The 56,654-nt window shown below is 60.5% G+C and carries 57 protein-coding genes and 2 tRNA genes (1 of these 59 running past the window's edge); 23 read left to right on the top strand and 36 right to left on the bottom strand.

Annotated elements, in window-relative coordinates; all coding sequences use genetic code 11:
* Positions 1-93: 93 nt before the first annotated feature.
* Genes AA105894_RS02690 through AA105894_RS02700 form a run of 3 tightly spaced genes read right to left on the bottom strand, consistent with a single transcriptional unit; the run spans position 94 to position 2,269 of the window.
* Positions 94-1,107 carry an NAD-dependent epimerase/dehydratase family protein gene (locus tag AA105894_RS02690; protein WP_267310383.1) on the bottom strand — a complete coding sequence of 338 codons (1,014 nt, stop codon included), beginning with the start codon at positions 1,105-1,107 and terminating at the stop codon, positions 94-96.
* Positions 1,108-1,112: 5 nt separating this feature from the next.
* Positions 1,113-1,610, bottom strand: a complete 498-nt coding sequence (locus AA105894_RS02695; RefSeq protein WP_267310384.1) for a DUF192 domain-containing protein — start codon at positions 1,608-1,610, stop codon at positions 1,113-1,115.
* 17 nt (positions 1,611-1,627) lie between these two features.
* Positions 1,628-2,269, bottom strand: coding sequence for an MBL fold metallo-hydrolase (locus AA105894_RS02700; RefSeq protein WP_267310385.1), 642 nt, complete (start codon positions 2,267-2,269; stop codon positions 1,628-1,630).
* A 194-nt stretch (positions 2,270-2,463) separates the two neighbouring features.
* On the opposite strand from AA105894_RS02700, the gene AA105894_RS02705 reads away from it, so the two are divergent.
* The gene (locus tag AA105894_RS02705) at positions 2,464-2,814 is read left to right on the top strand and encodes a RidA family protein (RefSeq protein ID WP_188427245.1); all 351 of its coding nucleotides are present in this window, start codon (positions 2,464-2,466) and stop codon (positions 2,812-2,814) included.
* A 150-nt stretch (positions 2,815-2,964) separates the two neighbouring features.
* A complete protein-coding gene (locus tag AA105894_RS02710; protein ID WP_332337811.1) occupies positions 2,965-3,741 on the top strand; it encodes a CHAP domain-containing protein in 777 nt (258 codons plus the stop codon).
* 101 nt (positions 3,742-3,842) lie between these two features.
* On the opposite strand, the gene AA105894_RS02715 is transcribed toward AA105894_RS02710, so the two are convergent.
* The 13 genes from AA105894_RS02715 to AA105894_RS02775 all read right to left on the bottom strand — a co-directional run bounded on the left by AA105894_RS02715 (position 3,843) and on the right by AA105894_RS02775 (position 14,341).
* Positions 3,843-4,298, bottom strand: coding sequence for a 23S rRNA (pseudouridine(1915)-N(3))-methyltransferase RlmH (locus AA105894_RS02715; RefSeq protein ID WP_267310508.1), 456 nt, complete (start codon positions 4,296-4,298; stop codon positions 3,843-3,845).
* A gap of 9 nt (positions 4,299-4,307) precedes the next feature.
* Positions 4,308-4,766, bottom strand: coding sequence for a ribosome silencing factor (rsfS, locus tag AA105894_RS02720; RefSeq protein WP_188427265.1), 459 nt, complete (start codon positions 4,764-4,766; stop codon positions 4,308-4,310).
* A gap of 114 nt (positions 4,767-4,880) precedes the next feature.
* Entirely contained in the window at positions 4,881-5,507 is a 627-nt protein-coding gene (locus AA105894_RS02725; protein WP_267310387.1) for a nicotinate-nucleotide adenylyltransferase, read from the bottom strand.
* A gap of 1 nt (position 5,508) precedes the next feature.
* Positions 5,509-6,765: a glutamate-5-semialdehyde dehydrogenase gene (locus AA105894_RS02730; RefSeq protein ID WP_267310388.1), complete on the bottom strand. Its 1,257-nt coding sequence runs from the start codon at positions 6,763-6,765 to the stop codon at positions 5,509-5,511.
* A gap of 75 nt (positions 6,766-6,840) precedes the next feature.
* Positions 6,841-8,046 (bottom strand): glycerate kinase, encoded by a 1,206-nt coding sequence (locus AA105894_RS02735; RefSeq protein WP_267310389.1) that lies wholly within the window; start codon positions 8,044-8,046, stop codon positions 6,841-6,843.
* Between the two features lie 53 nt (positions 8,047-8,099).
* A complete protein-coding gene (ychF, locus tag AA105894_RS02740; RefSeq protein ID WP_188427240.1) occupies positions 8,100-9,194 on the bottom strand; it encodes a redox-regulated ATPase YchF in 1,095 nt (364 codons plus the stop codon).
* Complete coding sequence (gene pth / locus AA105894_RS02745) at positions 9,194-9,772, bottom strand: aminoacyl-tRNA hydrolase (RefSeq protein ID WP_267310390.1); 579 nt, start codon at positions 9,770-9,772, stop codon at positions 9,194-9,196. Before pth ends, ychF begins: the two co-directional genes overlap by 1 nt.
* A gap of 20 nt (positions 9,773-9,792) precedes the next feature.
* Entirely contained in the window at positions 9,793-10,431 is a 639-nt protein-coding gene (locus AA105894_RS02750; RefSeq protein ID WP_188427238.1) for a 50S ribosomal protein L25/general stress protein Ctc, read from the bottom strand.
* 235 nt (positions 10,432-10,666) lie between these two features.
* Positions 10,667-11,251: a histidine phosphatase family protein gene (locus tag AA105894_RS02755; RefSeq protein WP_267310391.1), complete on the bottom strand. Its 585-nt coding sequence runs from the start codon at positions 11,249-11,251 to the stop codon at positions 10,667-10,669.
* A gap of 12 nt (positions 11,252-11,263) precedes the next feature.
* On the bottom strand, positions 11,264-12,196 hold the full coding sequence (locus tag AA105894_RS02760) for a ribose-phosphate pyrophosphokinase (RefSeq protein WP_267310392.1): 933 nt from the start codon (positions 12,194-12,196) through the stop codon (positions 11,264-11,266).
* A gap of 317 nt (positions 12,197-12,513) precedes the next feature.
* Positions 12,514-13,182, bottom strand: a complete 669-nt coding sequence (locus AA105894_RS02765) for a DUF799 domain-containing protein (RefSeq protein ID WP_267310393.1) — start codon at positions 13,180-13,182, stop codon at positions 12,514-12,516.
* The gene (locus tag AA105894_RS02770; RefSeq protein ID WP_267310394.1) at positions 13,179-13,628 is read right to left on the bottom strand and encodes a DUF4810 domain-containing protein; all 450 of its coding nucleotides are present in this window, start codon (positions 13,626-13,628) and stop codon (positions 13,179-13,181) included. The genes AA105894_RS02765 and AA105894_RS02770 overlap by 4 nt, the downstream gene beginning before the upstream one ends.
* A 50-nt stretch (positions 13,629-13,678) precedes the next feature.
* A complete protein-coding gene (locus tag AA105894_RS02775; protein ID WP_267310395.1) occupies positions 13,679-14,341 on the bottom strand; it encodes a CsgG/HfaB family protein in 663 nt (220 codons plus the stop codon).
* A gap of 290 nt (positions 14,342-14,631) precedes the next feature.
* Here AA105894_RS02775 and AA105894_RS02780 point away from each other — a divergent pair, with 290 nt between their 5' ends.
* Positions 14,632-15,636 (top strand): glycosyltransferase family 61 protein, encoded by a 1,005-nt coding sequence (locus tag AA105894_RS02780; RefSeq protein ID WP_267310396.1) that lies wholly within the window; start codon positions 14,632-14,634, stop codon positions 15,634-15,636.
* 70 nt (positions 15,637-15,706) lie between these two features.
* Here the strand turns inward: AA105894_RS02780 and AA105894_RS02785 are convergent, their stop codons facing one another.
* From AA105894_RS02785 to rfaD, 4 genes are read right to left on the bottom strand one after another with little or no spacing between them, the layout of a single operon-like run.
* Positions 15,707-16,636: a hypothetical protein gene (locus AA105894_RS02785; protein WP_267310397.1), complete on the bottom strand. Its 930-nt coding sequence runs from the start codon at positions 16,634-16,636 to the stop codon at positions 15,707-15,709.
* On the bottom strand, positions 16,633-17,427 hold the full coding sequence (gene pgeF, locus AA105894_RS02790) for a peptidoglycan editing factor PgeF (RefSeq protein ID WP_267310398.1): 795 nt from the start codon (positions 17,425-17,427) through the stop codon (positions 16,633-16,635). Before pgeF ends, AA105894_RS02785 begins: the two co-directional genes overlap by 4 nt.
* Complete coding sequence (lgt, locus tag AA105894_RS02795; RefSeq protein ID WP_267310399.1) at positions 17,420-18,253, bottom strand: prolipoprotein diacylglyceryl transferase; 834 nt, start codon at positions 18,251-18,253, stop codon at positions 17,420-17,422. Before lgt ends, pgeF begins: the two co-directional genes overlap by 8 nt.
* Before the next feature lie 8 nt (positions 18,254-18,261).
* Positions 18,262-19,242, bottom strand: a complete 981-nt coding sequence (gene rfaD, locus AA105894_RS02800; protein WP_267310400.1) for an ADP-glyceromanno-heptose 6-epimerase — start codon at positions 19,240-19,242, stop codon at positions 18,262-18,264.
* A gap of 206 nt (positions 19,243-19,448) precedes the next feature.
* On the opposite strand from rfaD, the gene AA105894_RS02805 reads away from it, so the two are divergent.
* From AA105894_RS02805 to AA105894_RS02825, 5 genes are all read left to right on the top strand, one after another.
* On the top strand, positions 19,449-19,733 hold the full coding sequence (locus AA105894_RS02805; RefSeq protein ID WP_188427228.1) for an accessory factor UbiK family protein: 285 nt from the start codon (positions 19,449-19,451) through the stop codon (positions 19,731-19,733).
* Between the two features lie 158 nt (positions 19,734-19,891).
* Positions 19,892-20,398 (top strand): type III secretion system chaperone family protein, encoded by a 507-nt coding sequence (locus tag AA105894_RS02810; RefSeq protein ID WP_188427227.1) that lies wholly within the window; start codon positions 19,892-19,894, stop codon positions 20,396-20,398.
* Positions 20,395-21,192 (top strand): pyrroline-5-carboxylate reductase, encoded by a 798-nt coding sequence (proC, locus tag AA105894_RS02815; RefSeq protein WP_267310401.1) that lies wholly within the window; start codon positions 20,395-20,397, stop codon positions 21,190-21,192. Before AA105894_RS02810 ends, proC begins: the two co-directional genes overlap by 4 nt.
* Before the next feature lie 97 nt (positions 21,193-21,289).
* Positions 21,290-21,919, top strand: a complete 630-nt coding sequence (locus AA105894_RS02820) for a TetR family transcriptional regulator (RefSeq protein WP_267310509.1) — start codon at positions 21,290-21,292, stop codon at positions 21,917-21,919.
* A 46-nt stretch (positions 21,920-21,965) separates the two neighbouring features.
* A tRNA-Gln gene (locus AA105894_RS02825) sits at positions 21,966-22,039 on the top strand.
* 290 nt (positions 22,040-22,329) lie between these two features.
* On the opposite strand, the gene AA105894_RS02830 is transcribed toward AA105894_RS02825, so the two are convergent.
* The 6 genes from AA105894_RS02830 to mnmE form a co-directional block, all read right to left on the bottom strand.
* Positions 22,330-22,405: transfer RNA gene (locus AA105894_RS02830), tRNA-Lys, on the bottom strand.
* An 85-nt stretch (positions 22,406-22,490) separates the two neighbouring features.
* Positions 22,491-23,378, bottom strand: coding sequence for a ParB/RepB/Spo0J family partition protein (locus AA105894_RS02835; protein ID WP_267310402.1), 888 nt, complete (start codon positions 23,376-23,378; stop codon positions 22,491-22,493).
* Positions 23,375-24,187 carry a ParA family protein gene (locus AA105894_RS02840; RefSeq protein ID WP_267310403.1) on the bottom strand — a complete coding sequence of 271 codons (813 nt, stop codon included), beginning with the start codon at positions 24,185-24,187 and terminating at the stop codon, positions 23,375-23,377. Before AA105894_RS02840 ends, AA105894_RS02835 begins: the two co-directional genes overlap by 4 nt.
* The gene (rsmG, locus tag AA105894_RS02845) at positions 24,177-24,758 is read right to left on the bottom strand and encodes a 16S rRNA (guanine(527)-N(7))-methyltransferase RsmG (RefSeq protein WP_267310404.1); all 582 of its coding nucleotides are present in this window, start codon (positions 24,756-24,758) and stop codon (positions 24,177-24,179) included. Before rsmG ends, AA105894_RS02840 begins: the two co-directional genes overlap by 11 nt.
* Positions 24,755-26,611 (bottom strand): tRNA uridine-5-carboxymethylaminomethyl(34) synthesis enzyme MnmG, encoded by a 1,857-nt coding sequence (gene mnmG, locus AA105894_RS02850; protein ID WP_267310405.1) that lies wholly within the window; start codon positions 26,609-26,611, stop codon positions 24,755-24,757. Before mnmG ends, rsmG begins: the two co-directional genes overlap by 4 nt.
* Before the next feature lie 7 nt (positions 26,612-26,618).
* Entirely contained in the window at positions 26,619-27,923 is a 1,305-nt protein-coding gene (gene mnmE / locus AA105894_RS02855) for a tRNA uridine-5-carboxymethylaminomethyl(34) synthesis GTPase MnmE (RefSeq protein ID WP_267310406.1), read from the bottom strand.
* A gap of 13 nt (positions 27,924-27,936) precedes the next feature.
* Here mnmE and AA105894_RS02860 point away from each other — a divergent pair, with 13 nt between their 5' ends.
* Positions 27,937-28,383, top strand: a complete 447-nt coding sequence (locus tag AA105894_RS02860) for a methylated-DNA--[protein]-cysteine S-methyltransferase (protein ID WP_267310407.1) — start codon at positions 27,937-27,939, stop codon at positions 28,381-28,383.
* A 177-nt stretch (positions 28,384-28,560) separates the two neighbouring features.
* Here the strand turns inward: AA105894_RS02860 and rho are convergent, their stop codons facing one another.
* The 3 genes from rho to AA105894_RS02875 all read right to left on the bottom strand — a co-directional run bounded on the left by rho (position 28,561) and on the right by AA105894_RS02875 (position 31,591).
* Positions 28,561-29,856 (bottom strand): transcription termination factor Rho, encoded by a 1,296-nt coding sequence (gene rho, locus AA105894_RS02865; RefSeq protein ID WP_188427220.1) that lies wholly within the window; start codon positions 29,854-29,856, stop codon positions 28,561-28,563.
* A gap of 224 nt (positions 29,857-30,080) precedes the next feature.
* The gene (locus AA105894_RS02870; RefSeq protein WP_267310408.1) at positions 30,081-30,608 is read right to left on the bottom strand and encodes a hypothetical protein; all 528 of its coding nucleotides are present in this window, start codon (positions 30,606-30,608) and stop codon (positions 30,081-30,083) included.
* Positions 30,605-31,591, bottom strand: a complete 987-nt coding sequence (locus AA105894_RS02875; protein WP_267310409.1) for a magnesium transporter CorA family protein — start codon at positions 31,589-31,591, stop codon at positions 30,605-30,607. The genes AA105894_RS02870 and AA105894_RS02875 overlap by 4 nt, the downstream gene beginning before the upstream one ends.
* Positions 31,592-31,715: 124 nt before the next feature.
* Here AA105894_RS02875 and trpB point away from each other — a divergent pair, with 124 nt between their 5' ends.
* Together trpB and trpA are read left to right on the top strand one after the other, a co-directional pair.
* Positions 31,716-32,942: a tryptophan synthase subunit beta gene (trpB, locus tag AA105894_RS02880; RefSeq protein WP_267310410.1), complete on the top strand. Its 1,227-nt coding sequence runs from the start codon at positions 31,716-31,718 to the stop codon at positions 32,940-32,942.
* Positions 32,939-33,754: a tryptophan synthase subunit alpha gene (gene trpA, locus AA105894_RS02885; RefSeq protein WP_267310411.1), complete on the top strand. Its 816-nt coding sequence runs from the start codon at positions 32,939-32,941 to the stop codon at positions 33,752-33,754. Before trpB ends, trpA begins: the two co-directional genes overlap by 4 nt.
* A gap of 68 nt (positions 33,755-33,822) precedes the next feature.
* Here trpA and AA105894_RS02890 read toward each other — a convergent pair whose 3' ends face one another.
* A complete protein-coding gene (locus tag AA105894_RS02890; protein ID WP_188427215.1) occupies positions 33,823-34,392 on the bottom strand; it encodes an HdeD family acid-resistance protein in 570 nt (189 codons plus the stop codon).
* A 263-nt stretch (positions 34,393-34,655) separates the two neighbouring features.
* Between AA105894_RS02890 and AA105894_RS02895 the strand changes: the two genes are divergently transcribed.
* On the top strand, positions 34,656-35,747 hold the full coding sequence (locus AA105894_RS02895; RefSeq protein ID WP_267310412.1) for a lysophospholipid acyltransferase family protein: 1,092 nt from the start codon (positions 34,656-34,658) through the stop codon (positions 35,745-35,747).
* Here AA105894_RS02895 and AA105894_RS02900 read toward each other — a convergent pair.
* Positions 35,720-37,966 (bottom strand): TonB-dependent receptor, encoded by a 2,247-nt coding sequence (locus AA105894_RS02900; protein ID WP_267310413.1) that lies wholly within the window; start codon positions 37,964-37,966, stop codon positions 35,720-35,722. The two genes, AA105894_RS02895 and AA105894_RS02900, sit on opposite strands and share 28 nt — an antisense overlap.
* Positions 37,967-38,275: 309 nt before the next feature.
* Here AA105894_RS02900 and AA105894_RS02905 point away from each other — a divergent pair, with 309 nt between their 5' ends.
* Complete coding sequence (locus AA105894_RS02905; RefSeq protein WP_267310414.1) at positions 38,276-38,908, top strand: preprotein translocase subunit YajC; 633 nt, start codon at positions 38,276-38,278, stop codon at positions 38,906-38,908.
* A gap of 126 nt (positions 38,909-39,034) precedes the next feature.
* On the opposite strand, the gene AA105894_RS02910 is transcribed toward AA105894_RS02905, so the two are convergent.
* A complete protein-coding gene (locus AA105894_RS02910; RefSeq protein ID WP_267310415.1) occupies positions 39,035-39,205 on the bottom strand; it encodes a hypothetical protein in 171 nt (56 codons plus the stop codon).
* Positions 39,202-40,347, bottom strand: a complete 1,146-nt coding sequence (locus AA105894_RS02915; protein WP_267310416.1) for an Mrp/NBP35 family ATP-binding protein — start codon at positions 40,345-40,347, stop codon at positions 39,202-39,204. Before AA105894_RS02915 ends, AA105894_RS02910 begins: the two co-directional genes overlap by 4 nt.
* A 143-nt stretch (positions 40,348-40,490) precedes the next feature.
* Here AA105894_RS02915 and AA105894_RS02920 point away from each other — a divergent pair, with 143 nt between their 5' ends.
* The 6 genes from AA105894_RS02920 (at position 40,491) to mdoH (ending at position 49,757) form a co-directional block, all read left to right on the top strand.
* Positions 40,491-41,690: an OpgC family protein gene (locus tag AA105894_RS02920; RefSeq protein ID WP_267310417.1), complete on the top strand. Its 1,200-nt coding sequence runs from the start codon at positions 40,491-40,493 to the stop codon at positions 41,688-41,690.
* 19 nt (positions 41,691-41,709) lie between these two features.
* A complete protein-coding gene (locus tag AA105894_RS02925; protein ID WP_267310418.1) occupies positions 41,710-43,254 on the top strand; it encodes a Do family serine endopeptidase in 1,545 nt (514 codons plus the stop codon).
* 3 nt (positions 43,255-43,257) lie between these two features.
* Complete coding sequence (locus tag AA105894_RS02930) at positions 43,258-44,313, top strand: FUSC family protein (RefSeq protein ID WP_188427209.1); 1,056 nt, start codon at positions 43,258-43,260, stop codon at positions 44,311-44,313.
* Between the two features lie 168 nt (positions 44,314-44,481).
* Entirely contained in the window at positions 44,482-45,945 is a 1,464-nt protein-coding gene (locus AA105894_RS02935) for a mannitol dehydrogenase family protein (protein WP_267310419.1), read from the top strand.
* A gap of 135 nt (positions 45,946-46,080) precedes the next feature.
* On the top strand, positions 46,081-47,604 hold the full coding sequence (locus AA105894_RS02940; RefSeq protein ID WP_267310420.1) for a glucan biosynthesis protein: 1,524 nt from the start codon (positions 46,081-46,083) through the stop codon (positions 47,602-47,604).
* Positions 47,580-49,757, top strand: coding sequence for a glucans biosynthesis glucosyltransferase MdoH (gene mdoH, locus AA105894_RS02945; protein WP_267310421.1), 2,178 nt, complete (start codon positions 47,580-47,582; stop codon positions 49,755-49,757). Before AA105894_RS02940 ends, mdoH begins: the two co-directional genes overlap by 25 nt.
* Positions 49,758-50,038: 281 nt before the next feature.
* Here the strand turns inward: mdoH and AA105894_RS02950 are convergent, their stop codons facing one another.
* On the bottom strand, positions 50,039-50,566 hold the full coding sequence (locus AA105894_RS02950) for a DUF2501 domain-containing protein (protein ID WP_267310422.1): 528 nt from the start codon (positions 50,564-50,566) through the stop codon (positions 50,039-50,041).
* Between the two features lie 240 nt (positions 50,567-50,806).
* Between AA105894_RS02950 and AA105894_RS02955 the strand changes: the two genes are divergently transcribed.
* Positions 50,807-52,891: a S9 family peptidase gene (locus tag AA105894_RS02955; protein WP_267310423.1), complete on the top strand. Its 2,085-nt coding sequence runs from the start codon at positions 50,807-50,809 to the stop codon at positions 52,889-52,891.
* A 35-nt stretch (positions 52,892-52,926) separates the two neighbouring features.
* Here AA105894_RS02955 and AA105894_RS02960 read toward each other — a convergent pair whose 3' ends face one another.
* Positions 52,927-53,319 carry a hypothetical protein gene (locus tag AA105894_RS02960; protein WP_267310424.1) on the bottom strand — a complete coding sequence of 131 codons (393 nt, stop codon included), beginning with the start codon at positions 53,317-53,319 and terminating at the stop codon, positions 52,927-52,929.
* Between the two features lie 167 nt (positions 53,320-53,486).
* On the opposite strand from AA105894_RS02960, the gene ykgO reads away from it, so the two are divergent.
* The 3 genes from ykgO to AA105894_RS02975 all read left to right on the top strand — a co-directional run bounded on the left by ykgO (position 53,487) and on the right by AA105894_RS02975 (position 54,625).
* Positions 53,487-53,612 (top strand): type B 50S ribosomal protein L36, encoded by a 126-nt coding sequence (gene ykgO / locus AA105894_RS02965; RefSeq protein ID WP_023978233.1) that lies wholly within the window; start codon positions 53,487-53,489, stop codon positions 53,610-53,612.
* Positions 53,613-53,649: 37 nt separating this feature from the next.
* Positions 53,650-54,300: a tetratricopeptide repeat protein gene (locus tag AA105894_RS02970; RefSeq protein ID WP_267310425.1), complete on the top strand. Its 651-nt coding sequence runs from the start codon at positions 53,650-53,652 to the stop codon at positions 54,298-54,300.
* Positions 54,301-54,370: 70 nt separating this feature from the next.
* Positions 54,371-54,625, top strand: a complete 255-nt coding sequence (locus AA105894_RS02975; RefSeq protein ID WP_188427201.1) for a hypothetical protein — start codon at positions 54,371-54,373, stop codon at positions 54,623-54,625.
* 128 nt (positions 54,626-54,753) lie between these two features.
* Here the strand turns inward: AA105894_RS02975 and AA105894_RS02980 are convergent, their stop codons facing one another.
* Positions 54,754-56,654, bottom strand: partial view of a primosomal protein N' gene (locus tag AA105894_RS02980; protein ID WP_267310426.1) — the 3' portion only. It continues 316 nt past the right edge of the window; only the last 1,901 of its 2,217 coding nucleotides appear in the window; its start codon lies off the right edge, out of view; its stop codon occupies positions 54,754-54,756.

Raw genomic sequence — 56,654 nt, forward strand, 5'->3', positions numbered from 1 at the left:
CCCACACCCGTCAATCACAAAATTTCAAAAAAATGACACCAACTCAAAAAAACTCGACCAGACGTTCAGACATGCGGGTCTGAGCGACACCATTCAACCGGCAGAACAATCGAAATCAGTGACGCTTCCTGCATCGGCCTCCTGAGGCTCATAAGCCCGGAACCATTCGACGAACCGGCGAACGCCTTCCTCAAGGCTCACGACAGGACGCCAGCCGGTAAGCGCTGTTATTTCCTCATGGGAAGACCAGGTGGCTTCGACATCGGAAAGGGGCCGACGCTTTGCCTCGATCACAGCCTTGCACCCGAGCTCACTCTCCAGCAGTGCCACCAGACGACTCACCGGGGTGGGAGAATCACTGCCCAGATTGAACACGCGGGAAACACCCTTCTCCGGCTCATGAGCCAGTGCCGCCACAACACCGGAGACAATATCGTCGATATAGGTGAAATCGCGGGCCAACCCCTCCCCCGCATAAAGGGTAAGCGGCTTGCCTGCCGTGATGGCACGGGCGAATTTGTAGTAGGCCATATCAGGCCGCCCCCACGGACCATACGCCGTGAAAAAGCGCAGCCCCGTCTGACGCAGGCCATAAAGATGCGCATAGGCGTGTGCCGTCAGTTCGCCTGCTCTCTTGGTCACCGCATAGAAGGAGCCGGGCCGATCGACGGCATCGGTCTCACGAAAAGGCATGGTCTCGTTGAGGCCATAAACCGAGGAAGACGAGGCATAGACGATATGGCGCAGACCCGTCAGGTGACGGGCCGCCTCAAGCAGCACGACATGGCCCATCATATTGGCGGTGATATAGGCACAGGGATCGGCCAGCGAATAACGCACACCAGCCTGCGCCGCGAGATGGACGATATGTGTGATGTCAGGATGCTCGGCCATGATCGCATCGACGTCATCCCGAACGCTCAGATCACCCTGACGGAAAGTGAAGCCCGGTTTCGGCGCAAGCTGGGCCAGACGGTCCTTTTTCAGCTGAACGCTGTAATAATCGTTCAGTGAGTCGAACCCGACCACCTCATGCCCCTGGCTCAGCAACTGCTCAGCCACATGATAACCGACGAACCCTGCCGCGCCTGTCAGGAAGATCTTCATTGCCTTCAGCGTGCCGTAGGCAGGGCTTTGGAGGAAACGACGTCTCCAACGACGATACCGTTCTTTTCCATCGTGCCCGCTGCCACTTCAAGCACCGCAGCAGAATCGCCATTGCCGGTCAGGCGTCTTTCGCTGAACGGTACCGTCTTTTCCGCCATCGCCTGAATATGGCCATCAGGCGCTATGAACACCATATCGAGCGAGGCAGGGGTGTCGTGCATCCACATGGCTGCAGCCTCGGGCGGTGTGAAGAGAAAGAGCATTCCAGTGCCCTCAGGAGGCGACGCACGAAATGTCTCGCCTGCTTCCTTCTCTTTTTCGCTGCGCGCTATCTCGACCGTGAACTCATGCTTATGTCCCTGACGGTCAGTGATTGTCAGGGGCGCTTTTTCGAGCGGCTTTTGCGCGACCGCCGGTTTGGCGTCGTCAGCCCGCACACCGGAGACGGGCAGAGCAAGGGCGATCCCCGCCAGAAGCAGACCCTTCGTGAATAATGTCTTCATGCAGGGACTCCCGGCTATCAGTTCAGAAAAGGATTATTCTGTCGTTCTTCGCCAATCATCGTCGGCAGACCATGACCGGGCAGAACAATGTAATCGTCAGGCAGGGAAAGCAGTGTACGCTTGATCCCGGCAATCAGGCCTTGATGGTCGCCATAAGCGAAATCAGAACGACCAACAACACCACGAAACAGGGTGTCTCCCACGATCGCAAGCTTGTCTTCATGACATATAAAGACAACGTGCCCTGGTGTGTGACCGGGGCAGTGCGCCACCTCGAAACGGGCGCCTGAGAATTCCAGGATCTCACCATCGACGACGAAATGGTCGGGATGGGCATTGTGGAGATCGAACAGGCCAAAAGCCTGAGCCTGGTCTGTGACCGAATTCAGCAGAAACTCGTCACGCCGGTCGGGGCCGATAATGCACACAGGGGTTGTCTGCCGGCGCGCCAGCCCTTCGCGAAGCGCGTCGGCCCCACCGACATGGTCGAAATGCCCGTGCGTGAGAAGAATGGCCTCGACAGTCATGCCATCAAGAATTTTCAACAACTCTGGCGCGTCGCCGCCCGGATCTACAACGAGAGCCTGTCCGGTCTCCGGATTTTCAAGCACCGTGCAATTCTGGCGCAGAGGGGTCACCTTTACAGTGCGGGCACGCAAAACCGGCTTCTCCTTCGCGGTCGTGGATAAAGGCAGGTCCTTGAGAGGCCTTTAGGCGCGATACCGCGCCACTGTCCCGCAGGCAAGCAATCATCGACCCGTCAGGATTGACCCGATGCCTTACCCGGACCAGAGTTCGGCCGAGCGGGCACGGCAAGGCTGGCCCGGCAACCCAAGGTTTTCAGGAGACCCTCATGAGCCGCATCATCCGCACGGAACCCAACCCCGTCATGTCGAAGGCCGTCGAATATCACGGCTTCGTTTTCACCCAGGGTGTCGTTGCCCGTAACCTCGACGCCGATTTCGCCGCGCAGACGGCAGACGTGCTCGAACAGCTCGATATCCTGCTCGAGCAGCATGGCACCGACAACACCCGCATTCTGCAGGCCCAGATCTGGCTGAAGGACATTGCTGACCGCGATGCGCTTAATGTTCAGTGGACGGCATGGCTACCGAAGGAATCGGCCCCCGCACGCGCCTGCGTTCAGGCCGTTCTGGCTGACCCGCGCATGCTTGTTGAGATCATGCTGATCACAACAAAGTAAGGCCTCTTGACCTTTCCCCGGGCTGACACAAAATTTTCTCGGGGAAAGTTCATAAATTCGCCATGACTCCGCACTACACGGGTTGCATATTCGAGGTGAACACAGTTACCTAGATGCAACACATAACGGGCGGATGCGGAATCAATGAACGTGAGACAGAAAAGTTGCCTCAAACTTCTGCGCAGGCCGTTTTTTTCGTCTCTGACCGCATTATCCGTTCTGATCGGGTCGGCGCTTCTCGCACCGAAGGCTGAAGCCCGCCAGAAGATTTCTCACAAATCTGCCATGCATGGTGTGCATGTCGCTCATGTGAGCGGCTCGCATCGCGGTGCCATTCACCAGACCCGTTTCACACCGCGCCGCCACCGCTCGGGCGGACATGTGATCCAGTGTGTTGCCTACGCCAAAGCCGCTTCCGATGTTGTTCTGAGCGGTAACGCTCGCGACTGGTGGGAAAACTCTCGTGGCGTATACGCCCGCGGTTCCGCTCCCGAACCCGGATCCGTTCTGAACTTCCGCGCGATTCGTCGCATGCCTTACGGTCATGTCGCTGTGGTTCGCGCCATTGAAGACAACCGCACCATTGTTATCGACCAGTCTCACTGGGCGCAGAATGGCGTGGCAAAGAACGTACGCGTCATCGACGTTTCTCCCAATAATGACTGGTCGGCAGTTCGCGTTGCGCTCAACAGCAAGACCGAGACCTACGGCAGCATCTACCCGACCTACGGCTTCATCTATGGCCGTCCTGATGACGGGGTGATGATGGCTAACAATACGCCTGCCCCGGCACATCGTTCCATCCGCTCGCATTCTGTTGCGACGCAGAGCTTTGCCGCGCTGCAGCATCCGATGAATTCGACGGAAGTTGCGGAAGCGCCGGATGATGCATTCGGCCTTGAAGGCCCGAGCCGCAACCTGCGGTAAGTACTTCTCCCACCACATTGCCCCAGGGCGGCCCGGAAACGGGTCGCCTTTTTTATTACCTGAAAGGCAGGCTGATCAGAGGGAGACCGATATCGTGTCGGCTACGGCCGGGCAGCGCGATGATAAGGATGTCCCGCGCTGATCGCGCGCGCACGATAGATCTGCTCAGCCAGAAGCAGACGGACGATCATGTGCGGCCAGGTCATGCGCCCGAAGGAAATGCGCGAATCGGCGCGATTGATCACGCTCGCCTCGAGCCCTTCTGCACCACCAATAACAAAAGACACCTGCTTGCCTGTAGCCAGCCATGTCTCGAGCATTGTTGAAAACTGTTGGGAGTCGGGGGACGTACCCCCTTCATCGAGGGCAACCACAATGCTGCCCTCAGGGCAGGCTGCAAGAATTGCTGCAGCGTCCTTGCGGCGGATTTCGAGCGCACTGCCGCGCGATTCGGCAATCTCGACCAACTCGACCCCGGGGCGGGTGCGCTCGACATAACGATCGAACAACTCCCGCTCCGGCCCTCTCTTCAATCGACCGACGGCGACGATCCTGATCATGAAAGATCAGAGATCCGTGGTGTCGGCTTCGTCTGCGGCGCTGTCGTCGAGATCCTTGCCCCACATGCGCTCAAGCGCATAAAGCGCGCGGCTTTCAGGCTTGAAGAGATGCACCACGATATCGCCGGTATCGAGCAGCACCCAATCCGTGCCGTTCGCGCCTTCGATGGTGATGCGCTTGATGCCGATCTCGTTCAGCTTGTCTTCAATGTGCGACGCCATGGCGGCGATCTGACGATCGGCAATACCGGTTGCGACCACCATATGATCGGCAAAGCTGGCACGACCGCGCAGATCGAGGGTCACGATATCCTCCGCCTTGTCTTCATCAAGGCTGGTCGTGATGACGGCCAGTGCCTGCTCGACAAGTTCACGCGCAACGGTTTCACGCGGCGCGGCGGCAGCGCGCGACTTGCGCGGCCCGGCAGCAGCAGCCTTCTTGCGCGGCGTGCCCGCCGTTTTCAGGGTTGCAGTCTTCTCGCCCGTGGCAGGCTTGGTCTCACCAGCGGACGCACGGCTGCGACGGGCTGGGGTGGTCGTCTCGTCGGACGGTTTTCTGGCGATGGCTCGACACTCCGGTCAATTCATTAGAGAGCGCGCGGCGGGATAATTTCCAGAATCCCTCAGCGCTGTCGCTGATATACCGTTTTGCGGCGCCGGAAGAAAAGCCCAGACACCACCTTTAGAGCGCGACATGACTGGCCCCTGCCTTGGGGGCACACGCATATGGCTGAGAGCATGGGTCGCCCGTCCTGAAAGGGCCGTCCGGTTGCTCCCCGGTCTCGGCACCACAGCCATAGGCACATGCAAGGCCAGTTCGCGCCAGCGCCGCCAGCGGGTAAGTGTGGCCAGACTATCTGCCCCCATCAGCCAGACAAAGCGCGCCTGAGGAAAACGCAGGCGAAGCAGGGCAATCGTCTCGACCGTATAGCGTTTGTTCAGCCTCGCCTCGATATCGGTGGCGATGATGCGTCGCCCGTCAGCGAGCGCATGAGCTGAAGCCAGACGGTCTTCAAACGGGGCCATACCGATTCGCGGCTTCAGCGGGTTGCCGGGGGAGACCATGAGCCACACCTGATCGAGCCGCAGATGGGTCAGGGCATAACGGGCCAGTTGCAGATGGCCCGCATGGGCAGGATTGAATGAGCCACCCAGCAGACCGATCGAAATGGCGCGATTGTCACCGTATTTCGGAATTTGCGGCACGTCAGGGGCGCGTCTGGCCGGTGCCGCGCACCTCGTAACGGAAGGTCGTGAGCTGCTCGAGACCAACCGGGCCGCGGGCATGGATCTTGCCGGTCGCAATACCGATCTCGGCGCCGAATCCAAACTCGCCGCCATCGCAGAACTGCGTCGAGGCGTTCCACATCACCACCGCGCTGTCGGTGCCGTTCAGAAACCGTTCCGCCACTTCCGCATTGGCGGTGATGATCGCCTCGGTATGACCGCTGCCATAGCGTGCAATATGGGCGAGCGCTGAATCGACGCCGTCGACCACTGCCACAGATAGGCGCGCATCAAGCCATTCTGTGGCGAAATCGTCAGAACTCGCGGGCTCGAGGTCGTGCACGATGCTTCGCGCTGTCTCGTCACCCAGAATCGCACAGCCTAGGGCATGAAGATCCTGCACCAGAAGCGGCAGAAGGCTCGCCGCGATTTCCCGGTCGATCAGAAGGGTCTCGGTTGCGCCGCACACACCTGTCCGGCGCATCTTGGCATTGGCCAGAATCTCGCGTGCCATCGCGAAATCGGCGTCCTTATGGATATAGGTGTGGCAAAGGCCATCGGCATGGGCGAGCACCGGCACACGCGCCTCGCGCTGCACTCGCTCGACGAGTGACTTGCCCCCGCGCGGGATGATCATGTCGATTTCGCCCGCTGCACCCAGCATCGACGCCACATGGGCACGGTCGGCATCCGGCACGATCTGCACGCATTCGCGCGGCAGACCCGCCTGCTCGAGACCTTCCTGAATACAGCTCTGGATGCAGCGTGCCGAATTGAGGCTTTCAGACCCACCACGCAAAATGACGGCATTGCCTGACTTGATGCTCAACCCGGCGGCATCGGCGCCGACATTCGGCCGGCTTTCGTAAATCATGCCAAGCACACCAAGAGGGGTCGCCACGCGACGAATCATCAGACCATTGGGACGCGTCCACTCAGACAGCACACGCCCCACGGGGTCAGGCAGCAATGCAATCGCATCGAGTCCCTTGGCCATGGCTTCGATACGCGCCGGGGTCAGTGTCAGCCGGTCGATGAAGGCGGCGCTTGCCTTTGATGTCGCCACATCGCGGGCATTGGCCACGAGAATATCGGCTGAATGGCGACGCAGCGATTCGGCTGCTGCCCGAAGTGCCTCATTGCGCTGGCTTTCCGGGGCAATCGCAAGAATACGGGCGGCAGCGCGTGCTGGTCCGGTCAGAGCCTTGAAGTCGGACTGGGGGGTGACGGCTTCCATCCTGCATTCTCCTGTCTGCGATGCATCGGGCGCTCTGTCAGCGCCAGGGCTGCAAAAGAGCGATCAGGCTATGTATCACTCCTGCACCGCTTGAAAAGATCGCCCGACCGCTAGCCCTGCTGCAACGTTGCGTGCACAGCGACGCAGGGAGGGGGCCGCATCTGACAAGGCTTCTTCGAGCGAGCAGGGACGATCGAGACTACTGAACAGCGCATCAAAGCCCAGTTCGTAGAGTTTTTCGCAGTCATCTCCCAGCATACCCGCAAACGCCAGAACGGGCTTGCCTGCCTGTCTGGCCATGCTCGCAATCGCATGAGGCGCCTTGCCCTGCGCCGTTTGCCCGTCGAGGCGCCCCTCTCCCGTGATGACCAGATCGACCTGGCTCATCAGTGTGTCCAGTCCGAGCAAACGCGCAATGGCTTCAGCCCCGGGAACGAGCGTTGCCCCGCACAGCGCGACCAGCCCCAGAGCGGTGCCACCGGCAGCCCCCATACCGGCATCCACAGACAGGTCGCGCCCGCAGCGCGCCTCTAGCAGGCTGGATAACCGGGCCAGCGCCCCATTCAGAATAGTGACCATGGGGGGTGTTGCGCCCTTCTGGGGCCCGAATACGGCTGCAGCGCCGCGTTCCCCAAGCAGGGGTGCCGTCACGTCACAGAGAATCTCGATGCGGCATCCGGCAAGACGCGGGTCGAGCTTTGCGTCGTCAAGGGTGAAGACAGAGCCCAGCGGCCCCCCGCCCTGGGCGATTTCCTCACCACGCAGATCGCGCAGCGACACTCCGAGTGCCTGCAGAAGCCCTGCTCCGCCATCGCATGTGGCACTTCCGCCCAGAGCGAGAACGAGATGCTCGCAGCCCAGATCAAGCGCTGCGAGCATAAGCTCGCCCACGCCACGGGTCGTTGTGAAAAGGGGCTCTCGCGATTCAGGGGGAACCTGCGCCAGCCCGGCAGCTTCGGCCAGTTCGATCAGGGCCGTACGCCCTTCGTTCAGAACGGCAAATCTGGCTGCAACCGGCACACCGAGCGGACCGCAGACCAGACGCGTTTCCAGCTGGCCGCCAAGCGTGCGCGCCATGATGGCCGCCGTACCCTCGCCCCCATCGGCCATGGGAAAGGCGTGATAGCGTGCCTGCGGGAAAATATCGGAAAAACCGGTGACAATCGCCTCGACCACAGCCTCGGCGGTCAGGCTCTCCTTGAAGGAATCACAGGCGACGAGGATTTCCATGGCGCGCTCCAGAACAACGCGCCATTCTTGCTTGTAACGCCAAGCGGTCAAGTAGCGACCGCCCGCGTCAGGCGAAATCTCTTACCCCGATGAGGTCAAAGAGGTCAGACGTTGAAACGGAACAGCAGGACATCGCCGTCCTGCACCACATATTCCTTGCCTTCAATGCGCAGCTTTCCTGCTTCCTTGGCGCCAGACTCACCGCCACAGGCGATGTAGTCGTCATAGGCCACGGTTTCACAGGCGATGAAGCCACGTTCGAAGTCGTTATGAATGACGGCTGCCGCCTGCGGGGCTTTTGTGCCCTTGGTGATGGTCCAGGCGCGGGTCTCTTTCGGACCGACCGTGAAATAGGTGCTGAGACCCAGCAGGCCATAACCAGCAGCAATAACGCGGTCGAGACCGGAATTGCTCAGCCCCAGCCCCTCGAGGAACTCTGCACGCTCTTCCTGCGGCAGCTGGCTGACTTCGGCTTCAATGGCGGCAGAGACCACGACCATGGCAGCCCCTTCGGCCTCGGCGCGCTTGCGCACGGCTTCGGAATGGCTGTTGCCGGTGGCAGCAGAGCCTTCCTCGACATTGCAGACATAGAGCACCGGCTTGGTGGTCATGAGCTGTAGGCGCCGCGCCGTCTCTTCCTCACCTTTCGGCACGGCAGTACGGGCAGGCTTGCCCTCGCGCAGGGCCGCGATGATGGGGTCCATGATGGCGAGCTGCTGCTGCGCTTCACGGTCATTGCCGCGTGCACGCTTCTGCAGCGAGACCTGACGCTTTTCGAGCGAATCCAGATCGGCCAGCATCAGCTCGGTTTCGATGATTTCGGCATCACGCACGGGGTCCACGCCACCCTCGACATGGGTAATGTCGTCATCCTCGAAGCAGCGCAGCACATGGATAATGGCATCGACCTCGCGGATATTGGCAAGGAACTGGTTGCCCAGACCTTCACCACGAGACGCGCCGCGCACGAGACCGGCAATATCGACAAATTCGAGGCTGGTCGGCAGGATCTTCTGCGACTTGCCAATGCGCGCCAGATTATCGAGGCGCGAATCAGGCACGGCCACGCGCCCCACATTGGGTTCGATGGTGCAGAAGGGATAATTCGCCGCCTGAGCCGCTGCCGTTTCCGTCAGCGCGTTGAACAGGGTGGACTTGCCCACATTAGGGAGCCCCACGATGCCACAATTGAAGCCCATCAGCGTTTCTCCCCGCACAGCATGGCGATTTTTGTCATTGTTGCTTCCGGCTCCCCTTTGGCCAGCAGAGGCGACGCCGCAGCCACGGCATCGAGAAGCGCTTCGAGTTCGTTCTGTTCGGCCTTGGCGAAATCGCCCAGCACATGGCCCGTCACACGGTCCTTGTGGCCCGGGTGGCCGATACCGAGGCGCACGCGCTGGTAGTTCTGGTTCCCCAGCATCCTGTCCATCGAGCGAAGGCCATTATGCCCCGCTGCGCCGCCGCCCCGTTTGACGCGCACCTTGCAGAAGGCAAGATCGAGCTCATCATGAAACGCCGTGATGTCAGAGACCGGAATCTTGAAGAACCGCGCAGCCTGCTGCACGCTCTCGCCGGATAAATTCATATAGGTCATGGGCTTGAGCAGAAGAACCTTTTGTCCCTCGATGCTGCCCTCGGCCGTCTCCCCCTTGAAGCGCGCACGCCAGGGAGAAAACCGGTAGTATTCGGCAATACGCTCGACAGCCATGAAGCCAATATTATGGCGCTGCCTGCGCATGCCGGGCTCGGGATTGCCGAGCCCGGTCCAGAGTAGCATTGCGGCCACCCTGAGCGGTCTTACTTCTTCTTCGCAGGAGCGGCGGCTTCAGCAGCAGCCTTCGCAGCAGCTTCAGCTTCCATCTCGGCATCGACCGTCGGCGGTGCGATGGTGGCGATGACGAAGTTCGGCAGCTGCAGAACAGGCGTCACGTTCTCGGTGCCGGTCAGGTCGTCCCAACGCACGTTGTCGTGGATGTCGAGCGCGCTCAGATCAACCGTGAAGCTGGACGGAATGCTGTCAACGTCAGCCATGACGTCCACCGTGTGGCGAACCAGGTTCAGCACGCCGCCGCGCTTGATGCCCGGAGCCTTGTCTTCACCCGTCACATGGATGGCGACGGTCACGTGGACCTTCTCGCCAGCCGCAAGACGCTGGAAATCGACATGGATCGGAGCGTCGGTCACGGGGTGCAGCTGCACTTCACGCAGCAGGGCGCGCACGGTGCCGCCTTCGAGCGGCAGCTCGAACAGGCGCGAGCGCCAGCCGCCACGAACCATTTCCTTGTGGATGATGCGCGGGTCGATCGCGATCAGCGCCGGCTCCTGCTTGCCACCATACACAACACCCGGCACCAGACCGGCACGTCTCGTTGCGCGCGCTGCCCCCTTACCAGCCTTCGCGCGCGTAGAGACTTCGAGGGACGTCATATTTGTCACGGTATTCTCCCAAATTCATTGCACTCACGGCCTCCAGGGGTGCCTGAGTGATGGGGCGCCTTACAAGAAAAGGGGGGGTAAAGCAATGTTCTTCGGGATTCGGAAGGGGATTCTTCTCGGGGCTCTGCCCCGAAACCCGCAAAGGGGCACAGCCCCTTCGATCCTGCCAGTGATCAAGACAGGGATGAAAGGGATCTGTTCCGTTCTCGAGGCGCGGAGCAGCGCCCCGCATCGCTCACTCGTAAGCGGTGAGAACCCAGCCATTCTCTGTCGGGTCGCAGTAGAGCGGCACGGCATTGGCCAGACGCACATTGATCGGCAGGCTCATAGCAGCACGTAGCGCACGGAAAAGCGCGCCATGGGCCACGATCATGGGAATCCCGTCCTGTACGAGCGCACGATTCACCGCTTCAGCCGCACGGGTCTTGAGCCCCTCGAAGGTTTCGCAGCCTTCGGGTGTGAACTCACCTTCGATCCAGGGATCGTACCAGTCGCCCATGGGCTCGCCTTCCATCACACCGAAGCAGACTTCCTCGAGCCCCTGATCGGTCACCAGCGGCAGGGTGACGCCGCTCGAAACGGCAATCGCCTCCTGCGCGGCCAGCGCCGTGTCATGGGCGCGTGTCAGCGGGGAAGAAACGATGCGGGCGATGGGCGAAGCGCCATCGCGCCAGTGACGGGAGAGTGAGTCTCCCGCCTTGATGGCCTGCTCCCGCCCTGTGGCGTTCAACGGGATATCTGTCCGGCCCTGAGAGAGATTCTGTGCGTTCCAGTCGGTCTGACCGTGGCGCAGATACCAGAAGGGGCGACGAAGCAGCATGAAAACCGGTCCTTAGTCGAAAAGCGAAGAGACAGAGCTTTCATCTGCCACAGCACTCATGGCGCGCGCCAGCAGATTGGCTGTGCTGATCTGGCGAATATTAGGCGATTCTTCCATGACATCCGTCGCAGGAATGCTGTCGGTGAGCGTCAGCATCTTGAGCGGAGACGCCTTGACGCGCTCGACTGCCATGCCGGTCAGCACACCATGGGTCACATAAGCCTCGACCCCGGCGGCGCCATGCTTCATCAGAGCTTCGGCCGCGTTGCACAGCGAGCCACCGCTATCGACGATATCATCGACCAGAATGCAGTAGCGCCCCGCGACATCACCGATCACGTTCATGACCTCGGACACACCGGCACGCTCGCGACGCTTGTCGATGATGGCCAGATCGGTGTTCAGGCGCTGTGCGAGCTGACGGGCACGAACCACGCCGCCAACATCCGGCGAGACGATCATGAGGTCTTCATTCGGGTGACGGGCATTGATGTCGCGCTTGAAAAGCGGTGCGGCATAAAGGTTATCAACCGGAATATCGAAAAATCCCTGAATCTGCATGGCGTGCAGATCCATGGTCAGAATGCGGTTCGCACCAGCCTCGACAAGCAGGTTGGCCACCAGCTTGGCGCTGATCGGCGTACGCGGGCCGGATTTGCGATCCTGACGGGCATAGCCGAAATAAGGCATCACAGCCGTGACACGACGGGCCGATCCGCGACGCAAAGCGTCGAGCATGATCAGCAATTCCATCAGATTATCATTGGTCGGCGAGCATGTGCTCTGAATGACGAAGACGTCTTCGCCACGCACGTTTTCCTGGATCTCGACGAAGACCTCGGCATCGGCGAAGCGCCGCACCGACACCTTGCACAGAGGCAAACGCAGCTCCTGAGCCACGGCACGCGCCAGAGGCAGGTTACTGTTACAGGCGACGATCTTCATCGGGAAACGACTCCGGTCCGGGACGGCAGCAAACGCGGCCTTCTAACAACGCCGCGCCATGCTGTCATTAATTCATGGCGGCCCGGATCGACCGATAGAGCGTTTTTTACAACTCTGTGACTCTCGCCACCCATGTGCTGGGTATTCACCCCCAAGGGGGCCGTCTGACGTCATCATATCCGTCCAGCATATCCCCAAACACTCTCCCCGCCATCAGGACAGACGCAACCTGATATCAGCAAGCCTGTGTTTCTATCGAAACGATGCGCCTGTCATCCTCCCCTCCCCATCTCCGGAGAGAGGGAGGACAGACAGCATCAGTCGGTGCCGTATTTCACCGAACGCGGCCCGTAGAGCAGACCATCCGGCGGCCCGACCTTCAGAAGACGGTCGGCTGCGACCGCAGCAACGGGAAAGCTGTGATCCATCAGATTATTGCTCACCTGCTTGACCGCAGCGACAATCAGCATACCCATGATGCTGCCACCGCCCGTCATTTCACCGACATCCGCCCCGGTGGCCGAGCCAGTGCCCGTCCACAAGACGCTGCCACTTCTGAGATCGACCAGCTTCGAGCTGGCCGTGACGACCGTGTTGCTGTCAATCACATGATAGACCGAACCATAGGCCGTGATCGTGGTGTAAAGCGCCGCGTCAGCCCCGAAAATCGTCCGCAGCTTTTCAGCTGGCGCCTGAATGATCTCATCTGGAGCGCTGAGCCCGTTCTGACGGAAGGTCTCCGTTTCGAGCGTGACAGGAACGACGTAATACCCCCCTTCAGCCAGGGGCATGGTCATCTGCGACAACAGACCGTTCGTCGCCTTGGTGTCAGGCGTGTGATTGACCGGCGGCAGAACCAGAATGGTGCGCGGCTTTGCTGCCCTGAACGCCGTGTAATCAGGCGCCTTGAGCGGTGTGGCGCAAGCGGTCACCGCGAGACAGAGAGCAAGACCGGCAAGGCGACGCATGCTGACGGCAGATTTCATGACGACACCTTTACATTCTGACTCTGACTCTGACTCTGACTCTGGCTCTGGCTCTGGCTCTGGCTCTGGCTCTGGCTCTGGCTCTGGGGCGAATTCTGACCCAGATTCTTCAGCAGGAAGTCCATGTAGGTGGCGGCTTCAGGAAAAAGCGTTTTCTCCTGGGTGAATTCCTGCTGGGCCAGATCGGTCTTGCCTTCTGTGGCGTAAAGCAGCCCGAGATGAGCATGAAAACCCGGGGGAACCGACAGCCCTTTGCCGCGTGCCTGCTCTGCCTCTTTCTCCATCTCGGCAATCTGGCTCTGCGGATCAGTCTTTCCCTGCAGATAGACATATTGCTGCTGCTGGAAACCCTGCCAGCTATAAAGCGGAGGGGTAGACTGCCCCGCGCAGGCAGCCAGGATGCCTGGCAGTAAGATCCCTGCCAGAATTCTCGCATAACGCGTCATGATATTTGAATCCGTTTATCGGTTTTTCTTGGGGTGTCTGTCGCCGGAAATCAGTGAATCTGACCCGAATCGACCTCCTGGGCGAAATGGTTCACGGCATCCTGGATAGCCAGATCGAGTACCTTGCCATTGAGGGTCGAGTCATAGGCGGCTGTACTGCCAAACCCGATCACTTCGCGATCGGACAGGCTGTATTCTGCGGCCCCTTCGCTGGTTGCCACGATCTGGGAGGTAAGAGGATTGACGATCTGCAGGCTTACCTTGGCATAGGCAATCTGGCTGTGCCCCCGACCGGCAATGCCGAAAAGCTGCATATCGCCCACATCCTTGCGACCGAACGCCGTCACGTCGCCGGTCACAAGATACTGCGCGCCCTGTATCGACTGCCCCTGTCGCAGGAATCCTGCCTCCTGCTTTCCCTCGGCCAGATTATCCCGATCCATGACCGAGAACCGGCCCGATTGCTGCAGACGCGTCAGCAGAATCACGCGCGCCTGGTTTCCCAGACGATCAATACCGTCCGAAAAAATCCCGTTCATGTAGTTCGACCTGTTGGCGAATTTACCTGCGGCAATCGGGATGCGTGGCCCGTTATAGGGCGTCTGCGCTACCTGAACGGGAGGCACGGGCAGAGTATGTGAGGATTCTGTCGCACAGCCTGCCAGAAGCAGGGCTGATGACAGCATTCCGGGAATGAGAATTCTTACGCGCACAAGTCCTGATCCCTGATCGTTATTTTCCAGTCAATACACCAGGAAACAAGAAAATACCTCAGGGTAAAAACAAGCTCATGAAATATTGAACACACTCCGAAAATGACAGAATTCTTGATAGTTGATTAATATTTCTGGAATAATATTTATTATTTCCATACACCTCGAATACCTTAAAATATACACTGTTAGAATTGAAGAATAGTTATATATCATATAAAAATATAGTTCGTTTTATCGTGCGTTTTTCTATTTCCACAGCGATTAATTCAATATAAATATTCGGAATAATGCTACAAGAAAAAGACCCACATTGTCCAAACACGTTTGGAAGGTCACTTGTTCTGACGGGAAACCCTTCGTTTTCCCATCATGAGGCCGCGCTCGTACGCCATCACACGCTTTATACACCTGGCGGTATTCTGATTGAAAACGCCACTTATTGCGCAGGGGAAAATATTGCCGGCGCCTTCGATTATCATGTTTACGCTCCGCGGGTGATCTCGCCTGATGCACCTGTCTGTGACGGACCGGAAGACTGCTTCTGGCTGGGCTATTTTCACGACCATTTTGGTCATTTTCTCACCAGCACATTGCAGCGTCTCTGGCATATTCAGAAATGGCAGCGTCATTACGCGGGATATGTTTTCCCAAATCGCAGGGTTTCAGAACAAAACCTCCCGTTCATGAGCAGAATATTCGAGGTTCTGAATATCAACGAGACGCAGATTTTTCATGTCCCGGAAAATACCATGATGAGAAACATCATGGTTGCCGAACCAGCTTTTATCGAAAACGCACATTGCTACGAAATCTGGGGCACATTCATGCGGGAACTGGGAAGAAAAATTCTTGGCTCCCGTGGGACAGCGCCTGAGAAATATCCAGTCTTTCTCTCTCGCAATCTGACCCGTTCACCCACGCGCAGTTATGACGGAGAAGACGAACTGACGAGCCTTCTGATGGCTTTCGGCATCAGATCCTGTCACCCTGAATGTCTCTCATTGCAGGAGCAGATGGCTCTTTGGGATAGCCACGCCGTTTTCATCGGCTTTTCAGGCTCGGCTTTCATGAATGCGGCATTCTTCGAGAACAAGACGCTCATCGTCCTCAATCATGACGGCTATGTTTTTGGCACACAGCGCATGATCGATTCTATTGCGGGAAACAGGGCCCTCTATCTGGATGTGTCGCCCTTTCTCGAGCTTCAGGATGCGACCTCTCAGCGTTACCGTATCACGACGCCCGGCACTCTTGCGGCCGGGATTGTCACCGCCATACGGCGCCTTGGCTGAAGCGCGCTATAGCGCATGGGGGCGTTAATGCCTTGTGCGACATTTTGCCGCACCTGCATGGCAATGGGGGCTATTTTTTCGCCGCAGGCGTTTCCGGTGGCAAGGGCTTGTGATCACGTCCCGAGTAATTGGTGATGATCTGATGCACGCCACCCGCTGCCTCGGAAGCTGCGGCCATGGCAACATCCCCCCAAGGCCCATCCAGTGAATGGGCATCGATATCATGTAGCTGCGTGGCAGCGCCCGCCTCCTTGCCGTCGGCAGCCACTGTGCGCCATGAAATCTCGATATGCTGGCTGGGGTGGCCAGTCGTACCGGCAGGGCCATTGCTCACGGTCACAATCGCCTCGACGCTGTAATCAGCGTCCTTGGGCGTGCTCTGCAACTGGTCATGCCTGTCAGGGAAGCTCGCAGTGAAAGCACGCGCCAGCGAAACATTCCCGTCACCGGGGGCGCCCTTTACACCTTTGAAATACACCTTGGCGGGGCGGCGCTTGAGGCTATGCGGGTCAGCTTGCATCATCGCGGCCTGAATACCGGTCAGAACCGCGCTGACCTGCGGTGCCGATGCGGCGGCCAGCGAGGATAGCACAGGCTTTTCGCCCTGCGCCCAGACGGAAGCCGGGACAGGCGCCGCATCCCAGTGGCCGCGCGCCTCGCCATTGGGCATCATCACGACATAATGCGGCGTCACGTCGCTGCCCTGCAGGGTCGCAGAGAGCTTGAGCCACCAGTCACCGGGCTTCGCTGGCTGCGCCACCGCAGGAAGTGACTGATCAACCAGCTGGGCTGCGACTTCTCTCGCCCAGAGCGCTGAGGCCGTATTGTCGAGCAACGAATCAGGCGGGGTCGGCACGGCCAGACGCGGCGGCGGCGTGGTCAGGGCCAGACGACGGCCTTCCGGTCCGGGATCACCAAACGGATGCGGCATGTCCACGCATCCTGCCAGCAGGGTCATCGTGCTGAACAGACCGATACAGGCTTTCAGAGCCCCCTTCATGTCCGTGCTCCTGCCCGGATGGCCGAAATCTGATGGCCAATCGCACCACCACCGGCCAGGGTGCGACGACGATGGCTGAAAAAGCGCCTGACATCGAAACGCGTATCGAGCCCCACCGCAGAAACATGGCGCAGCCCGGCACGACGCAATCTGTGAAGGCAATAGCCGGGCATATCGAAAAGAAAATGTCCGTCACGCAGGGCGGCCAGGAAGAAATGGGCCGCCTCGGGAGAGGTATCGAGCACGGCTTCGCGCATCTCGGGTCCGACTTCGTAACTCTCCTGACGGATGCAGGGCCCGACACTGGCCACGACATCGCCGGCACCAAGAGCCGCCATGGCCGAAAGCGTTGCCTCAAGTACGCCTCCGACCGCTCCGCGCCACCCTGCATGGGCTGCACCCACGACATGCCCATCGGGACTGGCAAACAGAACCGGTCCGCAATCGGCGGTGATGACACCAAGCGCCAGATCATCGCGATCGGTCACGAGCGCGTCGGCCTTGGGGCCACGTCCAGTCTGCCAGACAGGCGTTCCGTGCGTCAGGGTCACAACATCGGCTGAATGGGTCTGCGTCAGCCCCAGCAGCGAGGGCGCTTCGACCCCGAGAAACCGCGCAACCCGACCACGATTCTCGGCAATGTTTTCCGGCCGGTCGGCAGAGGCCAGGGAGCAGTTGAGCGAATTGAACGGGCTGGGCGAGACGCCGCCCAATCGGGTGAAGAAGCCATGACGCAGAAAGGCCAGGGAATCTGCCTGCAGCACCCAGCCACGCGGTGCCTGATCAGCCATCGACCTTTTCTCCCTCGATCGGATGCGGGTGACGCATGCCGTAGGCCATGAGCCAAAGCCCGGCCAGCGCCATCGGAATGCAGAGCACCTGCCCCATCGTCACGCCGAAAGGCAGAAAGCCGATGAACGCATCAGGTTCGCGAAAAAGCTCGCAGAAGCTGCGCGCCACCGCATAGCCGAACAGGAACAGACCGGAGAGAAAGCCATAGCGCATGCGCGCCCAGGGGCGGCTTGCGACAACGAGCATGACAGCAAGCAGCAGCAGCCCTTCAGTCAGCGCCTCATAAAGCTGCGAGGGATGACGCGCGACAGGGCCGCCCGTCGGAAACACCATCGCCCAAGGCAGCCATTCCGGCGCCGGGCGTCCCCATAATTCACCATTGATGAAGTTCGCACAGCGGCCGAGCCCAAGACCGAGCGGCACGATGATGGTGATACGGTCGGAGAAAGACAGAAAGCTGAGCCCGTTGCGCCAGGTGAACCAGGCCAGCGCCAGAATGACGCCCAGCGCACCACCATGGAAAGACATTCCCCCCTGCCAGACCTCAAGGATGGAGAGCGGATGGGTGAGATAGAAACCCGGCTTGTAGAACAGGATATATCCCAGCCGCCCCCCGAGCACGACGCCGAGCATGGCCCAGAAGGCGAAATCATCCACCTGTTCCCGTGTCGCAGCACGCGGCGCCAGACCGCAGAGCCGGATGGCGATTTTCCACCCGATCAGGATCGAGAGGATATAGGCCAGCGCGTACCAATGCACGGCCAGTGGCCCCAGATGAACGGCAATCGGATCGAACTGGGGCAGGATGATCGGGTGGGATTGCATGGGGAACTTTACAGATAGGGGTCTGGCGTCGCGAGATAATCGCGCACATAGCGCGTGATACCGTCTTCAAGCGAGGTGAAGGGGCGATCATAGCCCGCTTCACGCAGACGGGTCATGTCGGCACAGGTATAGGATTGATATTGCCCCTGCAGAGACTCGGGCATGTCGATGAACTCTATGCGGCGCGGCACACCCGCGGCATCGCATACGGCATTGGCGAGATCGACATAGGTACGGGCCGTGCCCGTGCCGCAATTGAAAAGCCCGCTGACCGCCGGATGGTCGTGCAGCCAGAGCATGACCGAAATCAGGTCGCCTACCCAGATGAAATCGCGCGCCTGAGCGCCATCTTCCAGATCTGGCCGGTCAGAACGGAAAAGCCTCGCCGGTGCACCGCGCATCACCTCGTCGTATTTGACCTTCACGACGGAGATCATCGACCCCTTGTGATACTCGTTGGGGCCATAGACATTGAAGAATTTGAGCCCTGCCCATTGCCGCGGCATCAGACCACCCGAGTCGATCCGGGCCTGGAGATGCTGGTCAAAGACATGCTTGGACCAGCCATAAAGATTGAGGGGTCTGAGCGCGGACAACGAGTCAGGCGCATCGGAAAAGAGCTCGGGTCTGTCTGCCGCCCCGTAAGTGGCTGCCGAAGACGCATAGAAGAACGGCACGTCACGCACCGCACACCAGTCGAGCAGGGTTTCGGACAGCTCGACATTGGTGCGCCACACCAGATCACCATCACGGGCCGTGGTGCTGCTGATCGCCCCCATGTGAAACACGGCAGTGATCTCGGTCGAGTTCGACAGGAACGTCTCGAGCGCGTCCGGATCGATCAGCAGATCGGGCGGATGCTTGGCAAGATTACGCCATTTGCCCTGGTCACGAAGGCGGTCCACGACCGCGACAACCTCGCCCCGCGCCTTGAGCGCAGCGACCAGGCACGAACCAATAAATCCGGCGCCGCCGGTGACGATAATCATGGAACCTGTATAAGACGCCGCAACGCAACCTCCAAGCCACACCAGCCGGAGAAAAACGCAGCACGGGCATCCCTGACGGGGCCTCCTGCGTTGCTCTTGGCAGAGGTGAGAGTCAGTCTGGGCACAGCTTGGCCCTGACTGAACGCACGGGGGCCTCATAATCGCCCGGTCGCCAGACCGGACGCCAGGACAGCAAGGAAACCGCCATGGCAGACCGGCCCCGTTTTTTCGATGATCTCGCAGGCGCAGCCGGAGGCGCGTTTTCGGCCCTGACCGGGCTGCGCGAAGAGCTGCACGCCGTCGTGCGCGCCCGTATCGACGAAGTGCTTTCCTCGCTCGATCTGGTGCGTCGCGACGAGCTCGACGTGGCCCGTGAGCTGGCCACCCGCGCCCGCATGGCCCAGGAAGATGCCAATGACCGCCTCGCCCGTATCGAGGAGCGTCTCGCCGATCTGGAAAAAGCCGTTACCGCCCCTTCATCGCACTCTTGAACTCTGCGGATATCTGCGTCCTTGCAACCGGGGCCGGGCATCCGTAACGTGACCTGATATGACGATTCGCGGTCTGATTTCCGCGGGTTTTCATATCTTTGCAGACATCATGATGCGCACCGCCTCGCGTCGCGCATCACCGGCCCAGGGAGTCCCGAATGCCTGCTCTTTCCTTCTCCTCCTCCTCGCATCAGGATACCAATCCGCTCGACGTCATGGAGCAGATCGTCTGCGGCCATGACTGGGCGTTCGACCGCCGTACCGAATCGGAAATGGCCGCCGAAGCGCCGGGCAAATGGTGCGACTATGGATTGTATTTTTCATGGTCCCGCGAAATTGCGGCCATGAACTTCACCTGCACCTTCGACCTGCGGGCTCCCGCCAATCGCCGCAAGGCTCTGTACGAACTCATCGCGCTCGCCAATGAGCGTCTCTGGATCGGGCATTTCAGCCTCGACCTCGAGACCGGCACGCCGGTTTTCCGGCACTCGGTTCTGCTGCGCGGTGCAACCAGCCTTGCCGCAGAAAGCATGGAAGACATGATCGACATCGCCATTACGGAATGCGAGCGGTTCTACCCCGCCTTCCAGTTCACACTCTGGAGCGGCAAGACGCCGGCAGAAGCCCTCGAAGCCGCCATGCTCGACTGTATGGGTGAAGCATGAGCCTACCTTCTCTACTTCTCGTCGGCTGCGGCAAGATGGGCGGCGCACTCTGGCAGGGCTGGCTCGAACAGGGCGTCGCCCCTTCGGTCATTCTCGACCGCAGCTGCGCTGCCCCGCCTGCCCCTCATCGCCTGGCCCGCACAGCAAGTGAAATTCCTGCCGATTTCAAACCCGACATCATCATTCTGGCGGTCAAGCCAGCCGGAATGGAAGAGGCGCTCGCGTCGCTGCGTCCGTTCCTTGATGGCGCCATCATCATCTCCATGCTGGCTGCACGCACCATAGACAGCCTGCGCGCCGCCTGTGGTGACGCCGCCAGCACGAAGATCGTGCGTGCCATGCCCAATACGCCTGCGGCAATTGGCAAGGGCGTGACAGGTGTCGTCAGTCAGGATCTTGATGCGGACGGACGTACGCTCTGCACGGCGCTGCTTTCGGCCGTGGGCGACGTTGCCTGGGTCGAGAGCGAAACCCAGCTTGAAGCCCTGACGCCAATCTCGGGATGTGGCCCGGCCTATGTCTTCCTTCTGGCCGAATTGCTGGAAAAGGAGGCCCTGCGTGTCGGCCTGCCTGCCGAAACGGCACGGCTCATCGCGCGCGGTACGGTGTCAGGGGCAGGCGCGCTGATTGCCGCCTCGGACGAGGAGAGCGCGACCCTGCGCAAGAACGTCACGAGCCCCAATGGCGTCACTGCCAGGGCACTTGATGTCCTCATGGCACCGGAAGCATGGCCCGAGACCATGACCAGGGCCGTTGACCAGGCCATGGCACGAGCGGAAGAGATGGCTTCCTGAGACGAAAACCCGGCCTCTGAACCTGTCATTCGATTGTCACGACGCGCCCATAGGTTATTATCGGGCGCTTCAAGACAGGGACAGGTTCATGACGGATATCGATCGCGAAGAGTTTGATCTCGCACTTCTGGAGGCGGGTTTCACCCTCGCCGCTGAAAAGGGCTGGCATCGTTTCTCGCTGGTAGAGGCCGCGCACCGAGCCGGACTTGCTGTCGATGAAGTCCGTGCCCGCTTTGCTTTCCGTCACACATTGCTGCTTCGCCTGGGGCGACTGGCCGATGAATCGGCTTTCCGGGATGATGGTCTTGGCGGCTCTGTACGCGAGCGTATTTTTGACCTCTTCATGCGTCGCTTTGACGTCTTCCAGCAATATCGCGAGGGTATTCGCGCCGTGCTGCAGGCCCTGCCGACCGAACCGGGGCTTGCCGTCATTCTCGGCGCCGCAACGCTCGACACCATGCGCTGGATGGCCGATCTCGGCGGTATCGACCGCAGCGGTTTTGGCGGGGCGATGCGTCTGAATGCGCTCGTAGGCGTCTGGGGCTTTGCCCTGCGCGCCTGGGAGAAGGACGAAAGCCCCGATCTCTCCCAGACCATGGCAGCGCTCGATCAGGCGCTGGACAAGGCAGAGCGCTATGGCGCGCTCAAGCCCTCGCCCGACCGCCTGATGGAAGAGGCAACACGCAATACGGGCATCGCCGATCATTCACTCGAACTCGAAACATAATGGCTTTACGTCTGCCGAGAGGCAGACTAAAAGCCCTGACACGCACTGGGATGTAGCCAAGCGGTAAGGCAGCGGATTTTGATTCCGCCATCGGAGGTTCGAACCCTCCCATCCCAGCCAGCGTTTCCTTCTGAAAATCTCTGCTTGTTTTGACGCCCTGTGCTGTCACGCGTCATGACGTCCGGAATCGTGTTTCTCCCGACAGGAGAGACATGCAGGGTAGAGCTATACTGCCCGAGGCGCCGAACAGCCTCTGGGGGCGGCGCGTAGCCATAATCCCACATAATTCAGGCAAACCCGCTTCAGGGCCTCAGGCACAAAAGCGCTACCGCGCCCGAGAACGATAATCACCAGGAGATCAAGGTCTTTTGGTTGGGTGCATAATGTAAAGGAAGGTACCGGCGGGGCAATGGTGGGCACACAAGGGCTCGAACCTTGGACCCGCTGATTAAGAGTCAGCTGCTCTACCAACTGAGCTATGTGCCCATAGCCCCGCTCCGGTGAGGTGGCTTCTAACAGGGGGCGGAACAGGCATCAAGAGGAAAAATGCACCATTCCGCATCCGTAACTATCAGGAAGCTTTCTCCGGCGATAACAGACGCATCAGCGTGTCGAACTGATCGAGGCTGCGATAGTCGAGACGCAGCGATCCACCCTTGCCATTGAACTCGATCTTGACCTTGAGCCCCAGCTTCGTGGCCAAGTCGCGCTCGAGACGCACCAGCTCATTGTCACGCGGGGCCTTAATCACTTCCTGTTCGGCCTTCGGGGCCTGACGGGCAAGAGCCTCGGTCTGACGCACATTGAGCCCACGAGCGATCACGATATCGGCTGCCGCACAGGGGTCAGGATGGGCCAGAAGCGCGCGAGCATGCCCAGCGCTCAGCATCCCGTCACGTACCTTCTGACGCACCGCCTCAGGCAGGTTCAACAGGCGCAGGATGTTGCCGATATGGGGGCGTGATTTGCCCACCGCACCAGCCAGCTCTTCCTGCGTCAGCGCATAATCCGTCAGAAGCCTTTGCAGCCCCTCTGCCTCTTCGATCGCGTTCAGATCGGCGCGCTGAAGATTTTCGACCAGAGCGGCTGCCATGGCATCGGCATCATCCAGCAGACGCACATGCACCGGCACTTCATGCAGCCCGGCGCGCTGCGACGCACGCCAGCGGCGTTCACCCGCGATGATCTGGTAGCGCCCTTTCTGGTCGGGGTCGGGCCGCACCAGAATAGGCTGAAGAACGCCGCGGCTGCGGATCGAATCTGCCAGCTCGTTCAGACGCCCCTCATCCATGTCCACACGCGGCTGAAACGGCCCGGGGGCCAGCAGATCGACATCGAGCATGGAGGGATTGGGAGCGCTCTCATGGCTAGGAGACTGCGCTCTGGGCATGTCGATAGCCTGATCGCCGAGAAGTGCCGCGAGACCGCGCCCAAGGCGCGGAGCCGGTTTCTTGCTCATGACGGAGCCCCTTCCTTTTCGGTGATACCCAGACGTCCGGCAATTTCCTGCGCCAGAGCGAGATAGGCAGCGGCGCCGCTGCTGCGACGATCATATTCGAGCACAGAGCATCCATGGCTCTGCGCTTCGGATATCTTGATATTGCGCGGTATCAGCGTCTCAAGCACCTGCTCACCGAAGAAATTGCGCGCATCGGCGGCAACCAGTTCTGACAGGTTGTTGCGCCGGTCGTACATGGTGAGAATGATACCGGCCACATGCAGATCGGCATTGAACGCCCGGCGCACGCGGTCGACCGTGCGGACGATCTGGCTGATCCCCTCAAGAGCGAAAAACTCGCATTGCAGCGGAATCAGCACGGCATCGGACGCCACAAGGGCGTTGAGCGTCAGCAGACCGAGGCTTGGCGGACAATCGATCAGAATGACGTCATAGCGACCCGAGAGAGCTTCCAGCGCCTCACGGATGCGAAACTCGCGCCGTTCGCTGCCGATCAGTTCGATCTCGGCGCCGGCCAGATCGGTATTCGCCACGATGATATCGAGATTGGGCGTCTCGGTCGGACGGGGCAGCTTTTCAGGCGGCGCCTCCTGCATCAGGGCGGCATAGCTGCCGATCTGGCGGGCATTGTAATCAACCCCCAGCCCGGTCGAGGCATTGCCCTGCGGGTCGAGATCGACCAGCAGCACGCGTTGCGTACTGGCAAGCGCTGCGGCCAGATTGATTGCTGTTGTGGTCTTGCCCACACCACCCTTCTGGTTGGTGATGGCGAGGATACGGGCCTTCTTGCCCGTGTCGTTAGTCGACACGTCTGATATCGCTTATCTCGATGATGGCGCCCCCTGAGGCGGCGCGATTGTCCAGAATTCTATGCTGCATGTGCCAGCACCGTTCGGCTTCGGTCAACTCGTCCGGCAGATTTTTCCCTTTCAAAAACAGGGCTTTTCCCTCCGGCAGGAGAAATGGCGCGCTCCATTCCAGCAATTGTGAGAGCGAGGCGAGAGCCCGTGCCGTCACATAAGGTGCAGGCGCAACCTCTGCCTGCTCGATGCGCCTGGACACGACCTGGGCTTTCACACCGCAGGCACGCGACGCCTCGCGCAGGAAGGCACATTTGCGCTGGTCTGACTCGACCATGACCATCTCGGCGTCGCAGGCGATTCCGATCATGAGCGCCGGGAACCCGCCGCCGGAGCCGAGATCGATCACGCGGGAACCGTGCGCGATATATGGCACCAGCCTGAGAGAATCCTCGATGTGACGCTCCCAGAGATGGGGCATATCACGCGGGCTCACCAGATTGATGCGCGCATTCCATTTCTCGAGAATTGCTGCGAAGGCTTCCAGACGCTCTCTGGTTTCACGTGAAACGCCATTCATGCCACGGCCCTCACATGAGCCAGAAGCGCAATCATGGCAGCAGGTGTCACACCCGGCACACGCTGCGCGGCAGCAAAATTGGCCGGTCTTGCCAATGAAAGACGCTCCTTCATTTCACTGCTCAGCCCGCCGATGCGGGCATAATCGAGATCGCTCGGCAGGGTGATCTGGGCCTCGCCGGCGAGCTGCCTGATCTCACGCTCCTGTCGTTGCAGATAGCCACCGTAGCGGGCCTCAGTCTCGACATGCCGCCGCACACGCAGAGGCAACGCCGCAAACCACGGCGCCAGACGCTCGACCGCCCCATCTTCAGTCTGGCCGCACAGCACATCAAGCAGCGAACGGCGTCTTCCGTCCTGAGATACGGTGATGCCCTGCGCTGCCAGATCCTGCGGCGCGTGAAGAGCCTGACGCGCCTGCTCCATCGCTTGAGCAATAGCGCTTTCGTCTTCTTCAAGCTTTGCTGCCCGCTCCGCACCGACACAGCCCATGGCCTTGCCCAGTGCTGTCAGACGCAGATCGGCATTGTCAGCGCGCAGGCTCAGACGATACTCGGCACGCGATGTGAACATGCGATAGGGCTCGGACACCCCCTGAAGCGTGAGATCGTCGAGCATCACCCCCAGATAGGCCTGATCGCGCCCAAGAATGAGAGGCGCATTCCCGGCCACGAAACGGGCGGCATTCAGCCCGGCCAAAAGTCCCTGCGCACCAGCCTCCTCATAGCCGGTGGTGCCGTTGATCTGCCCTGCGAGATAGAGCCCTGTCATGGCTGTCAAAGCGAGGCTGGGCGCCAGCTCTCTCGGGTCGACATAATCATATTCCACAGCATAGCCCGGCGTGACGATACGCGCCTTTTCCAGCCCCGGAATGGAGGCGATCATCAGCGCCTGGATATCTGCGGGCAGGCTGGTAGAGATCCCGTTCGGATAGACCAGATCGCCGCCCGGATTGCCTGGCAGCCCTTCAGGCTCGAGAAAGATCTGATGGCGATCCTTCTCGCCAAATCGCACGACCTTGTCTTCGATCGACGGACAATAGCGTGGTCCCCTTCCTGCAATCGCTCCGCCATAGAGCGCCGAAAGCGCCAGATTATCGCGAATGATCTGATGCGTTTCAGGCGTGGTGGTGGTGATGCGGCATGACAACTGATCGGTCGTGATCCTGTCGGTCAGGCGGCTGAAAGGCTCCGGCAGCGCATCACCCTTGTCTTCGGCGAGCGATTCCCAGTCGATCGAGTCTCGTGCGATACGCGCAGGTGTGCCGGTCTTGAGGCGCCCCATACGCAGGCCCATTGCCTCCAGCCGCTCACCCAGACGAGCTGCCGGGCGCTCACCGATGCGCCCCGCCTGCTCCTGTGTATGGCCGATATGAATGACCCCGCGCAGAAACGTGCCGCTGGTGACGACCACAGCGCCGCATCTGAAAACCCGCCCATCCTCGCATACGACACCCGTGACACGACCGTCGCGAGTCTCCAGATCAGCCACCTCACCGGCGAGGATGGTCAGATTGGGCGTCTCTGCAAGAAGCGCCTGAATGGCGTTGCGATAAAGATAGCGGTCGGCCTGCGCACGCGGCCCGTGCACGGCAGGCCCCTTGGAGCGGTTCAGCAGCTTGAAATGAATACCCGCCCGGTCGGCAGCACGGCCCATGAGGCCGTCAAGCGCGTCGATTTCACGCACCAGGTGGCCCTTGCCTATGCCGCCAATCGCCGGGTTGCACGACATGGCGCCGATCATTTCGGGTTTCTGGGTCAGAAGAAGCGTACGCGCACCGAACCGTGCCGAAGCTGCCGCCGCCTCACTTCCCGCATGTCCGCCGCCTATGACGACAACATCAAACTCGTTCACACAGCCCTCATTTACCAATGCAGAATTGTCCAAATATCACATCCAGCAGGGACTCGACATCAACTTGTCCCGTCAGGCGCCCGAGTGCGCGCATGGCCAGACGCAGCGCCTCACCCCTCACTTCTGGCCAAGAGGCATTGCGCGCCTGATCGAGATAGAGCAGCGCTTCCTCAATCCCGGCTCTATGACGCGCACGGGTCAGGGGGGCACCCACCCCAGCCGTCAGCCCTTTGATGCGTTCAGCAAGCGCCGCTTCGAAAGCCTGCATCCCCTCGCCTGTATGCACGCTCAGCCCCAGGCTACCCTCGATGGCGGGCTGCAGATCGATCTTGTTGCTCACCAGAAGCGCATCAGGCCGCAACGGCATTTCGGCTTCACCCGCCATTACGTGCAGCACGAGGTCAGCATGTTCCACGTGAAACATCGCCCGCTTGATACCTTCGGCCTCGATCTCGTCTTCGGTCTCACGCAGCCCCGCCGTGTCGACGAGGCGCAGGCGGACGCCATGAAAAAGCCAGTCAATGGCAATGACGTCGCGCGTCGTCCCGGCACGATGCGTCACGATGGCCGCATCATAGCCAGCCAGATGATTGAGCAGGCTCGACTTGCCGACATTGGGCGCGCCCGCAATCACAACGGTCAGACCGCGCCGCACGATCTCACCGCGCTTATCCGCCAGATGGGCGCGCAGTGCGGCGCGCAGATCATCAAGTGTGTTCGCAAGCATCTGCTCGACAGAGTCCGGAAGATCCTCATCCGGGAAGTCGATCAATGCCTCCTGATGCGCCAGCAGGATTTTCAGACGCTCGCTCCAGCCTTCGTATAGACGGCTGAGCGCACCATCCGCCTGGGCCAGCGCCTGCTGCCTCTGGCTTTCACTTTCAGCCTCGACCAGATCGCCGATGGCTTCTGCCTGAAGCAGATCGAGCCTGCCAGCCTGCACCGCACGACGCGTGAACTCCCCCGCCTCGGCCGGTCGCGCCCCGAGTGCGGTCAGAGCCAGGGCAACACGATCGATCACCGCGGGCCCGGCATGAAGATGCAGTTCGAATCCGTCTTCACCGGTATAGGAACGCGGGCCTGGCAACCAGAGCACCATGGCATCGTCCAGATGCTCACCCTCATGACGCAGCGCCCGCAGGCTCGCCTGTCGCGGTAGTGGAAGGCGGCCTGAACACAACCCGGCCAGCACCTCTTGAGCGCCGGGACCACTTGCGCGCATGATGGCGATCGCCGCCCGTCCGGCCCCTGTCGCCAAAGCGAAAATGACTTCGCCCTTGCGCGCTGCCGGGCTTTCCATCGCGTCAACCATGTGAATTCCTTCTATGCCCCAGCTCTCTTTGCACTCTCCTCTCGGTCCCCTCACCCTCAGCGAGGATGAAGGCGCCATCGTCGCCCTTGATTGGGGATGGGGACGCGATCAGGAAAAGACGCCCCTTCTTACCCGCGCCCAGACCATGCTGGAACGCTATTTCGATGGTGAGCCTGAAAGTTTCGACCTGCCACTTGCGCCCTGGGGCACCACCTATCGCAAGGCGGTCTGGGCGGCCCTGCGCGACGTTCCTTATGGGCAGACCATCAGCTATGCCGAACTGGCTGCCAGGGCTGGCGGCTCCGCCCGCTCTATCGGCGGCGCCATGGCGCATAACCCCATCCCCATTCTGATCCCTTGCCATCGTGTGCTCGGCAAAGGCCATCTCGGGGGCTATTCCGGTGAAGGTGGACTGGACGACAAACGCTATCTGCTTCGTCTGGAAGGGGGCGCGCTCTAACGTGGCCTTCACGGGGCGCTGCCCCGTCCCCCGGAAGGGGCACACCCCTTTCATCCCGATTTAAAAATTTCCAAAGGGCGACGGCCCTTTGGTGGGGAATGGGGCAAAGCCCCATAAAAAAACCGCCGGGCACCCACAGGCACCCGGCGGCTTGACCGTCACGAACTGACCCGAAAATCAGTTGTTCATGGCGTCGAAGAAATCCTGGTTCGTCTTGCTGTATTTCAGCTTGTCGAGCAGGAAGTCCATCGCATCCATCGTGCCCATCGGCGACAGGATACGACGCAGCACCCACATTTTCGACAGCATGGCGCGATCGACAAGGAGTTCTTCCTTACGTGTGCCCGACTTGGTGATGTCGATGGCCGGGAAGGTACGCTTGTCGGCGAGCTTGCGATCAAGGATGAGTTCGGAGTTACCCGTACCCTTGAACTCTTCGAAGATGACTTCGTCCATGCGGCTGCCCGTATCGATCAGCGCGGTCGCGATGATGGTGAGCGAGCCGCCCTCCTCGATGTTACGGGCCGCACCGAAGAAGCGCTTGGGGCGCTGCAGGGCGTTGGCATCGACACCGCCGGTCAGCACCTTGCCCGACGAGGGCACAACGGTGTTGTAGGCGCGAGCAAGACGGGTGATCGAGTCGAGCAGGATCACAACGTCACGCTTGTGTTCGACCAGACGCTTGGCCTTTTCGAGCACCATTTCAGTCACCTGAACGTGGCGGGTCGCGGGCTCATCGAAGGTGGAAGACACGACTTCACCACGCACCGAGCGGGCCATGTCGGTCACTTCTTCAGGGCGCTCGTCGATGAGAAGAACGATCAGGAAGACGTCAGGATGATTGGCACTGATCGACGAGGCGATGCTCTGCAGCATCACGGTCTTGCCTGTGCGGGGCGGCGCCACGATCAGGGCGCGCTGGCCCATACCGATGGGAGCCACGAGATCGATCACGCGCGGCGTGTAGTCGCGCTGGTCTTTCTTGCCCTTGCCGGTCGGCTGCGGCTCGGGGGCACCGACCTGCTCGACTTCCATACGCAGGCGACGCTCGGGATAGAGCGGCGTCAGATTGTCGAAATTGATGCGCTGACGAACGGAGTCAGGCTCTTCGAAATTGATCGAGTTGACCTTGAGCAGCGAGAAATAGCGCTCACCATCGCGCGGCGCGCGGATCTGACCCTCAACCGTGTCACCGGGGCGCAGGCCGAAGCGGCGCACCTGGGCGGGAGAGATATAGATATCGTCCGGGCCGGGAAGGTAATTGGCCTCGGGTGAGCGGAGAAAGCCGAAACCGTCAGACAGGATTTCCAGCGTGCCTTCGCCATAGATGGCCTGATCATTATCCGCCAGGGTCTTGAGAATGGCGAACATGATGTCCTGCTTGCGCATTGAGGACGCATTTTCGATCTGCAGCTCTTCAGCATAGGCCAGCAGATCGGCAGGTGATTTTTTCTTGAGTTCAGCAAGATGCATGAAAAGCGCCTTAGATGGGCTATAGTCCACTGCCCGGGAGACGGAATCCGTATCCGTGACAGATGATCGATCGCGAAAGAATGCCCCGTCAGATGGGCCGCAGAACCGGGCCCGACGATGAGCGAAGACGAAAGGTCTTGTGAGAGAGGCCGCGATGCAGTGAACGCATGCGGCTCTTGCTGCTCAGTCTAATGAGAAATAACGCTTTCTGTCAATAGTGCCGCTCAGCCGCGCCAGGGCTTCATCAGGTACTCACCGGAGCTGTTCGCACCTTCCCCCAGGCCGGGCAGAAGAAACATCAACGGCTGGGCTTTCACCTTTTCGCTATAGGCCCCCGAGATCAGGGCCGGGCCGCACATGCCGCTGAGATGCAATGTGCTGGGAAGTGCGATGTCGACACGACAGGCTACCGCTGTTTCACCCCGGCTCGCTTCCAGAAGATGGCCGGTCAGCGGCGCGGCCTGGAGCGGGCGGTTCTCGGCATCGAGTGCAACGAATTCACCTGTAATCTGCAATCCATCGAGATGATAGCCGATCAGCACGCGGGTTGGCTGCCTGCCCTGATAGCCAGGCGCCTGACGGAAGCCGAGAGGGAAATCGCTCGCCCCTTCGAATTTCAGCGGCTCTTGCACCAGCTTGTCGAGCATCGCCTGGGCCTGCTGGGTAGTGGGCTGCGTAACGGGACCAGCCAGAGCCTGAGGGGCAATCGAAGCCAATGCGAGAAGGGAAACAGACAGAGCGAACCGGTTCACGATGAACGATCTCCAAACCATCCCCGGCGCCAGAAAATGAACAGGGGTAGCAGCACCGAGAAAGCCATGAGGCCTAACGCATAATAATAGCCGTAGCGCCATTCGAGTTCCGGCATGATCTTGAAATTCATACCGTAAATACCCGCAAGCAGGGTCGGGGTAATACCGACGAAGCTCACCACGGTCAGCAATTTCATGCCGTCATTCTGGTCGATACTAATAAAGCCAAGCGTCGCATCGAGCAGGAACTGCACCTTGACCGTCATCTGCGCCACGTAGTCGTTCAATGAGGCCACGTCGCGACCCATGATGCGCAGCCGCGTCTGCAGCGTATCGCGAAACTCGAAATAGCGCGCATCGCCGAGGAACATCCCGATGCGATCCACCCCCAGCAGACTCTCCCTGATCGACGAGGTCAGATCGCCGCTCTCGCCCAGCTTCCTGAGTGTCTGGCGCAGCACATCGGCATTGCGCACGCGCCTGCGCGAGCGCTTGTCGGCAAAGACCGTGCGTGAAATCGTATCGAGGGTATGCCCGGCGTTTTCGAGAATATCCGCCAGACGATTGACGATGGTCTCAAGCAGGTGAATGGCGAGTTCGGGCACATCCGACAGGGCGAAATCGACATCATTGGCCGCCAGATCGCGACTCATGGTCTCGAAGGCCGTGTAGCTCGCATAGCGCAGTGTGATCAGCCAGTTGGGCGAGACGACCATACCGACAGGATAGGTCGTCAGCCGGTCATCGATCATGCGTACAAGAGGCGTCGAGAGATAGATGACATCTCCCTTGCGGTAATGGCGTGATGAACTCTCGATTTCCTCCAGCGCATCACGGCGTGGCAGGCTCAACCCTGTCACGGCCTCTGCCAGCCTGATCTCGTCTTCGCTCGGTTCGATCAGATCGAGCCAGGAGACGTTTTTCGCATCTTCGGCGGCAACGATCTCATGAACAGGGCGCCCCACAGGATGCGCTAGAAACATCGAACCTTCCTTTCCGGCTCAGACAGCTTTCCCCTGCGGGTCGGGAATGGACGTCATGCCGCCCCTCTGGTATCGCAGAAACCCGCTTGCCGTGTCGATCCATGCCTCAAACAGGACAATTCGCATGAGTTCTGAAGTCTCCCCCCGTCTCAACAGCCTGCGCAACGCCCCCGATCAGCGCGGCCGTTTCGGCACGTTCGGGGGCCAGTTCGTTGCTGAAACCCTCATGCCTCTGGTGCAGGATCTGGCCGATGCCTATCAGGCAGCCAAGGCCGATCCGAGCTTTCGGCAGGAACTCGATTACTACTTCCGCGACTATGTCGGCCGCCCCAGCCCGCTCTGGCATGCGAAGCGCCTGAGTGAGGAACTCGGCGGCGCGAAGATCTATCTCAAGCGCGAAGAACTGAATCATACAGGCTCGCACAAGCTCAACAACGTCATGGGGCAGATCCTGCTGGCACGACGCATGGGCAAGACGCGCATCGTGGCCGAGACCGGTGCGGGCCAGCATGGCGTGGCCACGGCGACCGTCTGTGCGCTGTTCGGTCTGAAATGCACCGTCTATATGGGCGCGGTCGATGTCGAGCGGCAAAAGCCAAATGTATTCCGCATGCATCTTCTTGGCGCTGAGGTGCACCCTGTTACGGCAGGTTCCGGCACGCTGAAGGACGCCATGAACGAGGCCATGCGCGACTGGGTAGCCAATGTGCATGACACTTACTTCCTGGTCGGTACGGTCGCAGGGCCGCACCCCTATCCGGAAATGGTGCGCGATTTCCAATCGATCATCGGCATCGAAACGCGCGAGCAGATTCTGGCGGTCGAGAACCGTCTGCCTGACATTCTGGTGGCCGCGATCGGTGGCGGCTCGAACGCCATGGGTCTGTTCCATCCTTTCCTCGACGATGAATCGGTCAAGATGGTCGGTGTCGAGGCGGCAGGCCATGGTCTGGATAGCGGGCTGACGGCAGCCTCGATTTCACGTGGTCGCTCGGGCGTGCTGCATGGCAACCGCACCTATCTGCTTCAGGACGAATTCGGCCAGATTGCCGAGGCGCACTCCATCAGCGCAGGCCTTGATTATCCGGGCATTGGGCCGGAGCATTCCTGGCTGAACGATATCGGCCGCGTGGAATATGTCGGCGTAACCGACAAGGAGGCGCTCGACGCCTTCCAGCTTCTGACCCGTACCGAAGGCATCATTCCTGCGCTGGAATGTGCCCACGGGCTGGCCCAGGTGATGAAGATCGCCCCGACCATGACACCGGATCAGATCATTGTTCTCAACCTCTCCGGCCGCGGCGACAAGGACATCTTCACCGTCGCCGAACATCTGGGAGTGTCGCTGTGAGTCGTATCAAGGCCCGTTTCGAATCCCTCAAGGCCGAAGGGCGCGGCGCGCTCATTCCCTATCTTCAGGCCTATGATCCCGACCTCGAAACCTCTCTCGCCCTGCTCAAGGGCATGCCGGGCGCAGGTGCCGATCTGATCGAAATCGGCGTCCCGTTCTCTGATCCTTCGGCCGATGGCCCGACCATCCAGGCCGCCGCGCTGCGTGGCCTCAAGGCAGGGGCAACGCTTGCCGGTGTGCTTGCCATGGTGCGTGCCTTCCGTGAAAGCGACAACGAGACCCCTATCATCCTGATGGGCTACCTCAACCCGATCGACAGCTATGGCCCGGCGCGTTTCTGCACAGATGCCGCGCAGGCAGGGGTCGATGGCCTGATCATCGTCGACCTCCCCAAGGAAGAGAGCGATCTGCTCTCTGACGATGCGCAGAAAAACGGGCTCGATATCATCCAGCTCGTGGCCCCCAACACACCCGATGAGCGTCTGCCCTATCTGCTCGATACGGCCTCGGGCTTCATCTATTATGTGAGCATCACGGGCATCACAGGCACGCGTACAGCGAGCGGCGATGAACTGGCAGCAGCCCTGCCCCGCCTGCGCGCCGTAAGCCCCCTGCCTGTCGCCATCGGGTTTGGCATACGCACACCGGAGCAAGCAGCCCAAGCCGCCTCGGTAGGAGACGCGGCTGTCGTGGCATCGGCACTTATCGCGACCCTCGCCACCACTCTTGAAGACGGCAAGGCCACTGATGACACTGTGCCTGCCGTTCTCGGCCAGCTTGCCACCATCGCCAGGGCCGTACGCGGCTCATAAAAAAGGGGGCGTTCACCGCCCCCTTTTCATTACCTGACCAGGCGGCTGCATCACACAGCCGCTCGGTATCATTTCCCGGCGTTCCTGAGCGACAGACCGAAAGACAGAGCCGAAATACCGCCAAAGATCAGTTCGATGGCGATAAAGGTCCCGATCAGCCAGAGCCCGGACCAGGGCAGCGTCACGAAAATCAGAACGCCCGTCAGAAGCGCCACGACAGCACTCAGGATCAGCGTCCACCAATTGGCCACGTAACGGTGACCCGCCGCCCAGAGAGCGCGCATGACACCCGACGCCATGAGACAGCCAGCCAGAAAAGCCGTGAGGAACACAGACCCGGTTGCAGGTTCCTGAATGAGCAGAATGCCGCCCAGAACATAGAGAAAGCCCATCAACGCTGTGATCCAGAAGCGCGAGCCTTCAACATCGCGATGGGCAAAGCTCTGGGCAAGATAGGCCACACCCGAGAAAATCAGCAGAAACCCGATAACAATGATGCTCGCCAGAGTCGTCACCACGGTATCGACAAAGGCAATGCCTCCCAGAATGAGCAGCACCACACCGATACCGATAAACCAGTTGGGTTTGAGCTTCGGATTGATCGGGGGAAGACCGGGAAAATCACCAAGGCCAGCCATATTGTTTATTCCTTTCTTTCGCATCTCTACGCCTCAACGTCGCATCCGGGCACATCAGAGCGTTGTGAACAATATGTTATCTTCCCTGACGATGGCGGCGATGTTTCACGTGAAACGCTGACGCGGCGAGCAGAAACGAGCGATTTGCGTGTGTTTGGCGTGCGCTGGTCCACCATATTGAGAGGCGCTACGCCCCACCATTCGCGCCCATAGGTTTGGCACGACGATTGTCACACTTGCATCATGACAGTATTGAACGATGCATGAGTGCAGATCTCTTCCGAAACCGGCTCGCCGGATTGCTGCCGCGACGGGGCCATGCTTCAGACAGCGCCCCTATACGCAGCAAGTCGCGTCCTGTTCTTGAAGAGAGCGCCAACTGCACGTCGTCCGGTCGTGTCCATGGAAAGATCGAAGCCCTTTGCGCGAGCCTGCGTCTGGCTGGCGTTGTGGTCTGGGTGCCGCTTTCGGTAGGGTTCGAAGCGCTTCTCCTGCCCATTCCCGGCGTGTTGAAAATACGCTGGACACGCGTGATCTGGGGCGTGCTGTGCAAGCTGCTCGATCTGGACATCAAGATGATCGGCCGCCCCGTCGGCACGGTTGGTGGACAAAAAGGTCGCGACCGTGGCGAGCGTCCGGTCATCTACGTGGCCAATCATTCTTCCTGGCTCGATATCCCTGTTCTGGGCACCAAGATCTATTCTGTCTTCGTCGCCAAGGGTGATATCGAGCGCTGGCCCATCATGGGACTGGTCTCCAAGATCGGGCGCACGATTTTCGTCAGCCGCAACAGAAGCACGACAGGGCGCGAGCGGGACGAAATGATCACCCGCCTCGCCACTGGCGATAATCTTATCCTTTTCCCTGAGGGCACGTCGTCAGACGGGTCGCGCGTCCTGCCCTTCATGTCGACGTTTTTCGCCATCGCCAAATTGCCGCGCCTGCCGAAAAATGCCCTGCCTGTCGACATGCCGTCATACCCGCCCGGCCTCACCCCGCTCATCCAGCCCATTTCCCTCGTCTATGACAGACTGGAAGGGCTACCGGTCAATCGCACGAAACGCGCTGTTTTTGCCTGGTATGGCGACATGGATCTCGGGCCGCATGTCTGGCAGTTTCTGAAGAAACGCAACAAGCGCGCCACCATCCTGATGCATCCCCCGCTGGCACCGGAAGATTTTCCCAGCCGCAAGGCACTGGCCAACGCCGCCTGGGCTGCTGTCGCTCAGGGCGCCGCCGCACTCAGACAGAACAACGACACCGTACAGGGCTGGTCTCCCGAACCACTTGTGGAACCAAGCCCCGCTACTGCTTCAGAAGCATGCGATCAGAAATCGATTTCGGTCGTTGCGTGATAGGTCCGGGGCAACCCGGCCACCGCTGAGTTCGTGGCAGTCGCCGCACCATTGATCGAACTGGGATAAACAGACGCCCAGTAGCGCTTGTCTGTCACATTCGTCACGCCGAACCTCACCACGACCGGCACGCGATACAGATGAAAGCCGTAACGGGCGCCCAGATCGAGCGTCGTAAAGCCCGCAGCGAACTGACGGTTTTCGACATCGGCTGCACGCCGGCCCATTACATGGACGCTGGCATTTACGGCCCCACCCCGCATCCATGACGCATGATAATCGAGCAGCATGCTGGCCTGAACCGGCGCCACACCCACAACCTGCTTATGGGCGGTAAGACTCTGGCCCGTTGCGCCCGTCTGGGCATCCAGCCAGGTGACGCCACCAAACAGGCTGAGCGCTCTGCCCAGCTTTCCGGCAACCTGCCCCTCAACACCGTAATTGCGCTGCTGCCCTGCCTCACGATAGACGCCTGTCGTCGGATCTGTGAAAGCAAAGCCGCGTGTCATACGAAACCCGGCGGCACTCACCATCAGATCCGGCAGCGGGCGATATTTGATGCCAATTTCATATTCTTCAGAGCGCAGAGGCGAGAGCACCTCATTGGCATTCGTGCTGGTGGCAGGGGCCACCGGCCCTGCCTGAACAGCCCGCCCCCATGTTGCATGGAGACTGGTCCGGCTGTCTGCGCGATAGATCAGACTGGTCGTGGGCGTGAAGACCGGCCCGACGCTGTAGCGTGCCGTCGTGACACCTTGGGTATTGCCGCTTGTCGTATCGAGCCAGCTCCAGGCCAGCGTCCCCATGACGGACCAGTGCCGTGTCAGTGCGATCGTGTCGCCTGCCAGCAGCGATTGCGACATGATGGAGGCTGATTGATACCGGCCCGAAAAATAGGGCTGGGTTCCTGAAAACACGACAGGAGCCCCGATGCGCGCCGTACCCAGAACGGCGCTCTGGCCCTGGGTCGGGTTGAATGTCCCCATGCTGTAGCCATTTGACCCGATCAGGATCTGATGAGCGAAAGGCCCCGTATGGAAGCGGCCATTCACATAGGCCAGATTCGACCAGACCTTGAAATCATTGGCTGTTGTCGCTGCGGCGATGCTGGTCCGGTAATGACCCACCGAGTCCGTCAGCGTGTTGGTGACGGAAAACACATTGCGCCAAGCGTCCTGATACAGCCCGCCAAGCGTTACCGACCAGTCCTCGTTGAAACGATGAGTGAGTTTGGCCAGCGCGGTGTTGGTCGAGGCGTTATATCCTGCGAAATCCTGTCCATAGCCGCGTCGGGACAGATCGGGTGCTGCAGGCAGGGCAAGACCCGTAGCGTAGGAGAAGCCGCCAGCATAGCCGCGCTGGGCATAGCTGTACTGGCTGGCATCGATCAGAAGCGTTGTCCTGGGATCGATCCTGAAATCGAAGGCTCCGGAAATGAGCCCCCGGCGAAGATGCGTACCGGGCGCATAGGTGCCGCCGGACTGGTTCAGCATGGTCACCCGATAGCCGAACCATTTATTGCGCCCCACCCGACCAGACGCATCGAGTGACTCGAATGGTGCGCTGGTCGAATCGACACCAAAAGCCAGATGCTCACGCTGCCGATCGGTCGGTCGGTTGAGGGTGTAGTCGAAAGTGCCCGCCGGGTTCTGCGGCCCGTAGAGCGCACCCGAGAGGCCATTGAGCACCTGAAGCGAGTCGAACTGCTCGGCGGCATAGGGCGTGGTGATGACCATGTTCAGCCCATCGAGACGCGAGTTGGAAATGACATCCGCCTCGAAGCCACGCGATTGCGGCCGGCTCGTATTGGGGTCGCCGCGCATTTCGAGCTGCACCGATGGCATATATTGCGCCAGATCATTCGCGTTGCGCGATTGCTGGTTCACGATCACATCCCGCGGCACGGTCATGATCGAGAAGGGCGTATCCAGCAGATCGCGTGTGCCGAGCGGCCCGAGGGCAGCTTCCTTGCTACCATATTCCGCCAGCATTCCGGCGGCCTGACGCCCCCGCACTGTGATGCGCTCATCCGGTGTCCGGCCTTTTCCCGTTGATCCCGCCTGATGCTGCCCCGGCGTATGAGGTGCCTTGCGCACAGGCGCTGTCGATGCCGGTTTCGTCACGGCCTGTTCGGCACGGGCAGAGCCAGCAGCCGTGATGGAAACGCAAAAGAGCAGAAGACCGCGTCCGCAGACGCCGGGAATGGAGAGACGAGCCATGGCTCGTTTCCACATCAAAATGAGGCGGATGTCACGTCTGTCGTGCGGCAAAAGTCGCGTTTCATCTGCATCGGTTGCACCGGGGCCTCACTCCTGCCTCATCGGGCTGACCATCACGAATGACAGCCATGGCAGCCGCACATGACAATTGCGCAAGGCGAGGCTGACAACCCCTTTCCGGAAAGACCAACATAGGGCAACCTGAGTTTCTTGGTCTCCCGTGCCAAGAAGACAGAACAGTCGATCATTCTGCTCTGACTGACACCCAAGAAGGACAAGAACGTTCCCATGGTTTCGAGGACAACGCGCATGACCCGTCATTTTCTGCGCCCCGCACTGACTGCCCTTCTTCTGTCGGCTCCCGCTCTGGCAGTCACGGCGCCTTACGCCGCGGCTCAGGCTGTCATCACGGGCAATCAGAAAATGGTCGCAACCGTAGAGAGCGTGGATCATGAGACACGCACCATCCTGCTTCGCGACAAGAAGGGTGGATTGCTGAACGTCACGATCCCCAAAGGCGCCAAGGATCTGCCCCATCTGGAAGCGGGCGACCGCATCAGCATGCAGTTCTTCCAGACAATGGCCGCTGATATCGCCCGACCCGACTCACCCCTGCCTGAATCGACGGTCTCATCGGCCAAGGGATACGCAAAGCGTCATCCGCACGGCACGCTGATTTCATTCCAGCGTCAGCGCGTGCGTATTCTGGCTGTCGATGCTGCCGCCCATAAGGTGACGTTCATCGATCATGCCGATGTCACCCGCACGGCAACCATCAACCAGAAGGCTCTGCTGCCGCTTCTTTCTTCTCTGAAGATGGGCGATGAAGTCGATGTGACGACCATGGACGCCGTTTCATTCTCGGTACTCAACCGCACGGTAAACGGCGACGTCTCCGTGACGGAAGATCAGGGCAATCAGGCGAAGCCTTCGGGAAAGTAAAGGGTCCTCAGGGCTCTGCCCTGAACCCGCGAAGGGGCTTGCCCTTTCGATCCCTGCTTTGATCAGTCAGGTTTCCAAAGGACGACTGTCCTTTGGCGGGGGGCGGGGCAGCGCCCCGCCTGTCTCTCAGGGCGCTGTCGATGCCGGTTTCCACAGTGTATCCGGCGGGGGGAGATGGGGGGAATTGTCGATCACCCCATAGCCGTCAGCGGCATAGCCGTGATGAGCGACCTTGCGAGGGCCACAGCCGGAGAGAGCGACACTGGCAACGAACAGCGCGAGCGTGAGACGCGTCATGCGCCGGGTTCCAGACGCAGACTGTCGGCAACCGCGCGGGCAAGACGGGTATAGGCCTGTGCCGCCTCGCTTTCCGGGGCTGAGAGAATGATCGGCGTGCCCGCATCGGCGCTCATGCGAATATCGGCCAGAAGCGGAATTTCCCCAAGGAACGGCACATTGGCTTTCTCGGCTTCCTCACGCGCACCGCCATGGCCGAATAGCTCGGTACGGTGATTGCAGTTCGGGCAGCAGAAATAGGACATGTTCTCGACCACACCGAGAAGCGGCACGTTCATTCGCTCGAACATGGTCAGGCCGCGACGGGCATCAAGCAGGGCGATATCCTGCGGGGTCGAGACAATCACGGCGCCGCGCAGGCTGAGCTTCTGTGCGATGGTCAGCTGCGCATCACCCGTGCCGGGCGGCATGTCGATCACCAGCACATCGAGAGCGGGCCAGGCCACATCGGCGAGGAACTGGCCAATGGCGCCCATCACCATGGGGCCACGCCAGATCATGGCCTGCTGCTCGTCCACCAGGAAGCCGATCGACATGGCATGCATGCCCCAGGCCTCGACAGGAATGATCTTGCCATTTTCAAGCGCCGGTTTGGCGGAATGGCCAAGCATGCGCGGCAGGGAGGGACCGTAGATATCGGCATCCAGCATGCCGGTGCGCAGACCGAGCTTGGCAAGCCCCGCCGCCAGATTGACGGCAGTGGTCGATTTGCCGACACCGCCCTTGCCGGAGGCCACGGCAATGATGGCACGCACCTGTGGCAGGGCCTTGCCATCCGGCCGCGTCGGCTGAGGATGACCGGGGCTGTTGGCGGGCTGTTCGAGCTGGAAGGGGCGATGCCCCTGTGGCTGGGGCGCCGCCTTGCCCGGGGCACGATGCGCGGTCAGAATGATGGTGGCACGGGTAATGCCGGGCAGACTGGCAAGAGCCGCCTCGACACGGGGACGCATTGGTTCGATACGGGCAGCATCCTCACGCGATGTCGCAAGCGACACATGGGCGTGACCGTCACGCAGGGCGATCCCTTCGAGCGACGCAAAGCTCAGAACATTCGATGTGCCTGCCTCGTCTTTGACAAGACGCAGGGTCTCGAGAATCCTGCGCTGGTCGGCTTCATTGGCGGGTTTTTCAAAATCGGTCATGTTTGTCCTCTGGCGACGGGGCCGTACCCCATGCCTTTTCGTTTAGCATGGCGGGAAGTGGATCGCGCAAGCATCTGCGCGTATGAGCAGGCAAAGCCGGGGCACCGCCCCCCGGACCGACCGGGCAGGAGAGCAGGACAGGAATGAGCGAGGCCAAGACCGAAGCCGCCCCGAAACGCAAGAAGCGCGACCATCGTATCGACGCGCTGCGTGGCATCGCGCTGCTGATGATGCTGGCCGATCACGCCCCGCAGGATGTGCTCAACCGCTTTACCCTGCGCAATTTCGGTTTTGCCGATGCCGCCGAGATCTTCGTGCTGCTGGCCGGATACGCCTCATGGCTGGCTTACGGGCGGCTGATCCTGCGCGGCCCGCCAACGGGTGGCTGGCTGATGGGCATCGAGCGGATCGTGCGGCGATGCTGGCGCCTCTATCTGTTCCAGATGGTCATGCTGCTTGTCTCGGTACTCACCATCAGGCAATGGCGCCACTATTCTCCTGTTCCGGTCGATTTTCTCGAACCCGAACTCGCCCATGGGCATGAATGGATCTGGCGTGTCCTGTCTTTGCAGGCCCTGCCGAATAATCTGAACATCCTGCCTCTCTATATCGTGCTGCTGCTCGGTTTCCCGCTGCTGGTCTTTCTCTGGAAGATCTCGCCCTGGCTTCTGGCTGCAGCAAGTTTCGCCCTGTGGGGGCTGATCAACAGCGACCCCACGCTCAATCTGCCGAACTGGCTCGATCCGGATGGGTGGTATTTCAACCCGTTTGCCTGGCAGCTCATTTTCACGCTGGGGATGCTGGCCGCGATTGTGGCAGGCAAGCGTGACGGCAATCTGCCCGGGCCGCTCTGGGCAAAGCTCATTGCGGGCGCCTATCTGCTTTTCGGCGCGCTGGAATGCTTTCCCTATGAGAGCTGGAACCTGCCGAGCCTGAGGCCGCTTGCCGATGTGCCGCAGGCCGACAAATCCGATCTCGCCATCTGGCGCTGGGTTGATGCCATGGCCATTCTGCTGCTCGTTCAGTCTTCAGTCACGGCGACGAAGCTGTCTGAAACGCGGATAGGGCAGGGTCTGGCATTACTGGGTCGCCATTCTCTCGAGGTCTTCAGCTTCGGCACGATTCTCGACCTCTTCGCACGACTGGTCATGAACAGCTTCGGCGATGGCTGGGTCATCCAGCTCCTGGTCAATGTGCTGGGTCTGGCCGGAGTTTACGGCGTGGCCGTCTGGCTTGACCGCCATCGCCGCCAGGCCGCCCTCATGGCCGGTGAGACACGAAAGGAAGCCAGAGAGGAAGAGAAGAAAGATCGTGACGCAGAGATAGGTGACGCAAACCCCTGATTTGCGTTAGCGTAAGACCATGAAACATCGCCTCGTTCTTGCTGCCCTGATGGGTGGCTGGGTCTCCGCCAGTTCTTCCGTTCTCGCCCAGCCCGCCGCCCCTCCCGTCACACCGGCGGCGGTCCCGGGCGATGGCGCTGCCACAGCGCGCAGCGTCCACGCGGCGCCAGATTCGCTGGCCGACCTCGCCGCCCGTCTGCTGCCCGCTGTCGTGAATATCTCGATCTCGGCCACGCTGAAGCCGGGCGAGGATGAAGACGATGATGACGGTCCGGATGCGAGCCCCGATGACGGCCCGCAGGTACCGCAATTTCCCCCCGGCTCGCCGATGGAGAAATTCTTTCACGACTACATGAATCATGCGCCGACCCCGTCGGACCCGCCGCGCAAGATGCAGGCGCTGGGCTCGGGCTTCATCATCTCGCCCGATGGCTACATCGTGACCAATAATCACGTCATCAAGGATGCCGACAAGGTATCGGTCACACTGCAGGATGGCACGGTACTGCCCGCCAGGATCATCGGTCGTGACAGCCGCACCGATCTTGGTGTGATCAAGATCGAGAGCAAGACGCCCTTTCCCACCGTCTCCTTCGGCGATAGCGACAAGGCACGCGTGGGCGATCGCGTGCTGGCCATCGGCAATCCGTTCGGGCTGTCGGGCACCGTCACGAGCGGTATCGTGTCGTCACGCGGACGCGACATCAATCACGGCCTGTATGACGACTATATCCAGACCGATGCCTCCATCAATCGCGGCAATTCGGGCGGTCCGCTTTTCGATCTCGATGGTCAGGTCATCGGCATCAATACGGCCATCTACAGCTCGAGCGGCGGCTCCATCGGTATCGGCTTTGCCATTCCGGCCAATGATGCAAAGGGCGTGATCGACCAGCTGCGCCGTGACGGCCATGTGTCGCGTGGCTGGGTCGGGGTGCGGGTGCAGGATGTCACGCATGAGATTGCTGACAGCATTGGTCTCAAGCCTGAAAAAGGGGCCATGATCGCAGGCGTCGATCCCAAGGGGCCTGCCGCAGCCGCCAAATTGCAGACGGGCGATGTCATCACCTCGCTCGATGGCAAGCCGATCGACGGCCACGCCCTGCCACGACTGGTGGCCGAGATCACACCCGGCACCAAGGCGGTGTTCGGTATCTGGCGCAAGGGCAAGACCCTGGATGCGACCCTGACCATCAAGGCCTCACCCGAAGCGCCCGACATGCCGCCGACAGACGCCAAGACCAAGGGGCCGAGCAAGCTCGCCCTTGCCGATCTGGGCGTGACGTTTGCCGCAATCGATGATGACACCCGCGCCAAATACAATCTCTCCGACTCACAGCGCGGTGTGGTGGTGACCGATGTCACGCGCGACGGCCCGGCCGATACGCGCGGCCTGCAGCCGGGAGACGTGGTGACAGAGGTGCAGCAGGTAGGCGTCAACTCGCCCGATGCCCTCTCGAAAGAACTGGCACGGGCGCGCCAGCAGAAAAAACATACGATCCTGCTGCTTGTTCAGGGGCAGGACGGATTGCGCTGGGTGCCGTTGCCACTCTCCGGGGAGTGACCCATGCCTTTCGCCTCGCTGTTCAGGGCCCGTGAAGACGGAGAAGCACCCTGGCGCCAGATGGTCCGCACACTCGTTGCGGTCGCGCTCTGCTGGATCATTGGCGAGGCTACCGGGCTGGATGAAACGATCTGGGCGCTGATCACGGCGCTGATCGTCACACAATCGAGCATCGACCAGACTTTCTCGACGGCACGTGACCAGATCATCGGCACGCTGCTCGGCGCGGTTGTGGGCACGCTGGCCATAACTGCACGGCTGGTCTTCGGCCTGTACTGGCCGATTTTCTGCGTTGCCCTCCTACCCCTGGCGTATATGGCCGCTGTCAGGCCCTCTCTGCGCTTTGCCGGGGTGACGCTGATGATCGTCTATCTGCTGCCTTCTCGTGGCAGCAACCCCTACTGGCCGCTGACAGAGCGACTGACTGCCATTTTCCTGGGTGTCATCGTCTCGCTGGTGGTATCCTTCGTCGTGCTACATGCGAGTGCTCGACGCCGGGGCTTCCTGACCGCAGGGCGCATGTTTCGCGAGATGGATGAGCTGCTACAGGCCGCTCTCAGACGTGAAGAGATGTGGAGCGAGCTTGAGAGCCGTAACGACCACTGCGCGCGCAATCTGCTTGTCATCAACGAATGCGTAGCGGAGGCCTATCGCGAAAACTGGGGCCTGCTCGAAAAGCGTCACCCCATCCTGACCGTACTGCCGGCCCTGATGCGACGGATGCTGAGCGATACCATGCTGGTGGCGCGCGCCATCAATGCCGGCAAGGACAGGGGTGGCTTTTCAGGCGTGGCTGGGCTTCATACCGGCCTCAGCCATGCCTATCGCTCCCTGGCCCGGCGCTGCGAGATCCATGCTGCCGGCAAGGCGCATGAAAAACCCTATCGCCCCGGACGTGAAGACGTGCTGAGTGCCCTGCCGACACTGGGGCAGGACGCCCTGCCGGAAATGCATTTTGTTATCGCGCTGCTTCGACAGGATCTGCGTCGTGCGACAGATGTGCTGATGAGCACACCGGAAAGCCGGGCCAAGGACCTGCGGGACATGATCGGAAAATAGCATCAGCGCGAGCCGGCGATGAACTTGTGAACCGCCTGGGGCGTTTATTCGAACGTAATGCGCCCATAAAAGGCGACGCACCATTTTTGACGTGGGGCAGCCGATCAGGTCACTCTGCCCCGCCCGGGAACGGCAACCTGTATAAAAAACGAAGAGGGATTTAAGCTAATGATCACCCGTGAGACTCTGCAGAACCTGCCAGAAGGCGTGGCAGCGCCGTCTTATGATCTCAAGGACATCAAGCCGGGAATCCTGCATTTCGGCGTAGGCAACTTCTTCCGTGCGCACGAAGCCTATTACGTCAACAAGGTGCTAGGCCTGCCGGGCCAGCAGCAATGGGGCATCGTCGGGGTTGGCCTGACATCGGGCGACCGCTCGAAGAAGAAAGCAGACGACTTCAAGGCGCAGGATTGCCTTTTCTCCCTGACCGAAACCGCCCCGTCAGGTGAGAGCAAGCGCAGTGTGATCGGCGCCCTGCGCGATTACATTCTGGCCCCGGAAAAGCCCGACGCGGTGCTCGATCTTCTTTCTGACCCCGCCATCAAGATCGTCTCCATGACGATTACGGAAGGCGGCTACAATATCGACGAGCATACTGGCGAGTTTGCCCTTGAGAATAAGGGCGTTCAGCGTGACCTCGCCAATCCGGAATCGCCTTCGACGATTTTCGGCTATGTGGTCGAGGGTCTGCGTCGCCGACGCGATGCCGGCAACCGTGCCTTCACCATCATGTCCTGCGATAACCTGCGCCATAACGGCAATGTGGCACGCAAGGCGTTTCTGGGCTTTGCCCGTGCCCGCGACCCGGAACTGGCAAGCTGGATCGAAGCCAACGCGACCTTCCCCAACGCCATGGTCGATCGCATCACGCCGACAGTCTCGTCCGAAATCGCGCAGCGTCTGAACCGTGAGAGCGGTCTTGACGATCTTCTGCCGCTGGTTGCCGAAGATTTCACCCAGTGGGTGGTTGAAGATGAGTTTGCCGATGGCCGCCCTGCCCTTGAAAAAGTGGGCGTGCAGATGGTCGATGACGTAACCGATTACGAGTTCATGAAGATCCGTATGCTCAATGCATCGCATATCTTCCTGGCTTTCTCGGGCCTGCTGCTCGGCTACGATCACATTGATGAGTCGATCAACGATCCCGATCTGCGCAAGCTGGTAGAGACCTATCTCGATACCGATGTCATCCCGACCCTCAAGGCCGCACCCGGTGAGGACCTCGAAAAATACAAGCAGTCGGTCATCTCGCGCTTCTCCAACCCGGCCATGGCCGATCAGAATCTGCGCATTGGCAGCGATGGTGCCTCCAAGGTTCAGGTTTTCTGGACGGCAACGATCCAGAACCTGCTCAAGGACAAGCTGTCGATCGATCGCGTGGCCTACGGTCTGGCCGCCTATCTTGAAATGCTGCGCGGCAAGAACGAGCAGGGCGGCAGCTTCGAACCGATCGAGCCGACCTTTACCGATGAAACCTGGAAGATCGCCAGAAGCGACGATTTCGAAGCAGGCTTCGCCCTTCCGGCATTCGACGGCTGGCGCAAGCTCGACCATAAAGCGCTTGACGCAAAAGTGATCGAACTGCGCCATATCATTCGTGAGAAGGGCGTAAAAGCCGCGCTTCCCGCCTGAAAAGGATGCGTGAAAGCCGCACTCGTGACAGATTTCTAAGGCAGGCGAGTTTTCCTGTGTCCCAAAGTAACTTATGGGCGTTAGGAAAATCAGACATCACCCGGCTTCCGGCCGGGCCTGCTGGAGAAAGTCATAGTGCTGCGTCGCGACCTTGTAAAAATCGGTGCTGGCCTCTCGATACTGGGGGCTAGCAAGATCGCCCGGGCGGCCCCTGCCGCCGCGCCGCAGGCGACGGCGTTCGACAACAACACCGTACGCCTCATCGCACAGAAGCTGTCGAAATCGGCCTACAAGGCGCCGCAGCAATCCCTGCCCAGCGCCATCGACAACATGAATTTCGACCAGTTTCGCGGTATCGCCTACAAGGAAGACCGTGCTTTGTGGCGCGGTCAGAATCTGGCCTTCGACGTCGAATTCTTCCCGCGTGGCTTTCTGTACCGCCCGCGTATCAACATGAACGAGGTCATCGACGGGCAATCGACGCCCATCGTCTATGACCCCGACATGTTCACCTATCCCGATCCGATGCTGCGCGTGACCGACGATCTCGGCTTTTCGGGCCTGCGCCTGCGCAATGCGATCAACACGCCCAATGTCATGGAAGAATGCGCCGTATTCCTTGGCGCTTCCTATTTCCGCGCCGTCGCCAAGGGCCAGAACTACGGTCTTTCAGCACGCGGCTTTGCCAATGGCACGGGTGATCCGAAGGGCGAGGAATTCGCTCTCTTCCGCGAATTCTGGCTTGAAAAGCCGAAGCCCGGTGTCGATTCCGTCGTCATTCACGCCCTGATGGACAGCCCCTCGGTCGTGGGCGCTTTCCGTTTCACCATTCGCCCCGGCGCCACTACGGTGTTCGATGTGCAGTCGAGCTTCTATCCGCGCACCGACATCACCGAAGGCGGCGTGGCGGCTCTTACGGGCATGTTCTATTTCGACGCCAACAACCGCAATCATGTCGATGACTGGCGCCCGGGCGCTCATGACAGCGAAGCGTTGCAGATGTGGACCGGCACGGGCGCGCAGCTTTACCGCCCGCTCAACAACCCGGTCGACCTGCAGTTCTCGGCGTTCCAGGATGCCAGCCCGCACGGCTTTGGCCTGATGCAGCGCCGCCGCTCGTTCCATGATTTCGAGGATCTGGCGCTGAATTATGAAAAGCGCCCGTCATTGTGGATCGAACCCATCGGCGACTGGGGCGAAGGCGCCGTCGATCTGGTCGAAATCCCGACCCCCAACGAGGTGAACGACAATATCGTCTCGTTCTGGCGCCCCAAGCAGACCATGCAGGCCGGGCATGAATATGCCTATACCTACCGCATGTACTGGGGCTGGGACACGCCCTGGCCGACCGATCTCGCCCGTATCGGCGCCACCCGCGTCGGCGCCGTGACCGATCATGCCGATGGCCGCATGTTCGTTATCGACTTTACCGGCAAGCCTTTCGAGAACCTGCCGCCCAACGCCGCTTTCCATCTTCTGCCGCAGGCCTCGACCGGCACGATCAAGAATGTGGTGGTCGAGCCCAATCCTGAAATCAAAGGCTGGCGCACGACGTTCGAATTCTATCCGGGCAGCGCGAAGCTGGCGGAGCTGACCTGCCAGCTTGCCAATGAGCAGGGCCCGATTTCCGAAAAATGGATGTATCGTTGGACGCCGTGAGCAGCCTTCCCCGCAAATTCACCCCTTTCGACGTGCTTCCGGCGGAATCGCCTCTCGAGATGCCCACGCAGAACCTGCGTCAGCGTCCCGAGACATTCGGGCGTGACCGTCATCCCCCCACCACGCCGCCCTTTCTCTGGCTGCGTCGCCTGTTCGTCATCGGAGGCGCCATCCTCCTGACGGCATGGGGCGCCTTTGAAATGAACCGGGTGCTGAACAGCATGGGCGTTTCGACGCTCGGCATTATCGTGCTTGCGCTGTTCGTCATTCTCGGGGCGTGGATCTCGCTTTCCTTCACCTCGTCCCTAGCTGGTTTCGTTTCGGTACTACGCCATGGCGGGCTTGGGTTGGGCATATCGCGCGACACGCCGCTGCCTGCCCTTATGACACGCACAGCCGTGCTCATGCCCACCTATAACGAAGACCCCGACCGCGTTCTGGTCGGGCTGCGCGCCATTCATGACAGTCTGGTGGCCACAGGCCGTATCGACGCTTTTGATTTCTTCCTGCTTTCCGACACGACCGATCCGGATGTCTGGATTCGTGAAGAGCGCGCCTATCTCGCCTTCGTCGAGGCCGTTCATGGTCAGGGCCGCGTTTTCTATCGTCGCCGCCCCAAGAATATCGACCGCAAATCTGGCAATCTCGAAGAGTGGGTGAAGCGCTTCGGCGGGGCCTATCAGCAGATGCTGACGCTTGATGCCGATTCCGTCATGGATGGCGGGCTGATTGTCCGTACCGTTTCGGCCATGGAGCGCCACGAGAAAGTGGCACTGATCCAGACCCTGCCGGTCATCATCGGCGGCAAGACGCTTTTTGCGCGGATGCAGCAATTTGCCGGGCGTGTCTATGGCCCGCTCATCGCCCATGGCATTGCCTGGTGGCACGGCTCCGAGGGCAATTACTGGGGCCATAACGCCGTCATCCGCACGCGCGCCTTTGCCGAACAGGCCGGTCTGCCCCATCTGCCGGGTCGCAAACCCTTTGGTGGTGGCATTCTGAGCCATGATTTTGTCGAAGCGGCCCTCATGCGTCGCGGCGGCTGGGCCATTCACATGATCCCCGGTCTTTTCGGCTCCTATGAAGAAAGCCCGCCCTCGCTCACCGATGTTGCCATTCGCGACCGTCGCTGGTGCCAGGGCAATCTGCAGCATGGCAAGATCGTGCTGTCACGCGGCCTGCACTGGGTCAGCCGCATGCATATGATGGTCGGCATCGGCGCCTATATCACCTCACCGCTCTGGCTGCTTTTCCTGCTTTTCGGCATCCTGATTTCGCTTCAGTCGCATTTCGACCGGCCGGAATATTTCGGTGACACCAAGACCCTCTATCCGCATTGGCCGCAGGTCGATCCGGTACAGGCCAAATATGTGTTCATCGGCACCATGGCTGTGCTGCTTGCCCCCAAGGCACTGGCTCTGATCACGACGCTGTTCGACCGCGCCATGCTGCGTAGCTGTGGCGGAGTGCTGCGCCTGACGGCCTCCATCGCTCTCGAGACACTCATCGGTGGCCTCATCGCCCCCATCGCCATGCTCATCCACACCTCGGGCGTGATTTCCATCCTGCGCGGGCGCGATTCTGGCTGGAACGCCCAGAACCGCGATGACGGTCGCGTCTCCCTCAAGGAAATCGCTCACGGCTACTGGATCTACACCGCTTTCGGTGTCGTCATGGCTGCAGCTGCCTGGTCTGTCTCCTTCTCGCTGTTCCTCTGGATGACGCCGGTTCTGCTTGGCCTCGCGCTTGCCATTCCGCTGGCGGCCATGACGGCCAGCCGCGATGTGGGACTCTGGCTGAAAAGCTGGGGGCTGCTTCTGATTCCTGAAGAAACCGCTCTGCCGCCCATCCTGCAGCTGGCCGCCGAGAACGATCTGCGCCGGACACAGGCTGAAGCCATGCCCAACCGTCCACCCGAAGAGGCTTTTGCCGCCCTGCGCGTCGATCCCGAACTGGTGGCCGAGCATCGCCGCGCCCTGCCCGCCCCGCGTAAACCCGGCACCGCCATTGATGCCAACCTCGTTGTCGGTCTGCTGAAACTGCGCGAGGCTCCTTCTGTCGCCGATGCCCTCAACGTTCTCACGCGTCAGGAAAAGGCCGCTGTTCTCTGCAGTGCAGAAGGCCTCGATCTGGTGCTGGCTCTGCCTTACTGAAGCGGCATCCGGGGCTTCGCCCCGGCCCCGCAAAGGAACTAGTCTTTCCTGCTTTGATTTCTGACCGGTCGCGGGGCTGCGTGGTTTGCGAAGCCTTGGTAGGGTGCCGCCCTGACACGCGAAGCGGCTGGCCCTTTCGATCCCGCTTCAAGGACGACTGTCTTTAACCGGGGAGAGGGCCAAAGCCCCTCAGGAAGCCTCAACATAACGCACCCCCGACATAGCAAAAAAGGCCAGCCCTCACGGACTGGCCCTTTCGCGAATGCTTTTACAGGCAGGACTTATTTGTAGTCCTGACCGCGCTGGCCGACCTGCGCGCAGAGCTGCGTGCGGTGGCTGAGGTCGAGCGTGGACACATCGAACGGCACATTCGTGCTGGTCTGCAGCAGGCCCTTGCCGCCGAGCGAATAATACTGATCGTTCTTCACGTCAGGACGCTTGGCAAGGGTGCGGCCGACAACGCGCAGGGTGGTGCCATGCACGAGATGGTTGCGCACGCAGTAGCTTGCGAGGCCGGCCAGATTGCCAGCCTTTGCTGAGTCGAGCGAGGGCAAGCCATAGGTGTCGAGCACGCCCGGCGTGGCGGCAGTCGACACCGTGTCGCTCACGGCAGCTCCGCCGACCGACTGCATGACATTGGTGGGCGCATGCGGTGCACCATCGCGATGCACGGGCAGCGACCCGGCAGGCATGACGGTGGACTGCGTGCCAGGCGCAACCGAAGGAACGGGAGCCTGCTGGGCGTGAGCTGCACCAACAAAAACGAGGCTGCACAGAGCTGTCAGGCCGAGGCAAGTACGTGCGAACATGAAAAACTATCCTTTGTCTGCTCTTCGTCAGACCCCGCCTGCAAAGCCGGGGGCCGTTAAAACGCTTTCTCCCGAAGCCGAATGCCGGGGTGAAGGACGTGTGCTTTTGTAACATATGAGCCGGGCGCAGGTTTGTTCTCATATCGAAACTTCGTAGAAACAGAATTTTAGGGCGTTGAGGCGCATCCTGTTCTGCCGCACTCTACCGACCTTGTTTCTGAACAACTTCGAGGCCTTGCCATGATCCCCCCCGCTCCCCGGCGCGTCCCGCACACCATCACCCAGCTCGGACGTGTCAGGCAGGATGATTATGCCTGGATGAAGGATGAGAACTGGCAGAAGGTGCTGCGCGACCCCTCGCTGCTGCGGACCGATATTGCCGAGGCCCTGCGCGAAGAGAACGCCTATACCGAGCATTGCCTCGAAAAAATGGCGCCCGTGCGCGAGACACTGCTCAAGGAAATGATCGGGCGCATCCCGCCCGCCGAAGATTCCGTACCCTGGCCCGATGGCGCGTGGCTCTATTTCTCGCGCTTTGCAAAAGACGCCCAGCATCCGGTCTATCTGCGTCGCCCCCGCGCCGGAGGGGATGAGCAGGTTCTTCTCGATGTCGAAGCCCTTGCAAAGGAGCATGCCTATTTCGCGCTCGCAGGCACACGGCATTCCGACGATCATCGGGTCTTCGTCTACGCGGCAGACATGCAGGGCTCTGAAGTCTATCGCCTGCACAGCATCGATCTCGAAACAGGCAAGGCCTATGCCCCTGCGGTCGAGAGTGCCGCAGGCAGCTTCGTCATATCGCCTGACAGCCAGTGGCTGTTCTGGGTCTATCGCGACGATAATGGCCGACCGTCACGGGTCTATCGCCGTCCGCTCGCCGGTGGTGAGGATGTGCTGGTCTTTGACGAACCGGATTCGGGCTTCTTCGTCAGCCTGAATGTCACGGCATCGCGCAAGTGGATCGTGATTGAACGAGGCGATCACGATACCAACGAGACGCTTCTCATTCCTGCCAGCGACCCGACACAGATGCCGCAGGTTGCGTCTCCTCTGGTACGAGGCGAACGCTACAATTTCACGCACTGGAATGACCGCTTCATCGTTCTGACCAATACCGGCAACGCGATCGATTTCCAGTTCATGCAGGTGCCGGATTCCTCGCCGTCACGCGAAAACTGGACGCCCTTCGTGCCGCACGAGCCGGGTCGCTTCCTGCTTGGCGCCGCCGCCAGCCGGGATTATCTCGCCTGGTCCGAACGAGTGAATGGCAATATCAAAATCCATGTCACCCGTCAGGATGTTCAAGGGTCAGTACGTGCCGCAGCCAGAACCATCGGCATGAAGGAGGAAGCCTTCGACCTCACCTTGCTCGGCTTTCTTGAATATGGCGATACGACACTGCGCTATATTTATGAGTCACCGACCACGCCGGCCCATTGGTACGATGTCGATATGGCGAGCGGCGCCCAGACCCTGCAGAAGATCCGCGAAATTCCTTCAGGTCATGACCCGGCCCTGTATGAAACGCGGCGTCTCTTCGCCCGTGCGTCTGATGGTGCCGAAGTGCCGATCACTGTGCTCAAGCGCCGTGACACGCCATGCGATGGCACGGCACCGCTGCTGCTTTACGGCTATGGCTCTTACGGCATCTCGATGGAATCCGGGTTCAGCACCTCTGTCTTCAGCCTGGTCGATCGTGGCTGGATCTATGCCGTTGCCCATATTCGTGGCGGATCGGAAAAAGGCTGGGACTGGTTCCTTCAGGGGCGCGGCAAGCACAAGCCCAACAGCTTCACCGATTTTGTCACCTGTGGGCGTCATCTCGCAGCAGAGGGCTATGGCAGGGAAGGGCGTATCGTCGCCCATGGTGGCTCGGCAGGCGGGTTGCTTATGGGGGCAGTTGCCAATCTCGCCCCCGATCTGTTCGCTGGCATCGCGGCACAGGTACCGTTCGTCGATGTGCTGAACACCATGTCTGACGACACCCTGCCGCTCACCCCGCCCGAATGGCCCGAATGGGGCAATCCGCTGGAAGACGGTGACGCCTATGACCTGATCGCCAGCTACTCGCCCTATGACAACATCCGGCCCGTTGCCTATCCGCCGGTTCTGGCCATGGGCGGTCTGTCAGACCCGCGCGTGACCTATTGGGAGCCCGCGAAATGGATCGCGAAACTGCGCGAAATTGCCCAAGGTGGGCCCTTCCTGTGCCGCATCAATATGGATGCCGGTCATGGGGGGTCTTCAGGGCGGTTCAAGCGTCTTGAAGAAGTAGCCTATGTGCAGGGCTTTGCCCTGTGGGCCATGGAACGACGCCCGCTCTGATCAGAACAGGCCCGGCAGAGCGCCGGGCCCGACTTTCAGTCGTCATTCTCGCTTGGCGGGCGGGATTGGGCAGCCGCACAGAGCGGCGGCAGTTTGGGGTCGCTCTCGCTTTTGGTGCGGCACAGCCGGCGCGCATCGGCCCCGCAGACCTCAATCGTTTCCTCGAAATCGGATTCGAGCACGTCGCGGGCGACCGCAGCATCCTGGTTGTTGCTGTCGGTATCCTGATTGGCGACGATCCCCTGCGTCTTGTGCAGTTCCTTCAGCGCTTCGACGCACGTATCGCTTGCCGAGTCCGGGTCGGTCTGTAGCACACCGAGAATCCGGTTGAGCACCGACGCCGGGTCGTTTTTCGGATGGGGCGCAGCCTGGGCCGCGAGTGGGAGTCCCAGGAGGAGGATGGCGAAAACAGGCAGGGCTTTCTTCATGGAATCAGGATAATTGCGTTTCTCTCCTTTGAAAACGCCCAAAATAAAGGCTTTCGGCGCCGGGAAACGCAGCAAAGAGTTGACTCCCGCCATGCCGGTTAGTATTCCGACCACCTCTCGCGGGCGCGACGCCCGTTCGTCTTGCATGGCCCGGGAAGCAAATTATCATGAAGATCCGTAACAGCCTCAAATCCGCAAAGCTCCGCGACAAGGACTGCCGCGTCGTTCGCCGTCGTGGCCGCGTCTATGTCATCAACAAGAAGAACCCGCGTATGAAAGCACGCCAGGGCTAATCTCCTGTTGATGCCGAGACGGAGCCACCGCCCCGTTTTGACGCATTGCACGGCCCTTTACCGGGCCGTCATCAGGCCGTGTCTGCTTTTCAGCAGCGCGGCTTTTGTCGTTTCTACGCTTTCTTTCAGCCATGCCGCGCCTGTTCCGGCTCTTCAGCCCAGCCAGATAGCGCCTTCTGCCGAGGCCACTTCCCCCACCAAGCCGAAACCCGATCCGCTGCAGGAGACCAGCAAGGCGCTGCGTGCGGCAAAAACTGCAGTCGAAGCCCGTGAGCTGGAGCGCCGCGCTGAAACCCTGCGACAGAAGGGCCTGTCGGCCAGCACGCGCCTTCTGCTCGAAAATGCCGATTCGAGCCTCAAGGCTCATGATTATCGCAAGGCCGAGGCCGCTCTGGACAATGCGCTCGTCCTTCAGCGGGACAAGGCCTTCATTCGCCGCGGCCGCGCCCGTGTGCGCTACGCGGCAGGCGATTTCGAAGGGGCTATCAGCGACCTTGGCGTCGCCCTTCAGAAAGATCCTGACGATCCATTGTCATGGCAGCTCCTCTCTCAGATAGAGGAAGAGCGACATGACATGAAGGCCGCTCTCGCCGCCGCCCGGCAGGTGCTTGTCGTCGATCCGCTTGCCAGCAATGGTGCCAAACGTGTGAAGACATTGCAGGCCGCCGTGGATGGACGTCCGATTTAAAGCACGTCACGATCTCAACTCTGTCGCGTCTGCGTTGTTTGATAAGACAGAGACGTCAAAGGAGAATCCGATGTTCAAGAAGAACAAAGCCAAGGTCACTGAACTGACCGCCCCGGACGAAGGCAAGAAAGGCTGCTGCATCAGCAAGATGTGCTGCTCTGCCAAGCCGCAGACGAAAGAAGCCATTCTGGGTGGCCTCACCTTCCTCAGCCTGTTCGGCCCCAAGAAGCTGCGCCCCCATCTGCAGCATGTTCTCGCCGTCATCGCCATCGTCACCTTCGTGGTCAAGGCCATCAAGCCCAAGCGCGAAGACAAGGCTGCCTGAGAAAGCCTCTCCTGTCGGTAGGCACTCCCCTTGCCTCCGGCAAAAGGTCATCGTCTCCTCAATATCCTGTAACGGGATAAGAGGGGCGATCTCCTTTACGGGGGGCGGGATGGTGCCCCGCGACCTTCCTACAGAAACGAAATCGGATCGATATCGATGTCGATCCGCTCGTGGCTCGAGAGCTTCACGCCCTCAAGCCATTGCCTCAGGATAGGCTGCACGGCCACATTCCGCCGTGTGCGCAAAAGCAGGCGTCGGCGATGACGACCCCTTAAAATAGCCAGAGGCGCTGGAGCGGGGCCAAGCACCTGCGTTCCGGGCAGTTCGGGCGCTCTGGCACCCAGCGTGGCAGCCAGACGATCGGCGGCTTCGGCGGAATCGGCGCTGACGATCAACGCTGCCAGACGCCCGTATGGTGGCCAGAAACCGGGCTTTCTCTGCGCTGATTCCTGTTCCATGAAGGCCTGATAGTCGTTCGAGACGAGCGCCTTCATGACCGGGTGGTCGCCCAGATAGCTCTGCAGAAGCACCGCACCCGGCTTGTCGGCACGGCCGGCACGACCAGAAACCTGATGCAAAAGCTGCACGGTGCGCTCTGCGGCGCGCAGATCGCCCCCGCCCAGCCCGAGATCGGCATCGACCACACCCACAAGAGTCAGATCAGGAAAATGCCAGCCTTTGGCGACAATCTGGGTACCGATCACAAGATCGATCTCCCGGTCACTGATGCGACGCACGGCCTCAGCTGTCGCAGAGGGCGAGCCAAGCGTGTCAGACGCCATGACCAGAATACGCGCCTCAGGAAAATGCAGTCGTGCTTCCTCATGAACACGCTCGATACCGGGGCCAATGGCGACGAGACTGGCTTCGGCATCGCATGACGGGCAGGTTTCGGGCAGCGCCTCATGATGACCGCAATGATGGCAGGTCAACATCTGACGGGCGCGATGCTCGACCAGCCAGGCGGAACAGTTCGGGCATTCCATGCGATGGCCGCAGCTGCGGCACAGCGTCAGCGGCGCATAGCCTCGGCGATTGAGAAACAGCATGGCCTGTTCCTGACGCTCGAAGGTCGCGCTGATGGCGGCAACGAGTTCCGGCGACAGAAACTGGCCGCGCTCCGGCGGGGCGCGTCGCATATCGACCAGTCTTACATCGGGCAGGGTCGCATTGCCATGACGACTATGGAGGGTGACATGCTGGTATCGCCCGTTCTCAACATTGGTCAGGGTTTCAAGACTGGGCGTGGCCGAGACCAGTATCGCGGGCACGTCGGAAAGGCGGGCCCGGACGATGGCCATGTCGCGACCATGATAGGTCACACCTTCTTCCTGCTTGAAGGCGGATTCATGCTCCTCATCGACGATGATGAGGCCAAGATCGGGAAAGGGCAGAAACAGGGCAGAGCGCGCGCCAACGACCACAGCCGCCTGCCCCTGTGCGATGGCGTGCCAGGTCTCCCGGCGCTTCTTGCCGCCAAGCTCGGAGTGCCACAAGGCAGGCTGCACACCGAAACGGCGTGCGAAACGGTCGGTCCATTGGGTGGAAAGAGCGATTTCAGGCAGCAGAACCAGACATTGCCGCCCTGCCGCAAGACAGGCGGCCACAGCCTCGAAATAGACCTCTGTCTTTCCCGACCCGGTCACACCCTCCAGCAACGTGACACCAAAACGATGGGCCTTGACCCCTTCTGACAGATGATCGGCGGCCTCGCGCTGCTCCTCTGACAAGTGAGGGGGGTGAAATCCCGCATCGGGAGGCGCAAAAAGAGGCGCAACGACGAGCGGGGCCTCTTTCAGAACGCCCGCCGAGGCGAGGCCACGCAGCACTGCGGGAGAAACGCCGGTTTTTTCTGTCAGCGCTGCCGTCGAAAGCGGCACGTCCCCTATGGCATCGAGTACGCGTTGCCGGGCTTCAGTCAGCCGCAGCCCGGCAAGGTCGGCCTCCCCCCTGATCCAGCCAAGCTGTACGCGGGTCGGCTGGGTGTGGCGCGCCCTGATGGCCATGGCCAGCACGAGCCCGGGTGGGG

This window comes from Asaia spathodeae NBRC 105894 (assembly GCF_025994195.1).
Lineage (GTDB): Bacteria > Pseudomonadota > Alphaproteobacteria > Acetobacterales > Acetobacteraceae > Asaia > Asaia siamensis.

Bases quoted from the DNA above. Each gene is read 5' to 3' on its own strand.
- AA105894_RS02690 (WP_267310383.1), bottom strand. From the start codon at position 1,107: ATGAAGATCTTCCTGACAGGCGCGGCAGGGTTCGTCGGTTATCATGTG.
- AA105894_RS02695 (WP_267310384.1), bottom strand. From the start codon at position 1,610: ATGAAGACATTATTCACGAAGGGTCTGCTTCTGGCGGGGATCGCCCTT.
- AA105894_RS02705 (WP_188427245.1), top strand. From the start codon at position 2,464: ATGAGCCGCATCATCCGCACGGAACCCAACCCCGTCATGTCGAAGGCC.
- AA105894_RS02730 (WP_267310388.1), bottom strand. From the start codon at position 6,765: ATGGAAGCCGTCACCCCCCAGTCCGACTTCAAGGCTCTGACCGGACCA.
- ychF (WP_188427240.1), bottom strand. From the start codon at position 9,194: ATGGGCTTCAATTGTGGCATCGTGGGGCTCCCTAATGTGGGCAAGTCC.
- pth (WP_267310390.1), bottom strand. From the start codon at position 9,772: ATGCTACTCTGGACCGGGCTCGGCAATCCCGAGCCCGGCATGCGCAGG.
- AA105894_RS02755 (WP_267310391.1), bottom strand. From the start codon at position 11,251: ATGCTGCTTCGTCGCCCCTTCTGGTATCTGCGCCACGGTCAGACCGAC.
- AA105894_RS02760 (WP_267310392.1), bottom strand. From the start codon at position 12,196: ATGAAGATCGTCGCCTGTAACAGTAACCTGCCTCTGGCGCGTGCCGTG.
- AA105894_RS02765 (WP_267310393.1), bottom strand. From the start codon at position 13,182: ATGAAATCTGCCGTCAGCATGCGTCGCCTTGCCGGTCTTGCTCTCTGT.
- AA105894_RS02770 (WP_267310394.1), bottom strand. From the start codon at position 13,628: ATGACGCGTTATGCGAGAATTCTGGCAGGGATCTTACTGCCAGGCATC.
- AA105894_RS02780 (WP_267310396.1), top strand. From the start codon at position 14,632: ATGCTACAAGAAAAAGACCCACATTGTCCAAACACGTTTGGAAGGTCA.
- AA105894_RS02785 (WP_267310397.1), bottom strand. From the start codon at position 16,636: ATGAAGGGGGCTCTGAAAGCCTGTATCGGTCTGTTCAGCACGATGACC.
- pgeF (WP_267310398.1), bottom strand. From the start codon at position 17,427: ATGGCTGATCAGGCACCGCGTGGCTGGGTGCTGCAGGCAGATTCCCTG.
- lgt (WP_267310399.1), bottom strand. From the start codon at position 18,253: ATGCAATCCCACCCGATCATCCTGCCCCAGTTCGATCCGATTGCCGTT.
- rfaD (WP_267310400.1), bottom strand. From the start codon at position 19,242: ATGATTATCGTCACCGGCGGCGCCGGATTTATTGGTTCGTGCCTGGTC.
- AA105894_RS02805 (WP_188427228.1), top strand. From the start codon at position 19,449: ATGGCAGACCGGCCCCGTTTTTTCGATGATCTCGCAGGCGCAGCCGGA.
- AA105894_RS02810 (WP_188427227.1), top strand. From the start codon at position 19,892: ATGCCTGCTCTTTCCTTCTCCTCCTCCTCGCATCAGGATACCAATCCG.
- proC (WP_267310401.1), top strand. From the start codon at position 20,395: ATGAGCCTACCTTCTCTACTTCTCGTCGGCTGCGGCAAGATGGGCGGC.
- AA105894_RS02835 (WP_267310402.1), bottom strand. From the start codon at position 23,378: ATGAGCAAGAAACCGGCTCCGCGCCTTGGGCGCGGTCTCGCGGCACTT.
- rsmG (WP_267310404.1), bottom strand. From the start codon at position 24,758: ATGAATGGCGTTTCACGTGAAACCAGAGAGCGTCTGGAAGCCTTCGCA.
- mnmE (WP_267310406.1), bottom strand. From the start codon at position 27,923: ATGGTTGACGCGATGGAAAGCCCGGCAGCGCGCAAGGGCGAAGTCATT.
- AA105894_RS02860 (WP_267310407.1), top strand. From the start codon at position 27,937: ATGCCCCAGCTCTCTTTGCACTCTCCTCTCGGTCCCCTCACCCTCAGC.
- rho (WP_188427220.1), bottom strand. From the start codon at position 29,856: ATGCATCTTGCTGAACTCAAGAAAAAATCACCTGCCGATCTGCTGGCC.
- AA105894_RS02875 (WP_267310409.1), bottom strand. From the start codon at position 31,591: ATGTTTCTAGCGCATCCTGTGGGGCGCCCTGTTCATGAGATCGTTGCC.
- trpB (WP_267310410.1), top strand. From the start codon at position 31,716: ATGAGTTCTGAAGTCTCCCCCCGTCTCAACAGCCTGCGCAACGCCCCC.
- AA105894_RS02890 (WP_188427215.1), bottom strand. From the start codon at position 34,392: ATGGCTGGCCTTGGTGATTTTCCCGGTCTTCCCCCGATCAATCCGAAG.
- AA105894_RS02895 (WP_267310412.1), top strand. From the start codon at position 34,656: ATGAGTGCAGATCTCTTCCGAAACCGGCTCGCCGGATTGCTGCCGCGA.
- AA105894_RS02900 (WP_267310413.1), bottom strand. From the start codon at position 37,966: ATGGCTCGTCTCTCCATTCCCGGCGTCTGCGGACGCGGTCTTCTGCTC.
- AA105894_RS02905 (WP_267310414.1), top strand. From the start codon at position 38,276: ATGACCCGTCATTTTCTGCGCCCCGCACTGACTGCCCTTCTTCTGTCG.
- AA105894_RS02910 (WP_267310415.1), bottom strand. From the start codon at position 39,205: ATGACGCGTCTCACGCTCGCGCTGTTCGTTGCCAGTGTCGCTCTCTCC.
- AA105894_RS02915 (WP_267310416.1), bottom strand. From the start codon at position 40,347: ATGACCGATTTTGAAAAACCCGCCAATGAAGCCGACCAGCGCAGGATT.
- AA105894_RS02920 (WP_267310417.1), top strand. From the start codon at position 40,491: ATGAGCGAGGCCAAGACCGAAGCCGCCCCGAAACGCAAGAAGCGCGAC.
- AA105894_RS02925 (WP_267310418.1), top strand. From the start codon at position 41,710: ATGAAACATCGCCTCGTTCTTGCTGCCCTGATGGGTGGCTGGGTCTCC.
- AA105894_RS02930 (WP_188427209.1), top strand. From the start codon at position 43,258: ATGCCTTTCGCCTCGCTGTTCAGGGCCCGTGAAGACGGAGAAGCACCC.
- AA105894_RS02935 (WP_267310419.1), top strand. From the start codon at position 44,482: ATGATCACCCGTGAGACTCTGCAGAACCTGCCAGAAGGCGTGGCAGCG.
- mdoH (WP_267310421.1), top strand. From the start codon at position 47,580: ATGGATGTATCGTTGGACGCCGTGAGCAGCCTTCCCCGCAAATTCACC.
- AA105894_RS02950 (WP_267310422.1), bottom strand. From the start codon at position 50,566: ATGTTCGCACGTACTTGCCTCGGCCTGACAGCTCTGTGCAGCCTCGTT.
- AA105894_RS02955 (WP_267310423.1), top strand. From the start codon at position 50,807: ATGATCCCCCCCGCTCCCCGGCGCGTCCCGCACACCATCACCCAGCTC.
- AA105894_RS02960 (WP_267310424.1), bottom strand. From the start codon at position 53,319: ATGAAGAAAGCCCTGCCTGTTTTCGCCATCCTCCTCCTGGGACTCCCA.
- ykgO (WP_023978233.1), top strand. From the start codon at position 53,487: ATGAAGATCCGTAACAGCCTCAAATCCGCAAAGCTCCGCGACAAGGAC.
- AA105894_RS02975 (WP_188427201.1), top strand. From the start codon at position 54,371: ATGTTCAAGAAGAACAAAGCCAAGGTCACTGAACTGACCGCCCCGGAC.